Origin of the sequence: Oceanobacter sp. 1_MG-2023, assembly GCF_030689025.1 — a bacterium.
GTDB lineage: Bacteria > Pseudomonadota > Gammaproteobacteria > Pseudomonadales > Oceanobacteraceae > Oceanobacter.
The window spans coordinates 225643-277305 of sequence record NZ_JAUYWA010000003.1; the positions used below are offsets into that span (position 1 = coordinate 225643).

The window sequence follows — 51663 nt, forward strand, 5'->3', positions numbered from 1 at the left end:
CCAGCTCCAGATCCGCCAACTCCGTCACGCCGAGAGACAATTCTCGTAATTCTTCTACCTGATAGCTGAGTAATTGACGCTGAGCCTGGACTTCACTACTGACTTCCTGCAGCTTGTGCAGGCGTTTTTTCATACGTTGCCATTGCTGAAAACAGTTGGCGACTCTGGTGGCCAATGGTTTCAGGTTGCCAAAGGCATCGACGATGTCACGAGGGGCGTCTTTTTCCATCAGCCGTTGGTGGGCGTGCTGGGAATGAACCTCGATCAGATGTTGTGATAACTCACGCAAATCGTTGGCAGACGCGGGGCGGCCATTAATATAGCCGCGGGAGCGGCCCTCGGCCGAAACAACCCGCCGCAGCAAGACAAGGTCTTCTTCATCAGGAATATCGCGGCCAGCCAGCCACTGACGAGCCTTGGGTGTTGGGCAAAAACTGGCGCAGATTTCCGCACGTTCAGCACCTTGTCGCACCATGGCGGCATCGGCACGTTGACCCAGCGCCAGACCAAGAGCATCCAGCAGAATGGATTTGCCAGCACCGGTTTCTCCAGTGATGACGGCCATGCCGCGCTGAAACTCCAGTTCGAGATGTTCAACCAGGGCAAATTGATGAATAGACAGATGGGTGAGCATGAAAATAACGCCTTTATCTGAATGTATAACCAGTGTTTTTATATACAGTACTTGTTACTGTCAAGTGACAAGTTGAATTCTCTTACGGTTATACCCTTGAATCCGACGAGCGGAACCCCATATAGCTGCGAGCGCCATTTTTCGACGAGAGGAGTACTTCATGTCAGACGAGAAAAAAAATCAGGACGAAGCCCTGCAAAACGAAAATCAGCAAGCTGATGCCAGTATTGAGACCGGAGAGGCTGAAGAAGCGGCAGTCACCGATCAGCCAGATGTTGAAGCACAGCTGGCAGCAGCCCAGCAAGAAATTGCTGATCTGAAAGAGCAGGTTCTTCGCGTTCAGGCCGAAATGCAAAATGTACGTCGTCGTGCTGAACTGGACGTGGAAAAAGCCCACAAGTTCGGTCTGGAAAAATTTGCCAACGAAATGGTTACCGTCGTGGATAACCTGGAGCGTGGCCTGGCGGCCGCACCGGAAGAAGAGGCGACCAAAGCCATTCGTGACGGCATCGAGATGACGCTGAACGGATTCCTGTCGGCCCTGGCCAAGTTTAATGTCGATGTGGTCGATCCGGTTGGTCATCCGTTTGACCCTGAACACCACCAGGCCATGACCATGGTCGAAAGCGCGGATGCCGAACCCAATTCGGTGGTTGCTGTGATGCAAAAAGGCTACCTGATGAACGGTCGCTTGTTACGTCCTGCAATGGTTGTTGTGAGTAAAGGCAGCTCTGCAAGCTGAATGGCAGGTTGCAAAAATTTAATGGCATGCCTTGAAAGCGCCAGCTTCGGACACATATACAAGTCATAGGCAAATACATCGCAACGTTCCTCGTTGCAATCGGTTAAAGACAAGCAAGCAGTGATCACTGCTCGAGTTTTGGAGAGATTTATCATGGGTAAGATTATTGGTATTGACCTGGGAACCACCAACTCCTGTGTGGCGATCCTGGATGGCGATAAGACCAGAGTTATTGAAAATGCAGAGGGTGATCGTACTACACCGTCTGTCGTCGCTTACGCTGACGAAGAAGTACTGGTTGGTCAATCTGCCAAGCGCCAGGCCGTTACAAACCCACAAAATACCTTGTTTGCGGTCAAACGTCTGATCGGTCGTCGATTCAAGGATGATGTGGTTCAGAAAGACATCAAAATGGTACCGTACAAAATCATGGAAGCCAGCAATGGTGATGCCTGGGTTGAAGTACGTGGCGAGCAGTTTGCTCCCCCACAGGTGTCTGCTGAAATCCTGAAAAAAATGAAAAAAACCGCTGAAGACTATCTCGGCGAAAGCGTTACCGAAGCAGTGATTACCGTTCCTGCTTACTTTAACGACTCCCAGCGTCAGGCAACCAAAGACGCCGGTAAAATTGCCGGTCTGGAAGTCAAGCGTATTATCAACGAACCAACCGCAGCGGCGCTGGCTTACGGCATCGACAAGGAAGGTGGCGACCGGACTGTTGCTGTCTATGACTTGGGTGGTGGTACCTTCGATATCTCCATTATCGAAGTCGCTGATGTGGATGGCGAGAAACAATTTGAAGTGCTGGCCACCAATGGTGACACCTTCTTGGGTGGTGAAGATTTCGATATGCGCCTGATTGAATATCTGGCGGATGAATTCAAGAAAGACAGCGGCATCGACCTGAACAACGATCCATTGGCTCTGCAACGTCTGAAAGAAGGCGCTGAAAAAGCCAAGGTTGAATTGTCCAGCAGTCAGCAAACCGATGTGAACTTGCCTTATATTACGGCGGATGCCACTGGTCCCAAGCACTTGAACGTCAAAGTGACGCGTGCCAAGTTGGAAAGCCTGGTGGAAGAGCTGGTCAAGAATTCACTGGATCCTTGCCGCATGGCACTGAAAGACTCTGGTCTGAGTGCCAGTGAAATTGACGAAGTGATTCTGGTCGGTGGTCAGACCCGTATGCCGTTGGTACAGAAGAGCGTTGCCGATTTCTTTGGTAAAGAGCCACGTAAAGACGTTAACCCGGACGAAGCGGTAGCCGTTGGTGCTGCGATTCAGGGTGCGGTTCTGTCTGGTGATGTGAAAGACGTACTGTTGCTGGATGTTACCCCTCTGACTCTGGGTATCGAAACCATGGGTGGTGTGGCAACACCGGTTATCGACAAGAACACCACGATTCCTACCAAGAAATCACAAGTGTTCTCTACTGCAGATGATAACCAGACTGCCGTAACGATCCATGTAGTACAGGGTGAGCGTAAACAGGCTGCCCAGAACAAGTCACTGGGTCGTTTTGACCTGGCTGATATTCCGCCTGCGCCACGTGGCACGCCACAAATCGAAGTCACCTTCGACATCGACGCAAACGGTATTCTGAACGTTAGCGCCAAAGATAAGGCGACCGGCAAAGAGCAGTCGATTGTGATCAAGGCCTCTTCTGGCCTGAGCGATGAAGAGATTGAACAAATGGTTCAGGACGCTGAAGCCAATGCGGAAGCGGACAAACATTTTGAAGAACTGATTCAGGCTCGTAATACCGCCGATGGCATGATCCACGCGACCAAGAAAACGCTGGAAGAAGCCGGTGACAAGGCAACGGAAGAAGAAAAAACAGCCATTGAAACAGCGATTACTGAACTTGAAGCAGCACTGAAAGGTGATGACAAGGCTGACATTGAAGCTAAAACCACCACTCTGACAGAAGCTTCTGGTACGCTGGCGCAAAAGCTGTATGCCGAGAAGGCCGAAGCTGAAAAAGCCGGTGCTGCTGATGCAGGCTCTTCTTCAGCGGATGACGATGTCGTTGATGCTGAATTTGAAGAAGTCAAAGACAAGTAAGACGACAGATGGGAGACGGGAGTCAGCCAACCTCTGGTGGGCTGACTCCCGTCTTGCGTCTCACATGGCTGGATCAATAGCTCCCATCTGAGGCAAGAAAGACGATGTCCAAACGAGATTATTACGAGATTCTTGGTGTATCAAAAGATATTGATGCCAAGGATCTTAAGAAGGCCTACCGTAAATTGGCCATGAAATACCACCCGGACCGTAACCCGGATGACAAGGATGCCGAAGCCAAATTCAAAGAGGCAACGGAAGCCTACGAAATCCTGAATGATAGCCAGAAACGCGCAGCGTATGACCAGTACGGTCATGCCGGGGTTGATCCCAATGCGGGTGGTGGCGGATACGGCGGTGCTGGTGCTGCAGGCTTTGGCGATATCTTCGGCGATGTGTTTGGCGATATTTTTGGTGGTGCTGGCGGCGGTGGCCGTGGTGGTCCGCAGCGTGGTTCTGACCTGCGCTACACCATGGAATTATCGCTGGAAGAAGCCGTTCGCGGTGTCGAAAAGAAAGTGCGGATTCCAACACTGGTCAGCTGTGAAGTTTGTCACGGCAGTGGTGCCAAACCAGGTACCACTCCGAAACACTGTCCTACCTGTAATGGGGTTGGCCAGGTGCGGATGCAGCAAGGTTTCTTTTCGGTGCAGCAAACCTGTCCGACCTGTCATGGCCAGGGCACAATCATTGAAGATCCGTGTACCAGCTGTCATGGCCGTGGTGTAAAAGAAGAAACCAAAACCCTGTCGGTTAAGATTCCGCCAGGTGTGGATACCGGTGACCGTATTCGCCTGTCGGGCGAAGGCGAAGCTGGCGCCATGGGTGGACCCGCTGGTGACCTGTATGTTCAGGTCAGTGTGCGCGAACATGCACTGTTTCATCGCGACGGCCGCAATCTTTATTGCGACGTGCCGATCAGTATTGTGGATGCGGCATTGGGTGGTGAAATGGAAGTGCCGACACTGGATGGACGGGTACGCCTGAAGATTCCAGCTGAAACCCAAAGCGGTAAATTGTTCCGCCTGAAAGGCAAGGGTGTTGCGCCAGTACGTGGTGGTGGTGCCGGTGATTTGCTCTGTCGAGTGCAGGTTGAAACGCCTGTCAGCCTGAACGATGAACAAAAAGCCTTGCTGATGAAGTTCCAGGAATCACTGACAGGCGAAAAACACGCGCCGCAAAAAAAGAGCTGGTTTGAAGGTGTGAAACGGTTCTTCGAAGACGTTTGAAATGGCGTTAGAGGCCATTAAAAGCTGACATTCAAATACAGCCCGCGGTTGCACCTTGTGCCACCTCGGGCTTTTTCTTATCAGGAATTCAACCATGACACGAATTGCCATTACCGGTGCGGCCGGACGTATGGGACGAGTGCTGATTCAGGCTGTTGATGCCGCGGAAGGCGCAGATATTGGTGCCGTAATTGTACGCCACGACGACCCAATGTTAGGCATTGATGCCGGCGCCATTGCCGGTTTGGGGAAAGATCTGGGTATTCTAGCCGTCGCCAGCCTGGACGAAGTGGCTGACCAGTTTGATGTGCTGATCGATTTTACGACTCCGGTCGCGACACTGGCCAACCTGGCTTTTTGCCAGCACCACGGCAAATGCATTGTGATTGGTACAACCGGTTTCAGTGACGCTGAAAAAGCCATCCTGGCCGACACGGCAAAACACACCGGTGTGGTATTTGCCCCGAATTATTCGGTAGGGGTTAACCTGTGCCTGAATTTGCTGCGTATGGCAGCCAAGGTGATGGGCGAAGAGAGCGATATTGAAGTGGTTGAAATGCACCACCGTCATAAGGTCGATGCGCCATCCGGTACCGCTCTGCGTATGGGAGAAGTGGTGGCAGAAACCATGGGCTGGGATTTGAAAGAAGTAGCCTGCTACGGCCGGGAAGGCCAAACCGGTGCTCGTCCGCACAAGCAAATTGGTTTTGAAACCATTCGTGGGGGTGATGTGGTAGGGGATCATACGGTCATGTTTGCTACCGAAGGTGAACGGGTTGAAGTTACTCACAAAGCCCAGAGCCGCATGACCTTTGCTCGAGGTGCGGTGCGTTCAGCTCTGTGGATTCCCACTCAGGGGGCTGGTTTGTACGATATGCAGGATGTACTGGGTTTCTGACTGTGAGAGCAGGCAACCGGATGTTGTTGGTTGCCTGTGATACTCGGCTGGCTCTGGTTTTCAGGCCGTCATGGCGGCCGTGGCAGGTCGGGCAGTCTTTTCGGTTCGCTGGTGTTTTACTCGCAGTAAATGATCCAGCGCCTGATCGACGATGCGATGGATATCGTCGGGTTTTCCTTGTGGGTCAAACATCATCCCTGTCAGCATCTGGCTGTTACCCCATAACCAACGGGCCCGTTCTGTTGCGGCTAACCCTTGCTCCAGCTCACCCTGTCTGATGGCAGCTTCTATCTGGGTGGATAACTGCTGCAGCAATTCTGACTGCAGTGTCAAATAGCGAGGCCAGACGACTTCTCTTGGTGATGCACTCCATTCCAGCCAGACCTTGATGTAATCCGGCTGTTCTTCACACGCTTGTAAAAAGCGCTGGAAGTAGTCACGAATGCGCGCCAGAGGTGTTGCTTCTGCAGTAAAAGCCTCTTCTGCCATCGCCAGCATAAAGCGGGCGATTTCATCCAGGACACTGATAACCAGGGAGTCACGGGTTTTGAAATAATTAAAAACAGTGGCTACCGATACCCCTCCCAATTCGGCGATATCTGTATGGCCTCCACGACCGATACCGCGCCGGGAAAAAACCTCAACAGCGTGTGTGAGTAGTAACCGTTTGCGCTCCTCCGGAGCAAGCCGTCGGCGACCATCAACAGCAACAGGCATGAAAATCCCTCATTCTTGTGTTCTATCATTACGCGCCTGAAGCCAAACAGGAATGCCTGTACCGTACGGGTGAATACGCGGCAAAAAACTGACAAACTGTCCAGCAACTGGCTACCCATAGTCACTATGTAAATAAATCGCCTGTTTCTGGAAGCAAAATACCGTTTCAAATTGTATGTAACAATGTGTAAGCGAGTTCTGGCTGGTGTGTTTTCCGGTTATGTAAAAGGGCTTTATCAGAATTCCGGGCAGATAACCTGAACACCGCCCGGAACACCTTCAGCGCCATGGACATAAAAGCGTCTTTTGCGTATAATTCCCGGTTAATCAAAGCTCGGAGCTTCTCCTGCAGAAGTCACCGACCATTACAAAATTTCTGAAATTAGCGGAATGCCGATGAGCGGATCAGCATTCCGCTTTTTTACGCATGGGGTACCTGCCTAGTACCTCGCTTCGCCTGTTTTTCTTTGCTCGGGGATACAGTTTTGTCTACGCCAGCCATTCTAGCTCTTGAAGACGGCAGCTTGTTTAAGGGCACCAGTATCGGTGCTTTGGGAACGTCTGTTGGAGAGGTTGTTTTCAACACGTCCATGACCGGTTATCAGGAAATCCTGACTGACCCGTCCTATACCAATCAAATTGTTACACTCACTTACCCACATATTGGCAGCTACGGAACCAACAGCGAAGACGTTGAGTCCGCTGGTATTGCCGCCAAAGGGTTGATTATTCGCGACTTGCCATTAATGGCCTCCAGCTTTCGCAGCGAACAAGCACTGGATGAATACCTGCGCGCCAACAACGTGGTCGGACTGGCGGATATCGATACCCGCCGCCTGACCCGTATCCTGCGTGAAAAAGGGTCTCTGAACGGTTGTCTGATTGCAGCGGAAGATGCCTGGAGTGACGAGAGCCAACAACAGGCCCTGACCGAAGCCAAGGCTTTCCCCGGTTTGAAAGGGATGGATCTGGCCAAGGAAGTCACAGTCAGTGAACCCTTCCAGTGGACCCAGACCGACTGGACTCTGGGAGAAGGTTATGGCGAACAGAGCGAAACCCGATTCAAGGTTGTTGCTTACGATTTTGGCGTCAAGTACAACATCTTGCGCCTGTTGGCCGAGCGCGGTTGTGAACTGACCGTTGTACCGGCACAAACGTCAGCCACCGATGTACTGGCGATGAATCCGGATGGCATCTTTTTGTCCAACGGCCCGGGTGACCCGGAGCCTTGTACCTACGCCATAGAAGCGATCCGGGAAATCCTGGAAACCGACATCCCGGTATTCGGTATTTGTCTGGGGCATCAACTGCTGGCACTGGCTTCCGGTGCAACCACGTTGAAAATGAGTCATGGCCATCACGGTGCCAATCACCCGGTACAGGATCTGGCCACCGGCAAGGTCATGATTACCAGTCAGAACCACGGCTTTGCGGTCGATGAAAGTTCGTTGCCTGATAACCTCAAGGCAACCCACAAGTCACTGTTCGATGGCACGCTGCAAGGCATTGCCCGTACCGACAAGCCCGCGTTCAGCTTTCAGGGACACCCTGAAGCCAGCCCTGGCCCTCGTGACGTAGCACCGCTGTTCGACCACTTTATTGATCTGATTGAAACCGCCAAAGCCAAGGCCAACGGATAACCACAGGACTGACTGAGTAATGCCAAAACGTACTGATATCAACAGCATTCTGATCATCGGCGCTGGCCCCATTGTGATTGGCCAGGCGTGCGAATTCGACTACTCCGGCGCCCAGGCCTGTAAGGCCCTGCGCGAGGAGGGCTACCGCGTCATTCTGGTCAACTCAAACCCCGCCACCATCATGACCGATCCATCGATGGCGGATGCGACCTATATCGAACCGATCACCGTGGAAGCGGTGGCCAAAATTATCGAGAAAGAACGCCCGGATGCGTTGTTGCCGACCATGGGTGGTCAAACCGCCTTGAACTGTGCCCTCGGCCTGGAAAAAGCCGGCGTTCTGGAACAGTTTGGCGTGGAAATGATCGGTGCCAATGCCGATACCATTGACAAGGCAGAAGACCGTGATCGCTTTGACCAGGCGATGAAAAAGATTGGTCTGGCGTGTCCACGTGCGGGCATTGCCCACACCATGGAAGAAGCCCGTGAAGTACAACAATCACTGGGTTTCCCTTGTATTATCCGTCCTTCCTTTACCATGGGTGGCACCGGTGGCGGTATCGCCTATAACAAGGAAGAATTTGAAGAAATCTGTACCCGTGGTCTGGACTTGTCGCCAACCAGCGAACTGTTGATCGATGAATCACTGATTGGCTGGAAAGAGTACGAGATGGAAGTCGTGCGCGACAAAAACGACAACTGCATTATTGTGTGTGCCATCGAGAACTTTGATGCCATGGGGGTTCACACTGGTGACTCCATTACTGTGGCACCGGCACAAACCCTGACGGACAAAGAATATCAAATCATGCGTGACGCCTCGTTGGCGGTACTGCGTGAGATCGGCGTTGAAACTGGCGGTTCCAATGTGCAGTTTGGTATGGATCCAAAAACCGGTCGTATGGTCGTGATCGAGATGAACCCACGGGTATCCCGGTCTTCGGCACTGGCGTCCAAGGCAACCGGTTTCCCGATTGCCAAGGTGGCGGCCAAGTTGGCGATTGGCTACACCCTGGACGAATTGCAGAATGATATTACCGGTGGTGCAACCCCGGCATCGTTCGAGCCGTCGATTGATTATGTGGTTACCAAGATCCCCCGTTTTACCTTTGAAAAATTCCCTCAGGCCGATGGCCGTCTGACCACCCAGATGAAGTCCGTGGGTGAAGTGATGGCGATTGGCCGTACCCAGCAGGAATCCTTGCAAAAAGCCCTGCGTGGTCTCGAAGTTGGCGCATCCGGCCTGGATCCCAAGGTAAATCTGGCAGACGAAGGAGCTCGCGACAAAGTGATCTCCGAACTGGTCACGCCGGGTGCCGAACGTATCTGGTACGTAGGTGATGCCTTCCGTATGGGGTTGACCATTGATGAGATTTATCAGTATTCCGGAATCGACCCCTGGTTCCTGATACAGATAGAAGACCTGATCAAGGACGAAGCCACCGTTTCTGCCAGCAGCCTGACGGCGTTGGATGCCAGCGCTGTCTATCGCCTGAAACGCAAAGGCTTTTCTGATCAACGCCTGGCAACCTTGCTGGGTATTTCTGAAAAAGCCTTCCGCAAGCATCGCCAGAAATTGAATATTCGCCCGGTTTACAAGCGGGTTGATACCTGTGCGGCTGAATTTTCGACCGATACCGCTTACATGTACTCGACCTACGAGGAAGAGTGCGAAGCGAATCCGACCGATCGTGACAAGATTATTGTACTCGGTGGCGGGCCTAACCGGATTGGCCAAGGGATCGAGTTTGACTACTGCTGCGTACACGCGGCGCTGGCAGCGAAGGAAGAAGGGTACGAGGCCATCATGGTCAACTGTAACCCGGAAACCGTATCGACCGACTACGACACGTCTGACCGTTTGTACTTTGAACCGGTAACCCTGGAAGATGTGCTGGAAATCGTCGAGAAAGAAAAACCCAAGGGTGTCATTGTCCAGTACGGTGGCCAAACGCCATTGAAACTGGCCAACGAACTGGAAGCCTGTGGTGTGCCGGTGATTGGTACCTCGCCGGAAGCCATTGACCGTGCAGAAGACCGCGAGCGCTTCCAGCAAATGATCCAGCGTCTGGGTCTCAAACAGCCGGTTAACGCCACCGTGACTTCTCCGGAAGAAGCTGTCACCCGTGCCGCCGAAATCGGTTACCCGTTGGTTGTGCGCCCATCCTATGTTCTGGGTGGTCGTGCGATGGAAATCGTCAGTAACGAAAAATCCCTGCGCCGCTATATGAACGAAGCAGTACGGGTTTCCAACGATTCCCCTGTACTGCTGGATTACTTCCTGGATCGCGCCATTGAAGTGGACATTGACGCCGTTTGTGACGGCGAACAGGTCGTGATTGGTGCCATCATGCAACACATTGAACAGGCCGGGATTCACTCCGGGGATTCCGCCTGCTCACTGCCGCCTTACAGCTTGCCGGCTGAAGTGCAAGACCTGATGCGCGAACAAGTGAAAGCCATGGCGCTGGAACTGGGAGTTGTCGGTCTGATGAATACCCAGTTGGCCTGGCAGGATGGTGAAATCTACGTGATTGAGGTGAACCCTCGCGCATCACGTACCGTGCCTTTTGTCTCCAAGTGTATCGGTGTATCGCTGGCCGCTGTTGCTGCCAAGGTCATGATGGGGCGGACATTGGCGGAACTGGGCTTTACGGAGGAAATTATTCCACCGTATTTCTCCGTCAAGGAAGCCGTATTCCCGTTCAACAAGTTCCAGGGTGTTGACCCGATTCTTGGGCCAGAAATGAAGTCGACCGGCGAAGTCATGGGAGCGGGCACCACTTTTGGCGAAGCCTTCTTCAAGGCTCAGCTGGGAGCCGGAGCAGACTTGCCAGAAGGTGGCACTGCTTTCCTGTCGGTTCGTGAAGCTGACAAGGCCGGTCTGGTGGCGGTTGCTCGTGGGCTGGTGGAATGCGGCTTTGAACTGGTCTGTACCGACGGTACCCGACGGGTACTGGAAGAGGCCGGAGTGCCATCCAGTCGTATCAACAAGGTGACCCAGGGCCGGCCGCACATTGTCGACACCATCAAGAACGATGGCATCGACCTGATCGTCAATACCACAGACGGTGCCCAGGCTATTGCAGATTCAGCAGATATTCGTCGCAGCGCATTGCAACACAAGGTGTATTACACCACCACACTGGCAGGTGCTGAAGCGATTGTGGAAGCGCTGCGTTCAGAAGGTCTGAAAGACGTTCATCGTCTGCAAGATCTGCATGCCAGCATCGGCCAATAAACCAAGTTATCAGGAGTCAATGCAAATGCAGAAGTTTCCTATGACCCTAGAAGGGGAAAAGGCATTGCGCGATGAGTTGCAACGCCTGAAAAGTGTTGATCGTCCGACCGTTATCCAGGCGATTGCGGATGCCCGTGAACACGGCGATCTCAAAGAGAATGCCGAGTATCACGCAGCCCGTGAGCAGCAGGGTTTTATTGAAGGCCGGATTCAGGAAATTGAAGGCAAGCTATCCAATTGCCAGGTGATCGATATTCACTCCATTCCTCGTACCGGCAAGGTGCTGTTTGGTGTGACCGTTACCATTATTAACGTCGATACCGATGAAGAAGTGAAATACAAAATTGTTGGTGATGACGAAGCCGATATCAAAGCCAACCGTATTTCGGTGTCATCGCCGATAGCGCGTGCGTTGATTGGCAAGGAAGAAGGCGACACCGTTGTCGTCAAGATTCCAAGTGGTACTGTGGAATATGAAATTGATCAGGTTGAACATATCTGATCTGTCAGTGATTGCCGCACCACCTAATCGCCTCCTTCGGGAGGCGTTTTTGTATCTGGCTGTTGCATTGCCAGAGGTGGGTTGGTGCCGGGAGTGTCCTCTTGTGTCGCTTCGTATCAAGTGCGGCTGATTCTTGAATTATCTTTATAAATCAAATACTTGTTATATTTTTGAGCCGATTTTATGCCACGGTTCGGCGGACTCAGGCTGTATCCTGGTGACAGCGACTGGTATGGTCAGATGATCAATATAATAAGGTGTTACGGGAGAATGACATGGGCAACCGTTTAGGTATTCTTGCCATCGATCAGGGCACCACCAGTACGCGGGCCATTGTCTTTGACCAGCAGTTGCAAACCCTTGCCACGGCACAGCAGGAATTTCCCCAGCATTATCCGGATGATGGCTGGGTTGAGCACAATCCTGATGATCTTTGGCAGAGTACCTGTGCGGTGGTACAGCAAGCGCTGGCCGCTGCCAGAGAACAAGGCTGCCAGGTCGCCGCAATCGGTATGACCAACCAGCGCGAAACCACCCTGGTATGGGACAGGCACAGTGGTGAAGCGGTTTATCCGGCCATTGTCTGGCAAGACCGGCGTACCGCCCGGCTGTGTGATCAGCTGCGGGCAGAGGTCGGGGATGAATACGTTCAGGTGCGGTCTGGCCTACGCCTTGACCCCTATTTTTCGGCCACCAAGGCCGCCTGGATTCTGGATCATGTGGAAGGTGCCCGGGCAAGGGCCGAACGCGGTGAACTGCTGTTCGGGACGGTCGACAGTTACCTGATCTGGAAGCTGACCGGTGGCCAGCGGCACGTAACCGATGCCACCAACGCCAGCCGTACCAATCTGTTTAATATTCATCGGGGTGAGTGGGATCAAGAACTGCTCGAGCTGTTTCGTATCCCCGCGGCGATGCTGCCACAGGTACAGGATTGCTCTGGCGATTTTGGCACCGCCTTGGCGTGTTTTACCGGTGCTGAAGACATTGCCATTACCGGTGTGGCCGGTGATCAGCAGGCCGCCAGTGTCGGCCAGTGTTGCTTTGAAACGGGGCAAGTCAAAAGCACCTACGGCACTGGGTGTTTTGTGCTGCTGAATACCGGTACCCAACCCCTGAGCTCCAGTCATGGATTACTGACCACGGTTGCCTTGCAGCTGGATGGCCAGCGTACCTACGCGTTGGAAGGAGCCATTTTTGTTGCCGGAGCAACGGTGCAATGGCTGCGAGATGAACTGGGTATTATCGAACGGGCGTCCGATACCGAACGATTGGCCAGCGCACTGGACAGCAACAAAGGCGTTTACCTGGTGCCCGCATTTACCGGGTTAGGTGTACCTTACTGGCGTAGTGATGCCCGTGCCGCCATTGTTGGCCTGACCCGTGGGGCCGGCAAGGCCGAACTGGCCCGGGCGGCACTGGAAGCCGTGTGTTACCAGACCGCCGACCTGTTTGCGGTGATGGCAGAAGAAGGCATTCGGCCAACGTCATTGCGGGTGGATGGCGGTATGGTGGCTAACAACTGGTTGCTGCAATTTCTTGCCGACGTACTGGATACCGAAGTCTTGCGTCCGGCGCTGCTGGAAACCACCGCGTTGGGAGCGGCGTATCTGGCGGGACGCGCTGTCGGCCTCTACGGTGATACCCACGAATTTACCCGTTTGTGGCAATGCACCGCGACCTTTACACCCACCATGAGCGAGCCACAGCGAACGGCCCTGCTGGCTGGCTGGCAAAAAGCCGTGCAGCGTGTGGTGCTGGAATAAACTCCCTGCTGCCAATAAGGAAAAACGTGTGACCCTGCGACAAGATACTCTGAAACAATTGGATGGTGAGTGCTTTGATGTACTGATCGTTGGTGGTGGCATTAACGGTGCTGTATCCGCAGCGGCCTTGGCCAGCCATGGTGCGCGGGTGGCACTGATTGATGCCCATGACGTTGGCAGTGCCACCAGTGCCAACAGCTCCAACCTGGTATGGGGCGGGATCAAATACCTGGAAAGTGGTGAAGTGGCGCTGGTGAACGAACTGTGCCGCAGTCGCAATCGTCTGATGCAGCGATTTCCCAGCCGTATTCGGGAAATCCGCTTTCTGACAACAGTACCCAAAGGATTCCGCAAACCGGCCTGGATGGTATATCTGGGTGCCTTGTTGTACTGGGGGTTTGGACGCGGTGTCACATTAAAGCCGGAATACCTGTCCCGACGGCGTTTGCAGCAACGTCAGCCACTGATCAACACCGATATTGCTCAAGGTGGGTTGGAATATTCCGACGCCTGGCTGGTGGATAACGACGCTCGCCTGACATTTGATTTTATTCGAACAGCCGTTCGACAAGGGGCTGTGGTGGCCAACTATACGGCTTCTGCAGGCTCGCAAAAAGTGGGCGACGAATGGCACACCTGGGTTGTTGATCAGTACCGTGGCGAGAAAACACGGGTTCGCTCCCGTGTACTGTTGAATGCAACAGGACCGTGGGTGGATGATTATAACCAGCACAGTCAGCAATCGATGAATCATCATCATGTGTATTCCAAAGGCATTCATTTGATTGTTCCCCGGTTGGTGGAAGAAGACCGGGTACTGGCATTTTTTGCCAGCGATGGCCGACTGTTTTTTATGATTCCCATGGGCAACAAGACCTGCCTGGGTACTACGGATACCCGGGTTAAGCGGCCTGAGGCGGTGGTCACTGATTCGGATCGCCAGTTTGTGCTGGATAACGTCAATCAACGCTTGAACCTGCCTCAGCCTCTGACAATCGCCGATGTCATCTCTGAACGCTGCGGGGTCCGGCCGCTGGTGGTGGTTGGTCCGGCCCCTGATTCCCCGGAAAGCCAGCAAGACGACCGTGGGGATAACGACTGGCTGAACCTGTCACGCAAACATGCGATTAATCAGAGCGCAGATCCCAGCTACCTCAGTATTTTTGGTGGCAAGCTGACCGACTGTATTAACGTCGGCGAAGAAATTCACGAGCGACTGTGCACGTTAGGCATATCACTGCAACCGTTGTCGGATCGTTGGTTTGGAGAACCGGACGAGCGCCGCCGGGAAGGTTTCTGGCATCAGGCAACCGCACAGGGATTGGATCAGCACTGGTGTGAACACGGTCGGGAGACCCTGCCACAACGCTGGTGGCGACGTTACGGTACCGATGCCTTTGAGTTACTGGTGGATGTGGCTGACCATCCGGAATGGCTGCAGCCCATGCTGGATGGTGACGACGTGCGCGAGGCAGAAGTGCGCCTGGCAGCGCGGTTGGAAATGGTCACCCGGCTGGAAGACTTTCTGCGTCGCCGTACCATGCTGGAGCTGACTCTGGGCAAAGCGGCGCTGGCACAGTCACCGGCCTTGGCACGGATCAGTCAACTGTTGTTTGGCAGCGATGGAGAACGACAGCTGGAGGACTATCTGGCGACGACAACAGCGGCAACCAACGACCGTTAGATAGCCAGTAATCCGGTTCATCGGTTATGCCCGCTGGTTGTGTCAATCCAGCCATTGGCTGCCTATACTGCCGCGTTTTATGGTGGATCGTTGATGGTTTCTTGTTATGGGAATGCTTTATGAAAACCGCTCTGATTATCGGCTACGTCTGGCCAGAACCTGCGTCATCGGCCGCCGGCAGCCGAATGTTGCAGCTGGTGGCGGCGTTGCAATCGGGGGGCTACCAAATCGTGTTTGGATCTCCCGCCGATTGGAGCCAGCATGCCGTGGCATTGGCAGACTATAACGTTGAAGCCATCCGGCTGGAGCTTAACAGCACAACCTTTGATCACTATATCGCCGGGCTGCAGCCGGACCTGGTGATGTTCGACCGCTTTATGATGGAAGAACAGTTTGGCTGGCGGGTCGAGGAAAACTGCCCGAACGCGCTGCGGGTGCTGGATATGGAAGATGTACACAGCTTGCGGCATGCCCGGCACCAGGCTTTGAAAGAAGGCGTTGAACCGGGGCTGAAACATGTTTATTCCGAACTGGCGATACGGGAAGTGGCGGCTATTTTGCGCTGTGACCAGACGTTGGTGATCTCGGAATATGAATATCGCTGGCTGCAACAGCAGTTCCAGATACCGGCGGCCCAGCTGATTTACCTGCCGTTTATGTTGTCGCCAGAGCAGTGGCAGCAGCCCATTACCCGACGGAGTCAGCGGCAGCACTTTGTCTGTATCGGCAACTTTCGTCACGAGCCCAACTGGGATGCCGTGCGCTGGCTCAGAGAAGCCATTTGGCCCGGGATTCGTCAGCAGTTACCACAGGCCGAAATGCATGTGTATGGTGCTTATCCTCCCAAAAAAGCCACCAGTTTGCAGAATGAAAAACTGGGTTTTTATGTGCCCGGCTGGGCAAACGATGCACTGGAAGTGGTGCGTTCCGCCCGTGTAATGCTGGCACCGTTGCGGTTTGGGGCCGGACTTAAAGGCAAATTACTGGATGCTGCCATTACCGGTACCCCTGCAGTGACTACTCCGGTAGGTGCTGAAGGCATGTACGAGTGTGAAGGTGGCTCTGGGTTAACACCAGGTACTCAGGGGGTGCTGGTGGCGGAGTCTGCCACGGCGTTTGTGACCTCGGCGGTCAGGCTGTATCAGAACGACAGCTTGTGGGACGCTTGTGCCACGGCGGCATTACAATTAGCTCCCGAACGCTTCGCCTTTGCGGAACATGCACCGCGCTGGCTGGCTGGCTTGCAAACGCTGGAAGCCAATCTGGAAGCGCATCGATTGAGTGGCTTTTACGGCGCCATGCTGCGGCACCATACCCTGAAAAGCACCCGTTATATGTCGCAGTGGATCGAGGCCAAAAACCGGTTGCTGTGATGCCATTGTGTGGGCAAGTCACCGGTTGAGCAGGGATTGGCTAGCCCGGCCAGCGTTTCCAGACATGGGTGGAAATGCCATGAATAAAAATACTCAGCAGCACCGTCAGCACCGTGGTACCAAACACCGTCTCGTAAGCGGCAATACGGTTGGCATACCCCATTTGCTGGATCGCCAGCATCAGATACAGAATACTGGCGATGCCCCTGGGTCCAAACCAGGCAAGAAACACCCGTTGCCCAAACGACAAGCCACTGCCTGTCAGCGAAATCAGCACCGGAATCATCCGCACCAGAGTCAGGCTTAACAGCGCGTATACCAACATGGGCCAACTGAACAACGGCCAGGCTTCGGCGACAAAAATCAGCCCGAAGAGGAAAAACATCAGCAGGCTCAGCATTTCTCCTTCGGCCTTGCCAAATTCGCGCAAACGGCTCATGACGGTTATCCGTTGCGGCTCCAGAAACAATCCGGCAATAAACGCGGCAATAAACCCATTACCGCCGAGAGACTCTGCACCAGAGTAAGCCAGAAATGCCAGAGACAAGGATGACAGGCGCTGGAACAGCGGCATCATTTCATGGGCATCGACGGCCCATTGCACCAGTCGGCCTCCCCAGCGGCCAACGACAATCCCTGCCAATACGCCGACCACAAACTGCTGTGTGACAAATACCGGCCACTGCATCGAGTCGAGAAAGGCGTAATCCCCTGCGTTCATTACCGCCAGTACAAACAGCAGCACTGGTAATGCCAGGCCGTCGTTCAGGCCACTCTCAACGGTGATGGTATGGCGTAACGGCAAGCTGATACGTTTGTCGGAAAAAATGGCTTGCGCCAGCGCGGCATCGGTAGGGGATAACATAATTGCCAGCCAGGCGGCAGGCAGCCAGGCCAACTCCAGCACAGGAACTGCCAGTAGCCAGCCCGCCAGCATGGTGAGTGGCAAACCGACAGCCAGCAGGCGAATCGGCAATATTTCGAAACGCACCAGCTGGGCACGCTTGATCTGGCTGGCATCAGTAAACAGAATCAGGGCCAGCGTCAACTCCGCCAGCATGGTCAGTTCGTTGGCCTGGATATCGGCGGGCACCCAGTTGAGCAGTTGTGGCCCGACGATAATCCCCATCAGGGTGACCAGCATTGGAGCGCTGATACCGGATTGGTCGATGCGTTTTGAAAAGGCACTGTAGAACAGCAGGGTAGCTGCCAGAGTCAGTAGCAGTGAATGGTTACTCATGGTTCTGCTGGCTATCCGTGAAGAGACTGGAATCCGGGACGTTGGGGAGTAAGGCCGTTATTCCCAGATAATACGTAATGGTTCGCCAAAATCATCGTAAATGATCTTTTTACGTAATCGTCGACGGGGTTGGCTGGTGGCGGTTACTGACCGGCCAGGCTTGCGCTGGGAATCCCGGCGCTGGTCGATGGCCTGCATGACCTCGGGTACCGGAGTGCGTTCTTCTTTGGGTTTTTCGAAAGCCATGCTGCGTTCGTCATAGCGCCCGTTTTGTAGTCCCGTCGCTCCGCGAACCACTTCGCTGACCTCTCCGCCTTTTTGCAGATACTGTTCAACCTCGTCGTTCAGCTGCTGGCGTATTTCCTTTTTGGTGGGTCGTTTCATGTCTAGCTCTTGCACGTGGGCAATTAACGAACCAGAGTGCCAGAGGGTGCACCACAGTTCAATGTCTTCATGATGGGATTGTGGAGTGACTGTCAGGTTTATACCGCGCTATTGATAAAACAACGCTGTCAGCCACACGATGGAAACGTATGCCAGCGGCCACTCTGTCGTCGGGATACATAGTTGGAGTCGCCGTTGGTTATCATGTGCCAATAGCGACGGCTCGACAAGACTGACCCGCAGATATTTGCTGGGTCAGTTTATTACTTGGGCAGAGGGTTAGCTCAATTCTGCTGGAAAGAACGTCGCCATGGCATTCTGCCAGGTTTGCCCCAGCACGGTTTCGACAGGCAGGCCTTTGACGTCGGCAATTTTTTCGGCAACGAAGGGCAGATATTTGGGAGCGTTCTCGATCCCTCGGTACGGCATGGGAGTCAGATAAGGCGAATCGGTTTCGAGCAGCAGCCGCTCAAGCGGGGTGGCGGCGACCACTTCGCGAACATTAACCGCCTTGTTAAAAGTGACAATGCCATTGATGCCGAGATTAAAACCCAGCTCCACTGCCAGCTGGCCCAGCTCAAGCCCGGAGGTGAAGCTGTGAATCACGCCTTTGCGGCGCATCTGCGGGGCGTACTCCTGCAGAATGGCCATGCTGTCGGCATCGGCTTCCCGTGTATGGATAACAACGGGTTGGTCGAACTCGATCGCCAGTTCCAGTTGACGGCAAAATACCTGGCGTTGCACGCTGCGGTCACAGTGGTCGTAGTAATAGTCCAGGCCAATTTCGCCAACGGCAACCACTTTGTGATTGGCTGCGTGGTCACGCATATAGGAGACGGTGGCGTCATCAAACAAGGCGGCTTCGTGAGGGTGAACCCCCAGAGTGGCGTAGACATCATCGTGGGCCAGCGCCAGTGCCAGCGCCGTTGGCATATTGTCGGGCTGAACGCTGATTGTCATAAAACGTTCAACCCCAATGGCGCGGGCTTCCGCCAGAATAGTGTCTGCCGGTGCCTCTTTGAGGTAGTCGAGATGAAAATGTGTTTCGATAATCGGGCGGTGATATTCGGGCACAGCGCGGCGGTTTTTCTTGCTCATGGATTCGTCCGGTTAGACTGACTGCAACCGGGAGTCGCCGGGGCAGATCAAGGAATGAAGGCGACATTATAGAAATGTGGCCAACCGGATGGCCAGTCTGCTGTGTGACAGCCCGACTGTGGTATAAATGTTAGCTCTGACCCATTTTTTGTAAGGAACTCATCATGAGCATGATTCACTTTGTCGGTGGCGAGAAAGGCGGTGTCGGAAAATCCGTCGTTGCCCGTTTATTATCTCAATATTGTCTGGACAAGGGGCTGCATTACGCCGGTCTGGATGCCGACCAGTCACACGCCACGACAACTCGTTATTACAAGGAATTTACTCAGGCTCTGACGCTGGATCAGTTTGAAAGTACCGATGCCATCATGGAGTGTGCGCTGGAAGCCGATCAACAGGTCGTGGTGGATTTGCCCGCCCAGAGCCAGCGTTTTCTGGATCGCTGGATTGACGATAACGGCGTGCTGGATATGTGTGAAGAGATGAATATTCCAATCGTCTTCTGGAATGTGGTGGACGATAGCCCGGATTCTCTGGAGTTGCTGGAAAAATTTCTCGATAAGTACAAGTACTACATGAACTGTGTGGTGGTCAAGAATGAAGGCCGGGGAACGGTATTCCGTGATGTGGAAGCACTGCCAGCCCTGAACGAAGAGGATGATCTGGCGCGTATTATCAGCATGACCTTGCCAGCCTTGCATGCCCCCACCATGTTCAAGATCAACAAGCGTGAAATGTCCTTCTGGGCCGCTGTGAACCAGAGCGATGCCTCCGGTGCCAGCCTGAGCCTGATGGAACGTCAGCGCACCAAGGTCTGGATGCGCAAGGCGTATGCCGAGTTTGATACCGTGTTTGCGAATGTAACCAATTCCAACGCCGTGCCCATTTCAGAGTAAGACATTATCAAACGCTCGGACCGAGCGATTTGATTGCAGCGGGACATCCTTCTGTCCCGCATGCTGACTCTGGTGATGGCTTCGCCGGATGTTACTGTCTTGCATAACGTGTAATCCCTTACCCGATAGTATCCCGCCTATGAAATCCCCCGATCAATCTTCTGATAAAACCTCCGATCAGCCAGCGAGCGCTGTGGCAAATCCGCTGCAGTCGGCGTCCTTGCAGGGCAGCATCTGGATGCAGGGGCAGGAACGTCCCTTTGCCCGTGAACAGGTCGAGCTGTTGCAGGCCATTGCCGACACCGGTTCCATTTCGGCTGCGGGCAAACAGGTGGGCGTCAGTTATAAAACCGCCTGGGATCGTATTGATACCATGAACAATATGGCTGATCAGCCTCTGGTGGCACGAGCGGCCGGGGGAGCGCGAGGGGGCGGTACGGTATTGACCGATTATGGCGAACGCATGTTAGCCGGTTTTTTGATCTTGCAGGAAGCACACGAAATCTTCTTGCAGCGTATCCGTCAGCGGGTTCAGTCGCTGGGGGATGTCACTGACGATATCAGCGACTTGCTACGAGCCGGGCAGTTAAAAACCAGTGCCCGTAACCAGTTCCGGGGCGTCGTGGAAGCGGTGGTTCCTGGTGCTGTCAACAGCGATGTCTTGCTGCGGATTACCTCAGATCATCTGGTGACGGCGCAAATTACCGCCGAAAGTTTCAGTAGCCTGGAGATTACCCCGGGCCAAACGCTGGTGGCCTTGATCAAGGCTCCGGCAGTGATGTTGTCGAATGACCTGGATATTCAACTCAGTACCAGTAACAAGTTGGTGGGCACCGTGGCCCGCATTACCCGAGGCGCAGTCAATGCCGATGTAGTGCTGGCCTTGGCGGATGGCAAAACCATCAGCGCGGTGATTTCCAATCACAGCCTCGACGCACTGGCATTGCAGCAACAACAACCAGCTTGTGCGTTGTTTGAAGCCAGCAGCGTCGTGCTGGTGGTCGATGTCTGAAAGCCGGTGGCTGGCCTCGGCAAGCCGGTTGCCGAGGTTGGTCTGTGCTGGTTGTGTCGGTACCTGTTATTGCCGGGCTTTATTGCGGAATCTCATAGCCGTATTGGCGAATAATCACATGGGCCGGCTTGGATTGCAGATACTGCAATAACTCTTTTGCTGCCTGGTTGTTTGCGCCTTTCTGCAGCAGCACTGCATCCTGGCGAATCGGGTCGTGTTGCTTGAGCGGTACGACCCATGCCTTTCCTTCCTTTATGTTGCCTTTGTAACTGATCTGAGACAGCGCGACAAAGCCGAGATCGGCATTACCTGTGCTGGCAAATTGCCACGTCTGGGCAATGTTATCCCCTTGCACCAATTTGCTTTTGACTTTCTGGGTCAGGCCTTGTTCTTCAAGCACCTGGGTGGCTGCCAGTCCATACGGCGCCAGGCGTGGATTGGCGATTGCCAGTTTGTTGAACTTGCCACTGTGCAGGGTGGCGAGGGGGTCGGTATCCGGTTTTATGGTCCACAGCGCCAAACGTCCAAGTGCATAACTGAAGCGGCTGTTCGCAACGCTGATACCGGCTTTTTCCAGTACAACCGGTTTTTGCTGGTCGGCGGACAAAAACACCTCAAAAGGCGCACCATTCTTGATTTGCGCCACAAACTTGCCGGATGAACCGAATGACAACTGGGTGACATGGCCGGTCTTTTTCTCAAAATCTGCCGCGATTTGCTTCATGGGTGCTGTGAAGTTGGCTGCCACCGCCACCGATACCGTGTCGGCCTGCACGGTCGACAGCCCCAGCGTCAGGGCCAGCATCAGGGCGGAGCGGCGGATGATCCAAGCCCGCTGCGGGTGGCTCTCAGGCTGGGCATTACCCGGCTTGAGGAGTGTTGAAAAAGCTGTCCGTTTAGCAATCATGCCAAATACCCCTATAAAAAATATGGTTATTAAGTCCGCTGTATATTAGCTTATATAGCGGATGAGGCAACCGGAAAAACCGGCCTGCAAATCGCTCTACCCTCACTAATTGACATTCAGGACGATGTAAAATGAAGAAAAAAAGCCAGTATTTCACCGCCGGCGTTATGTTGCTTGGTACCACATGGACTGTAACGGCGATGGCATCCAAAGATCCTTCCATTAATTTTTATGGCAGTCTGCATGCCTCGCTGGATTATCTCGATTCCGATGTATCCGCGGCTGAAGCCTCTGCCAGCAATACTGACAAACTGTCGTCGGGGGATGTCAGCCTGTCGTTCAACTCTTCAAAAATTGGCCTGAAAGGCGAAATAGCCACTGAGCTCGATGGGCTGACGGGCTTTTATCAGATTGAACAGAACCTTACCCCGGATGGCAGCAGCAGTAATACCTGGGCGACACGTAATACTTACCTGGGGCTGCGTTGGTCTGAGGATAAAAAACGCAAGGGCGAGTTGCTTGCAGGCCGTCACGACAGCCTGGTAAAGGGCATTGCGCTGGATTACAGCCTGCTCAAGCATACGGTTGCTGATCGGGGGGCCATCCTGGGGGCCGGTTCCGGTACGGGCAATGTGCTGGACCTGCGGGTCGAAAACATGTTGATGGGCCGCTGGCAGGCACCGCTGGCGAGTGGTTTGATGAAACTGGCGGTGCAGTATTCACCGGATGCGGTGAAGTCATCTGGCTACGTCGATAACAATCAGCGGCTCTACCTGGGTGCTCGGGCAGACTGGTCGTCTGCGCACTGGACCCTGGCCGCCGCGACGGAGCACTGGCAGCAGCTGGCGATTGGTTCGGCCAGTGGTGACTCGGACAGCTGGCGTTTTCTGGCGCGTTATCGGAGCGAGCAATGGACCCTGCAAGGCTTGATGGAAAACCTGCGTTACCAGCCCGACGACCACGGCGTCACCGTTCTCGACCGTCAGGCCTGGGCACTGCAGAGCGCCTGGAAATCCGGCCAGCTGACCTGGCTTGGCAGTGTCATGAAAGCAGGCAGCTATCGTCATAGCGAAGATACAGGTGCCTTGATGTTATCGCTGGGTGTCGAACGCAAACTGTCCAAAAAAATCAAAACCTACGCCGTTTATACCCGCACCAATAACGAAGATAATGCCAGCTTCCAGGGGGTTGACGGTACCCACGGTGATGAGCTGGCCACCTTGCCAGGCCGGTCGCCACAAGCAGTCTCTGCCGGGTTGATGCTGTCGTTCTAGGCTCTGGAACGGGCAATACTTGAGGGGACATCTACTTAATCCTGCACGGCTCTGCGCGAGTGTTGCCGTTGTTCAGGGCAAGGCGACGAATGCAGCGAAATGACGAGTCCTTTTCAAATTCGTCAACACCGCACTGGACGGCGGTAACCCGCGCCCTTCGGGGGGCTGCCGGATGATCTCGACTCGGTGTCGCCGACGTTTGACTTGACCTGTCAGGCCTGCAAGTCGGCTTCGTGATTCGAAACCATCCGGTAGCCCAGAGTGAGCACCGGATTAAATATATGTCCCCTTGAGGAAACTGCGACTTGCTCGTCGACACTGACGCCATTAGGCGTCAGAATTTCCTCGTTTTCCTTGCCTATAAGTTCTGTTATGACCTCCGTATATGCTGTCCCTGTTACCCCAACGCCCCATATCTCTGAGCTGGAAATCAAGCGCAGCCAGTTTATAACCTTTGTCGGGCAAGCCAGTGACCGGGCCGCAGCGGAGGCGTTTATCCGCTCGGTGCGTCAATTGCACCCCCAGGCGCGTCATGTGTGTTGGGCCTATATCGCTGGAGCACCGGATACCACCGTGATGTCGATGAGTGATGACGGTGAGCCGAGCGGTACCGCTGGCCGTCCAATGCTGAAAGTCTTGCAACACAGTGGCCTGGGAGAAATTGTTGTTGCTGTCGTGCGGTATTTTGGCGGCATCAAGCTGGGTACCGGTGGGCTGCAGCGGGCTTATTCGGAGGCCGTGTTGCAGGGGCTGGAAGCACTGGCAACCGAGCAACGGGTACCGCAAACCCGCCTGACGCTGGAATACGACTACCCAATGGAAGCCGTTGTCAGGCATTTGCTGGATCAATACAGCACTACCATTGAACATTGCGACTTTCAGGCTCGGGTCTGTATGGCACTGCTGGTCGCCGATAGTGACCGGGAGGCGTTTGTAATGGCTTTGACCAATCAGAGTGGCGGCGCGGTCAGGGTGGTTGAGCCTATCCAGAATGAGAATGAATAAGCATTCATAGCGGCTGACTGTCTTCGAGGCGTATACCCTGAATGGGTTTCTAGCGAGTCCGTATATCCTCCAGAATCGTATACAGACAGGGTAAAAGCACCAGCACCAGAAAGGTGGCAATCAGCAAGCCGAAAGTCACACTGATAATCAGTGGAATCAGTACCTGGGCCTGCAGGCTGGTTTCGAACAACAGTGGCAGTGTTCCGGCAACGGTGGTGCTGGTGGTTAGCAGAATGGCGCGTAACCGATCCTGACTGGCTTGTCGGGCGGCGGCGTGCAGATCCATGCCGTCCCGGACGTGTTGCTTGACAAATTCGACCAGTAAAATGGCGTTGTTCACCACAATCCCCGCCAGTGAGACAAACCCCACCATACTTGGCATCGACAGGTCATGCCCCATCAGCAGGTGCCCGATGATGACACCAATCAGCGCCATGGGAATCGAGACCATCACGATCAGAGGTTCGATATAGCTGCGAAACTGCAGACTCAACAGAATAAAAACGCCGCACAGTCCCAGCAATAATCCTGTTTTGAGGGAGTCCTGGGTAACAGCACTGCGTTGCAGCTCACCCTGAACAGACAGCTGCAGGCCGGGATATTCTGCCTGCAGCTGAGGCAGCATGTGCTGCAAGGTATCGTTCACGACTTCACCGGTATTGGCCTTGAGCTTGTTGAGTGATGCAAACAGGGTGATGGTCGGCTGGTGGTTGATGCGGTGAATACGGGAGATATGCCGTTGCTGGCTGAGTGTCGCTACGCTGGCGAGGGGAATAATCTGCCCAGTGGCGGGGTTGACCAGCGGGTAGTCCGCCAGGTCGGCCAGGGTATCGTGGCGGTTATCCAGTTGCACAACGACCTGCAGCTCATCGCCACCGCGATACAGGGAGGTGACCTCCAGGCCGGAGTAGGCTGTGCGCAACTGGCTGGCAATGGTGTGCCCGTCCAGCCCCAGGGCTCTGGCTTCGGGTTTCAGCTGGATCATAAGCTCCGGCTTGCCCGGTCGTGAGTCATCAAACACATTAAAGACGCCGTGATACTGGGCCAGCCAGTACTGCAATTGCCGTGAAGCCTGCTGCAGGCTGTTGCGGTCAACCCCGCTGAGATGAAGTTCGATGGCGCGCCCAGCCGGGCCAAGAGCCGGTTCGGTGATCGACAGGGTTACTTGTTGCGGCAGGGCCGGCAACTCGGCTTGCCAGTGTTCAGTGAGGGTATCCAGACTGGTATGGCGAGCTTCGGCGGTGAGTAAATCCACTGAGAGCGTAGCCAGATGCGGGCCTTGTTCAAAGGCGTCGGCATTTTGGCTATAACGGATGTTAGTGTGGCGTATCAGAGTTGATGATTCTTGCTGGTCCAGCGTGTGCACCGCTCGCTGCAATGCTGCTTCCACTTCTGTCATGGTTGCCATTGTCTGGGCTAGCGGTGTCCCGGCGGCAAGAATCACACGGGCTTCAAGTACATCGCCGTCCATTTCTGGCAGGGCATTAAACTTGAGGGCGCCGGATACCAGCATGCTGATGCACAGCAAAAATACGGCGATGGTGATACCAACCGTCAGGTAACGGTAACGAATGGCGATTTCGAGTTGTGAGCCAAGTGCGTGTTTCCACTGTTCAAAGCGGCGGTTAACCTGTTTTTGAAAGTTACCCTGGGCACCACTGCCTGAGCCGGCTTCATGTTCCATGGTATGACGCAGGTGATGTGGCAAAATCAGGAAGGCTTCAATCAGGCTGATGCTGAGCACCACAATCAGCACAATGGGCACAACGCGAAATACCTGTCCCAGTTGGCCTTCGAGTCCTATCAGTGCACCAAACACCATGACGGTGGTCAGGAAGGATGACAAGACGCCTCGGGCGACGCGCCGGGTGCCGGTTACAACGGCATCCAGTGGCGACAGACCACGCTGGCGTTGCTCGGCGATGCTTTCGGCAATAACGATGGCATCGTCCATCAGAATGCCCAGCGCCAGCAATAACGCCACCATGCTCATCATATTGATTGATATGCCAAACTGCAGCATCAGAAAAAAACTGGCGAGAAAACTTACCGGCAGGCCCATCACTACCCAGAAGGTATAGCGGAAACCAAAAAACAGCATCAGCGTCAGAAAAACCAGCAGTAACCCTTGCCAGGCATTGTTGATCAGCATCGACAGCCGGTCCTTGACAATATCGGTGAAGTTCTGGGTTAGCACAAAGTGGCTGCCAGCAGGCAAGTAGGGGGTTTCACGGTCGATAAAGGCTTCGACGGCGTCGAGCACCCGCAGGCTGTCATCGGTACTGTTTTTGGCGACTCGCAACAGAGCCGCCCGCTGGCCATCAAAAATCACTTGATGATCGTTGTCTTCAAAGGTGTCGGTGATGGTCGCCAGATCGCGCAGACGGATTTCAGCCCCATCCGGGTTACTGATGATAACCAGATTGCCCAGTGCCTGAACGTCGGTTTGCTGGTCGTTGAGGCGCAAGCTGTATTCCCGCGCATAATGGTTTGCCGAGTCTGTGCTGGCAGTGGGCTGGGCAACAAAGGTCCCGAGGGGGAGATCGAGATTCTGTTTTTGCAGGATTGCGGCCAGCTGGTCCAGACTGAGCTGGTAACGGCGCAAGGTGTCGGTGCGAATACTGACGCGTAGCTGGCGTTCGCTGAAACCCTCCAGAGTGACCAGTGGAATCGCCGCGTCTTGCTGCATTCGGCTTTGAATCTGTTTGGCCAGATCCTTGAGTTGAGTGGTGGGCAAGTCGGCGCTTAGCGCTACGGTGACGACGGGAGATGTCCGGCCCAATTCCAGAATGGTGGCGGTTTCAGCGTCGTCCGGGAAATTGCTGATCCCGTCAACCGCAGCGCGAATATCATCAAGAAAATCGTCAAAATCTCCCTGACTTTGCATTTTTAACGTCATTTGGCCGACGTTATCGCGAGCATCGCAACGGATTTCTTCAGCGTAGGCAATGCTGTCCATCGCGTCCTCTAACGGGAGGCAGATACCGGATTCAACGTCGTCCGGAGTCGCCCCCGGATATGGCACTGTGACGCGGATTTCGTAGGCCTGGGTATCGGGAAACGTCTGGCGTTGTAATTGCGGCAGACTGATTAACCCCAGGATCAGAAAACCGGCCATCAGCAGGTTGGCTGCGGTTGGGTGATGTGCAAAAAATCCGGTCAGTGAATTGACCGACCTGGAGGTGTTGGCTGTGCTGGTATTGGCTGTTTGGCTGCCGGAAGAGGAAGGTGTCGCCATGATTCAGTGTCCCTCTGCCGCGCCTGTGGCCACCGGAGTAATCAAGGTCCCTGCCACCGCTGGTACCACATCGGACAAAATTACCTGACTGTGTGGCGGCAAGGCATCAGCGGCCAGAAGCGTCTGGTTCGCCATGCTCATCAGCGGTGTGACGGCCTGAACCTGCAGGCGCTGCTGATCATCCAGCAGATACACCACGGTGCTGTTGTCACTGCCTTGTTCATTACTGAAGGCATGGATAGCGGTAGAGGGAATGGCAATCGCTTCGACCTCGTGGGCCTGCAGCGTGACACGGGCGTTTAATCCGGTAATCAAGGGCGGTCGCTGCCCGGGCACTACATCGCGATACGGGTTGGGGATACGTACCAGAATGGCCAGTGTACGGGTTTGTGGGTCGATACCTTCCCGAAACGTCACCACCTGACCTTGCCAGACCTGTGGCGTACCGCTGTCATCCAGTATCGGCAATTCGACTTGTGCCGACAGCTGCCCCAGAGTAATTAACCGGTTGATGGCCTGGGTTGTCGGTGTTGATGCCGGTGTTGATGCCGGTGTTGATACGGAGGCTGGATCGGTTCCTGCAGCAAGTGGTTCGGGGTGGTTTTCCGCTTGCCGGGCCAGAGTCTGCATAAATGGTCGCAGCTGACTGAGCGTAAAGCGGGCCTCAATGTCTACCGAATCAATGCCCTGGGCCTCGATCAAGGGTTGGCCAACGGCTGCAAACTGTCCGACTTCCGGTGCGGTATTGGCAATCCGGGCGGCGACTGGCAACACCAGTGTTGTACGATCGATATTACGTTGCTGTTGCTGGGCCTGGCTGTTGGCAATCTGTTGTTGCGCCAGAAGCACATCACGCTGGGCGGGCAAAATAGCCAGTTGTTGCTGTAACGAGACCAGCTCCTGCTCTGCTTGCAAGACGGCGCGCTGTTCCGCATCCAGCTGGGATTGAGGCAATGCACCCTGTTGCAACAAGGCCTGTTTGCGCAACAGCTCCTTGCGTGTTGATGCCAGGCGCTGCTCCATTAATGTCTGGCTGTGCTGCAGGCTGCTGGCGTTGATTTCCAGTTGTGCGATCTGGGCGTTTGCCGAGGCAATATTGGCTTGTGCCTGACGGGCCGCCAGCTGGTAGTCGGTAGCGTCCAGTCGTAACAGTTCGGTACCGGCATCCAGCAGCGCGCCATGATCCAATTGAGGATGGCGCCAGACAATCCGCCCGGCGACCTCTGCAACCAGAGATAATTGTACCGTGGGGTGTACCACGCCATGGCCGACTACCCGAGGGATTATGGGAGCGGCATGTGCCACCATCACGTGAGCGGCGACACCGGGCCGTTGGTGGCTGTCCTGCTGCGGTGGCTGTTTCAGTTGTGCGCCAATCACCAGCGCAGCGACTCCCGATAGCGCCATGATGGGCAGTATAAATGGACGCTTTAACCAGATCGATGGCATGGGCAGATCCTCACAGTGATACCGTGGTGGAACAGGATGGTGAGTCCGGTTGGCTGGCCGGAAGTTGGGTGGCGTCAGTGGCAAAACCGGACAGCAGCAAGCGGGAGATATGGTCTTTCCAGCTCGCCGAATGCAGGGTCTGGCGATCGACGCCGGTTGTCTGGCTGAATACCGGTTCTGCCACAATCGGGAAGATGATCAGGCTGATCAGGTTGGTGGTTGCCCAGGCGATATCCAGATCCGCTCGCAGCAGACCCTGCTGTTGCAGCTGTGCCAGCAGCTGCTTCAGGTTGGCGCCCAGCTTCATGGGTATGTGCTGCATGAAGTGCTCTCGCAGTTGCGAATCCTGATTAAAAATATCGTCCTGAACCAGTCGGATCAGCCATGGCTCCAGGCACATCAGCTCGAGCAGACCAGAGACCAGATGATGCAAGGCTGCAGCCGGATCGGCCGGTAACGTGGCAATCAGGGTATCTACTTGCTCTTGGCGCATAACACTGCTGTCGTCGATCAGCGCGCGGAACAAGCCATCCTTGCCACCAAAATAATAACTCACCATAGCCGACTGAGTGTCGGCCTGAGTGGCAATATCGCGGATTGTCAGTGAGTGATAAGAACGATTTTCCAGCAAGACACGAGCGGCATTTTTTAACGCCAGCCGGGTCCGTTGCTGTTTTTCGGGGTCGATAGGTCGTCCGCGCCTGGACATGGCCATTATCCATATAGCTGATCAGTTGATTAGTTAAATTATAGCGGAAAGAGAAGAAAGGCAAGCTGTACATGCGGATCGCCAGCGCAGGGACTGTCTGTGTCTGTGCTGGTGTTGTTATCTTAGGGCCGCCGGCATGAACGCTTTAGTTCCCGCCGTGGATTCCGTTTTGCCATTGCACATCGCTGGTGAGCATATAGCCCATGCCGTAAATGGTTTTGATCAGACGTGGGGATTTGGGATCGTCTTCAATCTTTTTGCGGATGCGCGACATACGCACGTCGATGCTGCGGTCGAAAGCTTCGTCGTGGTGTTTGAGCAGTTGGTCACGGCTGAGAATCTGGCGTGGGTATTTCAGCAGGCGCACCAGTAGGTCCATTTCTCCGGCGCTGAGGACAAATTCTGTGCCGTTGTCCTTTCGTAAGGTCAGGGTGGCGCAATCCAGCTGCCAGTTGGCAAAACAGGCAACGGAGGGTGAGTCCTTGTCGGGGCCGAAGGTGCTGGTTTGCAGGCGGGCGTTTTTTTCCAGTCGCCGGACGATGCTGTTGGTACGGGCGACCAGTTCGCGGGGGTCAAAGGGTTTGCTGATGTAATCGTCGGCACCCAGTTCCAGCCCCAGTACCCGGTCGGGCAGGCTGTCGCGGCCGGAGATAATGATGACGCCGACGTCTTCACGGGTGGTGAGGTGGCGTACCAGCTCCAGGCCATCGATGTCTGGCAAGCCGAGGTCAACAATACACACCCGAGGTGGTTGCTGGCGCAGCGCATTGGTGAGCTGGGCTCCGGTGCGAAAGCAGCGTACCTGGTGGCCATAGCGGTTCAGTTCGCCTCTGACCAGTTCGGTGATGTCGGCGTCATCCTCGACGAGGTAAATCAGCGCCTGTTGGCTCACGGTAAACTCCTGTGTTGACGATGTAGACGGATGCGGGTGCTGGCACGCTCCAGCGCTTGCCCCAGTTGTTGGCGGTCAAACGGTTTGCGTAATAGCACCAGCATGGGGTCTTGCTGGTCAATGGCATCGTGGCCCTGGTCTTGTTGGGCCGGATCATCGGTGTAACCACTGACCAGCAGGATTACGGCTTCAGGGGCGCGGCGGCGTAACGTTGCGGCCAGTTTGCGGCCATTCATGGTGCCGGGAATCATGATGTCGCTAACCATTCCGGTCAGTGGATTGGCACCGCTAGCCAGCAGGTCGTCCAGCAAGGTCTGGGCTTCGTTACCGTCGGCGGCTTCAACCACGTGTTGGCCGAGGTCGACCAGTTGTTTGCGAATGACGGCCCGGACGTCGGGGTTGTCTTCAACCAGCAAATACAGTCCTCCTGGAGACAGTTTGGGCCTGTTGTCACTGTCGTTATCGTTCAGCTCCGGGTTGGCTGGTGCGTCACTGGCGGGCAGTAACAGGCGTATCATGGCACCGCCCTGGGGGCGGTTGTGCAGTTGAATATACCCGAATGACTGCTTGACGAAACCATAGACCATCGATAACCCCAGTCCGGAATTGTTGCTGCCTTCCTTGGTGCTGAAAAAGGGTTCGAACGCCTGTTCGAGAGCAGACTGGCTGAAACCGGTGCCGGTGTCGGCGACGCCGATTTCAATATAACGTCCGGGGGCCACGATCTCGTCGAACTGCTGTTCGATGGGTTGGCGGATATCGCGCAGTTTCCAGCTGTAGGTCAGGGTGCCGCCATCGTGCATGGCATCGCGGGCATTGAGGCCAAGATTGACCAGTGCGTTTTCAAGGTGGCCGGGGTCGACGTTGATCCAGGCTTGCAGAGGCGGTTGTTGTGGCCGGTAGTGTAATCGGTAGGGGCCGCTGAAGGCGCTGTGCAGCAGCTCCAGCACCTCGGTCATCATGGTATTGATCGAGACGGTTTCTGGCTGTAACGGCTGGCGGCGCGAGAAGGCAAGCAGGCGATGGGTGATATCGGCTCCCCGGCGGGCGGCGCGTTCGGCCGGGCTGAGCAGTTTGTCCAGCTCCGGGTTGCTGGCGCTGTAATGCTCTCGGGCGACGATCAGGTTGCCAACAATGATCGACAACAGATTGTTGAAGTCGTGGGCCAGCCCGCCGGACAGTTGACCAACGGCGCTCATACGCTGCACCCGGGCGTTGGTGGCGAGCAGTTCTTCGGTGCGCTGTTTGACCTGGGCGTCGAGGGTTTCGATATTGTGTCGCAGCCGTTGCACCATGGCATCGATACTGGAAGCGAGGATACCGACTTCATCATCGCGCTGAATTCCGGTGCGGGCCGACAAGTCGCCACGTTGCACGTTGAGTGCGGTGCTGGCGAGCTGTTCCAGAGGGCGGGTAATGCGGTTGACCAGAAAATTGGAGATCAGCAGGGTGGCCAACATGGTCAGGCCCGCCAGAATCATGATGCGCGCGCTGAGCAAATCAGCACTGCTTTGCAGCTCGTCGAGGTAAACTGAGGAGCAGATATACCAGTCGAACCCTTCGATGTAGCGCACCAGCGAGAGCTTGTCGTAGGCGTAGTTGTCGGGGTCGTCGAGTTTGTCCCAGCGATAGGTCAACTCGTTGCCGGTGTCGGCCACCGCCATCAGTTCCTGATAGATCGGTTGCTGGCTGAGCGGGTTTTGCAGGGTGGTGAAGGTAACGCCATCGAGGTTGTCGTTGGGGTGAATCAGCATATGGCCGTTGGAATCAAAGACGTACATATAGCCGGTTTTGGCGACCTTGATTTCTTGTAATGCATTGCGCAGCTCCATCAGGGCTTGCTGGCGACGCTGGCGCACTTCGATTTCGATATCGTTGAGGTAAACCCCGGAGCCAATCACAAACCCCCATTCGGGGTAGTCCCGGACAAACGATACCTTGTCGAGCTCGTCATCACCGGCAATACGGGACCATTTATAATAGTAATAGCCTTCGCCGTCTTGCATGGCTTGCCTGACAACCCGGGTCAGAATGTTTTGAGGGGGATCATCTTCCTGCTGCTCGCCATCGTATTGAAAGCGTTCATCCGGGTGGGATAAAACCTGGATATCATGATCCACCACCCAGATATAATCCTGATTGCCAAAGGTAAAATCACGCAGATAAGCAAAGGCTGTTTGTCGCGCCTGTTCCAGCGGGATACCTTGTTTAGCGGCTTCCTGGAAATGGGATTGTAAAAAATTCTCGGCCAAATCAACGACCAGCGTCAGTTGTTCTTTGTGGTTGTCCAGCGCCTGCTGCCGATATTCTTCGACACCGGTATACATCTGGTCGGCAATTTCAAATACGTTATTCAGTGCCAATCGTGATGAATTACGCTCTATTTCAAATACCTGCTGTTTGATTGTCGGAACGGTATAGAAATACACAAAAACAAACACCACAAGCAGAATGCCACGAATGATCAGCGACAGCTGACGCGCCAGGCGGGCCTTGTGCGCCTTTATCACCGGCTGGGAGGTGGCATGAACCGTGGAGGAGGACATAAAAAAAGATAACCGTGGCAAAAGCCTCTATTGATGCAGAGAGCGGCACAAGCCGTCAATGATCAATACGGGATAAACGGCGCTTATGAAGAATATGTCCTGTCCCGGGTGGGTTATTTTTTATGAAAAATGTCGCCGTGAAACATTTGGATACATTTGAGAAAAATTCACGACACGATGTGCGTCTAGTTTGGTTATTGAACACCGGGGCTGGTTATAAATTCCCGGGTTATAAAAATAATATTTGCCAATTAGACATTCGTTGAATATGCCCTTGGCCAAGGTGAGATACCCCGGCTGACAAGCAGATTTCAACCTCATCGGATACGAGAAATGAACAATAATTATATTCTCGAGACGCACCACCTGACGAAAGAATTCAAAGGTTTTACCGCCGTGGATGACGTTAGCCTGAATATTCAGCGCGGTCATATCCATGCCCTGATTGGCCCTAATGGCGCCGGTAAAACCACGGTATTCAACCTGCTCACCAAATATCTGAGCCCCACCTCCGGCACCATCCTGTTTAACGGCCGTGATATTACTGCGATTGAGTCGTCAGCCATTGCCCGTCAGGGGCTGGTGCGCTCCTTCCAGATTTCGGCGGTATTCCCCAATTTGACGGTGCTGGAAAATGTCCGGGTTGCGTTGCAGCAACGGGAAGGCAACAGCTTTCATTTCTGGAAACCGGAGTCGGTATTAGACCGCTTGAACGAACGGGCAGAGCAGTTACTGGAGTCTGTGGGATTACAGGATTTTGCGCGGGTGGTGACGGTGGATTTGTCTTATGGCCGCAAGCGCGCCCTGGAAATTGCCACCACGCTGGCCCTCGATCCGGAGATGTTGCTGCTGGATGAACCCACACAAGGCATGGGGCAGGAAGATGTCGAGCGCACCGCCAATCTGATCCGTTCGGTGGCAGATAATCGCACCATTCTGATGGTCGAGCACAACCTGAAAGTGGTCTCGCAGCTGGCTGACCGGATTACGGTCTTGCAGCGTGGAGCGGTACTGACCGAAGGCGATTATGCCACGGTGTCAGACGATCCTCGGGTTCGTGAGGCGTATCTGGGTGTGGCAGCAGACAAGGAGACGGCGGCATGACGGATACATTGAGCACTCCAACATCGAGCCAGCCAAAGAATGATTCCAATGGCCAGCCTCATCGAATCGGTGATGAAAAAATCCGGGTCAGCGACCTGCATGCGTTTTACGGAGAATCACACATTCTCCACGGGGTTGACCTGTATGTGAATCAGGGCGAGCTGGTCACTCTGCTGGGCCGCAACGGCGCAGGTCGTTCGACCACGCTGCGATCCATTATGAATATGGTGGGTCGCCGCACCGGCAGTGTGGTGATCAATGGCCAGGAAACCATCACGATGCCAGCCCACCAGATCGCCTGGCTGGGGTTGGGGTTTTGCCCGGAAGAGCGGGGCATTTTCTCCAGTCTGAATGTGGAAGAAAACCTGATGTTGCCACCGGACGTGCGTTCGGATGGCGTACCGCTGGAAGAAATCTACGCCATGTTCCCCAATCTGGCGGAGCGTCGCTACAGTCAGGGAACCCGCTTGTCGGGGGGTGAACAGCAAATGCTGGCGCTGGCTAGAATCATGCGCAGTGGTGCCAATATTCTGCTACTGGATGAAATCACAGAAGGGCTGGCCCCGGTGATTGTGCAGCGTCTGGCCGAGGTGCTGATGCAGCTGAAACAGCGTGGCCTGACCATTCTGCTGGTTGAGCAGAACTTCCATTTTGCGGCACCGATTGCCGACCGTCATTACGTGATGGAACACGGCCATATCGTCGAAGAAATCCAACAACACCAACTGCACGAAAAGCAGGATCAACTGAATGCCCTGCTGGGCGTTTGATACGCAAGCCATTAAAACAAATAACCATTAATAACAATAAAAGAGGTTCAAATGAAACGGAATACCAATACACCGAAGGCGGGTTTCAAGCTGGCACTGCACTGTTCTGTGGCGGCCTTGATGTCGGTTGCAGCGCTGTCTGCACAGGCGGCTACCGGGCTGTCTGATAACAAGGTGAAGATCGGGGTACTGGCCGACATGAGTGGTACGTACGGCGATTTGTGCGGCCGCCACTGCGTTGATGCTGTCAATATGGCGGTGGAGGATTTTGGCGGTAGCGTCCTCGGCAAGCCAATCGAAGTGGTGTCGGCGGACGATCAGAACAAGCCGGATCTGGGATCTGCCAAAGCCCGTGAATGGATCGAAAGCGAAGGCGTTGATGCGATCAATGGGCTGGTGGCTTCATCTGTTGTGGGCGCAGTGGCACAGGTGGCCAACGTGAATGAAAAGCCGATTCTGATTTCCGGTGCCGGTTCCAATACCTTTACCACCAAAACCTGCTCGCCGTTTAACGCTCACTGGACCTATGACGTTGTGGCTCTGGCCAGAGGTACGGTGAAACCGCTGATGGATAGCGGCAAGAAAAAATGGTTTTTCATTACTGCTGATTATGCCTTTGGACATGCGTTAGAAGGTGTTGCCACCGGCATTATTGAAAGTAATGGCGGTACCGTGGTGGGCTCTGCCCGGGCCCCGCTGGGAACGACGGATTATTCCTCTTTTGTATTGCAGGCGATGTCGTCCGGTGCCGATGTGGTCGCTCTGGCCAACGCCGGCAAAGACTTTGTCAACTCACTCAAGGGGGCGGCGGAATTTGGTCTTAACCAGCAAGCGACCATGGTGGGATTGCTGGTGTTTGCATCGGATACCAAAGCCATTGATGCCGACATTATTGGCGATATGCGTCTGACCACAGGGTTCTACTGGGATCGTGATGATGCCAGCCGTGCCTGGGCCAAACGCTTTGTTGATCGTACCGGTGCCATTCCGACCATGGCGCATGCCGGTGCCTACTCCTCTACCTTGCATTACCTCAAGGCGATCAAAGCCACGGGCACGGATGATGGCAAGGCGGTGATGGCGCAAATGAAAGCCGAGAAACCGGACGATATGTTTGCGCGCAACGCCGCGTTGCGTGCCGATGGCCGCATGGTGTACGACATGTACCAGGTGCGGGTGAAAAAAGGCAGCGAGCGCAGCAACCCCAACGACCTGTACGAGATTGAGCACGTGATTCCGGGGGATCAGGCCTTTGGTGCCATGAAGCCGGAATGCAACTTCAAGTAAGCCTGTCCGTGTTCAGGTAAGACACAGGTTGTACAGGACAGCGGCCCGGCGGTTATGCGCCGCCGGGGTGACTGGACTCACACCCGATACAAGAACAAGAACGCGGTGGCTGGCGTCATCGCATTAGAGGAAGACCTTATGGTTACCTTTATGGGAATCAATCTGTTTGCCCTGCTGGGGCAGCTGCTGGTGGGCCTGATCAACGGCTCGTTTTATGCGCTGCTGGCGCTGGGGCTGGCCATTATTTTTGGCCTGCTGCGTATTATCAATTTTGCCCAGGGGGCGCTGTATATGCTGGGGGCTTTTCTGGCCTGGCTGGCGTTGCATCATCTGGGTGTGAATTACTGGCTGGCGCTGGTGTTGGTGCCCCTGGCCGTAGCGGCTATTGGTATGTTGATCGAGCGCTGGCTGGTGCGCCCCATTGCCGGGCAGGATCATCTGTACAGCTTGTTGCTGACCTTCGGGATTGCCCTGATTCTGCAAGGTACGTTCAGCCATTTGTTCGGTTCTTCCGGGCAATCCTATCCGATACCGGATGCCCTCAAGGGCGGTTATAACCTCGGTTTTATGTATTTGCCGGTGTATCGCGCCTGGATCATTCTGGTGTCGCTGCTGGTTTGTGCGGCGAGCTGGTGGGTGATTGAAAAAACCCGCCTGGGGGCCTATTTGCGAGCAGGTACAGAAAATCCGGCATTGCTGCAGGCGTTTGGTGTCAACGTGCCGCTGATGATTACCCTGACCTTTGGCTTTGGTGTTGGCCTGGCTGGCCTGGCCGGAGTGCTGGCGGCCCCCGTGTATTCGGTCAGCCCGGATATGGGTGCCAATATCCTGATTGTGGTGTTCGCCATTGTGGTGATTGGCGGCATGGGATCGATCGGTGGTGCCATTCTGACCGGCTTGATGATGGGCATTATCGAAGGACTGACCAAATACTTTTACCCCGAGGCATCCACCACAGTGATCTTTATGGTCATGGTGCTGGTGTTGCTGGTGAAACCTTCCGGCCTGTTCGGAAAAGAGGCCTGATATGACGACGCAAATCCAAATGAATGCAGTAACGCAACCTCGTCAACGAGGTTTGACTCTGATTTTGATACTGGGATTGATCTCCGTTGGCTTGCTGGCTCCGCTGGTGGTGTACCCTGTATTCCTGATGAAATTTCTTTGTTTCGCACTGTTTGCCTGTGCGTTCAACCTGATGTTGGGGTTTGTTGGTATGTTGTCGTTTGGCCATGCAGCGTTCCTGGCGACCGGTGGTTATATCACCGGCTATGCCATGACGCACTTTGGCCTGACGCCGGAACTGGGTGTGCTGGTGGGCACGCTGGCCTCAGCAATACTGGGTTTTGTATTCGGCAAACTGTCGGTGAAACGCGAAGGGATCTACTTTGCCATGGTGACGTTGGCGTTGGCCCAACTGGTGTTTTTCTTCTATCTGCAGGCAGATTTTACCGGCGGAGAAAACGGCATGCAGGGGATTCCCCGTGGTGAGCTGTTTGGTCTGATCGATCTCAACGACAACCTCAATATGTATTATTTTGTGCTGGCGGTATTCCTGCTTGGCTTCTTTGTGGTGTATCGCACGGTGCATTCTCCTTTTGGCCAGGTATTAAAAGCGATTCGTGAAAACGAACCGCGGGCGGTATCGTTGGGCTACAGCGTCGGGAATTACAAGTTATTGGCTTTTGTGATTTCGGCTGCGCTGGCTGGCATGGCGGGGTCGACCAAGGCACTGGTCTTCGAGCTGGAAAGTCTGACTGATGCGCATTGGCACATGTCGGGTGAAGTGGTGCTGATGACGCTGCTGGGAGGAATGGGAACCCTGTTTGGCCCGGTAGTGGGAGCGGCGATCGTGATCGCTATTAGTACACTGTTTTCCGGTGGTGAACTGGGTAATTATATCCATATCATAATGGGAGCCATCTTTGTTATGTGTGTTTTGTCGTTTCGTCGTGGCGTGGTGGGCGAGTTCCAGCGCGTGATGGCACGGAACTTCAGCGCCAGCAGAGTTGGCAAATAGGAACCTCTGTAGAGGTGGTGCATCGGTTTGGCAAGATCGATCCGGTGTACTGAAATGGGAACAAACATAAAGCAGCAGGCAAATACGATGACTGACAATATCTATGACCAACACCTCGACGCGGCAGCTGCCAACTATCAGGCGCTCAGTCCGCTGTCATATCTGCAACGGGCAGCGCTGGTCTATCCGCAGCGACCGGCAGTGATTCATGGGGATGTGCGCCGTAACTGGGATGAAACCTATCGCCGTTGTGTGCAGCTGGCCAGTGCTTTGCGCAAACGAGGAATTGGCAAGGGTGATACGGTGTCGATTATGGCACCGAATTTACCGGAACATTTTGAGGCGCATTTTGGCGTGCCAATGTGTGGTGCGGTACTGAATTCCATCAATACGCGTCTGGATGCACCGATCGTGGCGTTTATTCTGCAACATGCCGAGACCAAGCTGCTGATTGTTGATCGCGAAATGTCAGCGGTGGTCAAAAAAGCCCTGCATATGTTGGCCAGACCACCGATTGTGGTCGATATCGATGATCCGTCCTTTGACGGTGGCGAGCTGCTGGGTTTGCTTGATTACGAGCAGCTGTTGGCCGAAGGTGACGAAAATGACAGCTGGAGTGGCCCGGCGAATGAATGGGATGCCATTACACTGAACTACACTTCGGGCACAACCGGCGACCCTAAAGGGGTGGTGTATCACCACCGGGGTGCGTATCTGAATGCTGCTTCCAACGCCTTGTCCTGGGGTATGACGGCTGATGCAACGTACTTGTGGACCTTGCCGATGTTCCATTGCAATGGCTGGTGTTTCCCCTGGACCATGGCTGCGATTGGTGGTGCCAGCGTTTGCCTGCGCCATGTGCGCGGTGACGATATTGTCAAACTGATCGTGGCAGAAAAAGTGGATCATATGTGCGGTGCACCCATCGTGCTGAACCTGATTGCCAACGTGGATGAATCCCTGCGTGCCGGTCTGGATCACAGCGTCAAGGTGATGACCGCCGGTGCGCCACCACCACCATCCGTGCTGGAAAAAATGGAAGCGATCAACTTCGATGTCACGCACGTTTATGGCCTGACGGAAACCTACGGCCCTTGTGTGGTCTGTTGCTGGAAAGACGAATGGCAGGATCTGAGCGTTGCTGAACGCGCCCGTCTGAAAGCCCGTCAGGGCGTACAGGTGCCGATGCAGGAAGGCATGATGGTCGCCGATCCGGAAACCTTGCAACCGGTTGAAAAAGATGGCGAAACCATCGGTGAAATTTTCCTGCGCGGCAATGTGGTGATGAAGGGCTACCTGAAAAACCCGAGCACAACGGATGAATCCTTTGAGGGCGGCTGGTTCCATTCTGGTGATTTGGCTGTCTGGCACGAAGATGGTTATATTGAGATCAAGGATCGCTCCAAGGATATTATTATCTCCGGTGGCGAAAATATCTCTTCCATCGAGGTGGAAGAAACCCTGTTCCGCCATCCCGATATTGAAGATGCGGCAGTCGTGGCCAAACCGGATGAAAAATGGGGTGAAATCCCTTGTGCGTTTGTCACGCTGGCGGACGGTGTCAAGGTCGATGAGGACGAAATCATTGCTTACTGTCGTCAGAACATGGCGCACTTCAAAGCACCAAGAAAAGTAATTTTTGCTGCATTGCCCCGTACTTCAACCGGTAAGGTGCAAAAATTCAAATTGCGCCAGTGGGCCAAGGATGGTGCTGTGGATGTGGATGAAGTAGCAGGCTAACGCCCGTTTCATCTTGTGTCACAAGGAGGTGGCAGGCAGGCAGCCTGGTGTCGCTGACAGGCTGCGATTCTGGAGAGAACATTCCCCGACTCCGGAAGTTGTTGTAGTAGCCAGCGGCTTTCCCTTATGATCTGTTACCACTCCTTTCAGGTCATGAGGGAGCTTCGAGCTTTTATCTGCCCGGCAGGGTATCCCGCTCTGCCTGTTTTATTTCTGCCTGTTTTGAGTCTGCGTTGCGTTCACGCCTTTCCTTCATATTGGCACTTGCCACTACAAGGCTGTGTAAACCGGACAATACTTCCTCTGCCCCCAGGGTTCCCCAAGGCATACAAGTCGCGTCAGCTTTTGCGGTATTCCTTCGGTGGAATATCCAGCCAGCGCTTGAATGACCGGCTGAATGCGGCAGGGTCGGAGAAGCCCAGACGTTGGGATATCTGGCTGATGGTGAGTTCCGGCTGATTCAGTAACTGGATGGCGAGGTCCTGCCGGACCTTGTCCTTGAGTGCCTGAAAGGAGGTTTTTTCCTGGGTCAGCTTGCGTCTCAAGGTGCGGCTGGTGACGTGCAGCTCAGTTGCAGCGGTTTCCATACTGACCTGATTGAGCGTGTGCCGGGTTTGCAGGCAATGGTGCAGGTAATTACTGACCTTGCGCGTGTAATGCGGGAAAAAATTCGGCCGTGTGACCCACACCAGTGGAGCGTTTTCGAGATGATGGCGCAGGGTGTCTTCCGTTTGTACCAGGGGTTCATTGAGCAACTGGCGGTCGAAAACCAGCGCAATTCTGGGCTGTTCGAACATCACATCCGACGGAAAAATCAGGCGGTATTCCCGGCCATGGGCAGGGCGAGGATAATTGACCTGAACCCGCACCAGTGGAATCAAGCGACCAATCAACCAGCCGGGAAAGCGGTGCCACAGCAGCAGAAAAAACTCGGTAAACAGATGATCTGTATCCAGCTGCGGATGCGTCAGCGTCATTTCAAACCAGGCTTCATCACCTTCTTCACCCAGCGTGAGCTGGAACTCCTCGGTAAACAGATCGTAAAAGCGGCTGATATGACGATAGACGCCGCGCAGGTTGCGGGCGTTGACGGCCTGCTTGGCCATCAAGGCAAAGGTGCCGTGTTTGCCAGGGTTGCGGGTCTGACCCAAAAACTCATCGTTGGCGCTACGCCAGTAACCCAGCAACAGGGCCGCAAATTGTTCCGATGTCATGCGGTGGCTGTGGGCGGCACTCACCAGTGCCGGATCGAGTCCGGCATCGACCAACAGTTGCCGGTCGTTCAGTCCATGGCGGCGAGCAGCAGTCGCAATGGTGCGGGCGTAGTGCATGGAAATAGAACGATGTTCAAACGTCATAGTGGCGTCACAGAAAGAGGGCCATAGTGGTTGCTTAGCCCAGAGCATAACGCTGATGTCCGAAAATGTTAAGAATTCGGCTGGTGTGGCAATGGGCTGCCAAGGCTGCTATTGGCTAATGTGGTGTCTGGTCAGCGCATCATCCGCCTTTGTTGTCTGGCAGCGATGATCATCGTCAAATCAAGGAGAATAATAATGAAAGAAGTGGTTGTGGTCAGTGGCGTTCGCGCTGCAATTGGTACGTATGGTGGCAGTCTGAAAGAGACGCCCGTGTGTGATATGGCAACTGCAATGGTCGCCGAGGCCATCAAGCGCGCCGGTATCAGCGGGGATGATGTGGATCAGGTGGTGTTTGGTAATGTGATCCACTCCGAACCTCGTGATATGTATATCGCTCGGGTGGCTGCCGTGAATGGTGGTGTACGTGAGTCAGCCCCGGCACTGACGCTGAACCGCTTGTGCGGCAGCGGCTTGCAGGCGGTGATCAGTGCGGCGCAGCAAGTGCAACTGGGCTTGGCAGAAACGGTTATTGCCGGTGGTGCAGAATCGATGAGCCGTGCTCCTTATCATCTGCCGACGGCCCGGTTTGGCCAGCGTATGGGAGATGGTGCCATGATTGACCCGATGGTGTCGGCGTTAACCTGTCCGTTTAATCATATTCATATGGGCGTGACCGCTGAAAACGTGGCTGAGCAATACCATATTTCCCGTGCTGATCAGGACGCTTATGCCGCTCAGGGTCATCAGCGTGCCCAGAACGCCATTGAAAACGGTTATTTCGAAAGCCAGATATTGCCGATTGAACTGAAGTCGCGCAAAGGTCCGAAAGAATTCAAACAAGATGAACATGTCCGCATGGATTGCAGTGTGGCGGATATGGAGAAATTGCGCCCGGTATTCAAGAAAGATGGCACGGTGACGGCCGGTAATGCGTCTGGCCTTAACGATGGCGCAGCGGCATTGGTCTTGATGGAGCGTGAAGCGGCAACGGCTCGAGGTGTCCCGGTGCTTGGGCGACTGGTGGATTACGCCGTCCATGGGGTTGATCCCAAAATCATGGGCATTGGCCCGGTACCGGTGATGCGCCAGATTCTGGAACGCCAGGGCTTGAGTGCCAACGATATTGATGTCTATGAAGTCAACGAAGCCTTTGCCGCGCAGTCGTTGGCAGTGGCTCGTGAACTGAAGCTGCCACAGGAACGTCTGAACCCGAATGGCAGTGGTATTGCACTTGGCCATCCTATTGGTGCCACAGGTGCCATCATTACCGTCAAAGCCCTGTACGAACTGGAACGCATCGGTGGTCGATACGCCATGGTGAGTTTGTGCATCGGAGGTGGCCAGGGTATTGCGGCACTGTTTGCGCGCGACTAATACAGGATTGAATCAAGATTGGTGGTGCTGTCTCATGGTACAAAAATGAGCCGTTAAACAATATTGGCACCACCTTTCCTCGCAATAATAGAAACATTATTCAAAGGCGGTGTTGCCTCAAGGTTTGGGGTATTAACACCACAGATTTCACCATGGTTCGGTTTTTGAGAGTAATGTCGTTGTTCACATTGACTCTCAGCCATCACAGAAAAGGAGCTCACTATGTATGCTGGACAATCGGTAACGCTGACATTGACCGACTCGGGAATCGCCGAGCTGGTTTTGGATACCCATGAAGCCTCTGTTAACGTGTTGAACGCCCATCTTCAGGATGAACTGGGTCAGGCGCTGGCGGCGCTGGGTACCCAGGCGAATGTACAGGGATTGTTAATCCGCAGTGCCAAGCCGGCCTTTGTGCTAGGAGCGGACATTACCGAGTTTACTGAGTTATTCGGCCTGTCGGCTGCTGATATTTCCCGTTGGGCCAGTAAGGTTCATGGGCTGTTTAATACAATTGAAAAACTGCCTTACCCAACAGTCGCCGCCGTTAATGGCATGGCATTGGGTGGCGGAATGGAACTGGCATTGTCGGCCGATTTCCGCATTGCTGACACCAGCGCCAGACTTGGATTCCCGGAAGTCACTCTGGGTATTTGCCCTGGCTGGGGCGGTACGGTGCGATTGAGTCGCCTGGTGGGTGCCGAAGCGGCACTGGGCTGGATTCTGTCGGGCAAACCGGTAAAAGCAGCACAGGCACAGCAACAGGGGGCGTTGGATAGCGTTGTTGATGGCGATCAATTGCTCGACAGCGCTCGTGCCTTGCTGCAAGAAGCCATCGCCGGCGAGCGTGATTATCTGGCTAATCGTCATCGCAAGCAGGAAGCATTGGAAAACAACGCCGAGACGGCTGCTGCCATGGCAAACCTGCAGCAGACGCTGGGTAAAAAGCTGGACCCTCGTTATCCCGCTGCTCCTGCAATTTTGTCGACCATCACCGCAGCCATGACCGAAGATTTCTACAAGGCGCAGGCGATGGAAGCCCAGATCTTTGGTGAGCTGGCCAGTGGTGTGGAAGCCAAAAACCTGGTTGGACTGTTTCTTAATGATCAATACCTCAAGCGCGAAACCAAACGCTGGGCCAAGCAGGCCCATCCGGTTGGCAAGGCCGCCGTTCTGGGTGCCGGGATCATGGGTGGCGGTATCGGTTATCAAGCGGCCCTGAATGGTACGCCGATGCTGATGAAAGACATTAACCAGGAAGCGCTGGATCTGGGTATCAGTCATGCGGGTAGCATTCTGGATCGCAGTATCAGCAAAGGACGCATGACCGAGGCCGGAAAAGAAGCCATCCTGGCAGCTATTCATCCAACACTCACATATGAAGGCTTTACCGACGTCGACTATGTTGTTGAGGCTGTTGTGGAGCGGGTTGATGTCAAACGGGCCGTGCTGGCTGAGGTTGAGCACAAGGTTTCCGAGAACACCATTGTCGCCACGAATACGTCAACGATTTCTATCGATTTGCTGGCCGAGAGTCTGCAGCGTCCGGATAAATTCTGCGGTATGCACTTCTTTAATCCAGTACACGCCATGAAGTTGGTGGAAGTGATTCGGGGCAGCCAGACCAGCGATGACACAATCGCGACGACCGTAGCCTTTGCCGCTTCAATGGGCAAAATCCCGATTGTGGTAAACGACTGCCCCGGATTCCTGGTGAATCGGGTGTTGTTCCCCTATTTCAACGGCTTTAACCGGCTGCTGATGGACGGGGTGGATTTTGAGCGGATCGACCAGGTAATGGAGCAGTTTGGCTGGCCAATGGGTCCGGCCTATCTGGCCGATGTGATTGGTCTGGATACCATGGTGCATGCCGACAAGGTACTGGAAGACGGCTTTCCTGAGCGTATGGGTCACGACGATCGCCCGATTATCGAAACCTTATTGGAGCAGGGCGCTCTGGGTCAGAAGAATGGTATCGGTTTTTATAAATACGGCACGGATGAACATGGCAAGCGTTACAAGCGTCGTTCTGAAAAAGTGGCCACGATTTTGTCTCAACGCGTCACTCGTAGCACTGAGATCACGGATGCTGAAATTATCGAGCGTATGATGATACCGATGTGTCTGGAAACCGCACGGTGTCTGGAAGAAAGCATCGTCGCTTCAGCAACGGAAGCTGATATGGGCCTGATTCTGGGACTGGGTTTTCCACGTTTCCGGGGTGGTGCATTACGCTATATCGACAACCTGGGTGCCGCAGTATTTGCTGCCCAGGTTGAGACCCATGCGGAATGTGGTCCGTTGTACGAGTTGACTGATGGCATCAAGGCCATGGTTGCCAATGGCAACACCTTTTATTAAACGCTTTATGTATCAACACCCATTTTATTAATACCAATGCCGCTCGCTGAACGGGCGAGCGGTACGGCTAACAAGGAAATCAATTTATGAGTGATTATCAGCATCCTTACCGTGACGCAGAATTTGTACTGGACCAACTGGTTGGTTTTGACTCTCTGTGTGAAGACGCTGGCCTGGAAGGCATCAACATGGAGTTGGCCAACACGGTAGTCGAAGAAGCTGGCAAGCTGGGTGCCGGTGTACTGGCACCCTTAAACCGTGAAGGTGATGAAAAAGGGGCCAGTATCGACGCGCAAGGTGTTCATCAGACACCGGGCTTCAAGGAAGCCTATGCGCAGATGACAGAAGGTGGCTGGTTATCGCTGAATGCACCGGAAGAATTTGGTGGTCAGGGTCTGCCGAAGGTGCTGAGCACCGCGGTTAATGAAATCTGGCATTCTGCCAATATGGCATTTGCCCTGTGTCCACTGTTGAGCCAGGGGGCAATCGAAGCACTGTCGCACCACGGCAGCGACGAGATGAAAAACACCTACTTGCCGAAGCTGATTTCCGGTGAGTGGACTGGCACCATGAACCTGACCGAACCTGATGCGGGGTCTGACCTGGCGGCGATCAAGTCCCGTGCCGTTGCGGATGGCGATGCCTATCGCGTCAGTGGTACCAAGATCTTTATCACTTGGGGTGATCACCAGATGACCGAGAACATCATTCACCTGGTGCTGGCTCGTCTGCCAGATGCACCGGCTGGTGTGAAAGGTATCTCGCTGTTTATCGTTCCGAAATTCCTGCTGGATGAAAACGGCCAAACCACTGCCGAACTGAATACTGCCAGCGCCCTGTCGCTGGAACACAAGCTGGGTATCCATGGCAGCCCGACCTGTGTGATGGAATTTGAAAACTCATTGGGTTATCTGGTTGGCGAACCGCACCAGGGCCTGAAGTACATGTTCACCATGATGAACGATGCCCGTCAGGGTGTGGGTGTACAAGGACTGTCGGTATCGGAACGGGCTTATCAGCTGGCGCTCCAGTACTCCAAGGACCGTATCCAGGGCACGCTGCGAGACGGCAGCCGTATTGCCATTATCGAGCACCCGGATATCCGTCGCATGTTGATGACCATCAAGAGCACCACGGAAGCGATGCGGGCACTGGCCCTGATGGCATCGGCCGAGCTGGATCGCACCCGTCTGGTGGGTGGTGATGACGCCGCGGCGCATATGGCTCGTGCCGAGCTGTATACCCCGATTGTCAAAGGCTGGTGTACCGAACTCTCTGTGGAGCTGACTTCCCTGGCAGTACAGATTCACGGTGGAGCGGGCTTTATCGAAGAAGCCGGTGCAGCCCAGCACTATCGTGATGCCCGGATTCTGCCGATTTATGAAGGCACCACAGCGATTCAGGCACTGGATCTGATTGGCCGTAAAACCCTGTCCAACGGCGGAGAAGTACTGACCGGCCTGTTGACCGAAATGGAGGCGACTGCAGCGTCTGCCCGGGCTGCCGCGGTATTGCCAGACAGTGCTCTGGATCAGCTCGACGCGGCGTTGGCAACCGCCAAGCAAAGCCGTGATTTTATTCTGGCCAATGCGCGCTCTGATGCTCATTTGCTGGGCAGTGCTGCGGTCAACTTCATGATGCAAATGGGTTATGTCACTGGTGGCTGGCTGATGGCGAGAAGTGCAGAAAAAGCCAAAGCCATGCTGGATGCAGGTCAGGGAGATCCTGAATTCCTGCAAGCCAAGCTGGTGACTGCCCGTTTCTTCTGCGAGCACATGGTGCCACGTCATCAGGCGCATGCTTCTGCCTTGCTGGCCGGTAGCGAAAGCATCATGGGACTGACCAACGACCAGTTCTAGGCCCCTGATAACGGCTCTGCCTTAACAACCCCGGAACATGCAAAATCGACCGGGGCTGGATATATCGCTTGAAGCAAAGGTGATATGAGCATGGATTGTCGGGCTCACCCTGTTCCGACAATTCGCCGGTAACGCGCTTTTGGTTATCGGCTTTCCTCTGGCCAACTCGGGTTGGTCAGAGGTCTTTTTATGGATAATCCAATGTTTGTCCTGAATCAATAATAACGAGCATCCTGAATGCTGCTGTGAACCGTGAGAGATAGCTATGACCCAACGTGAATCCATGGCCTACGATGTCGTCATTGTCGGCGCAGGTCCATCTGGCCTCAGTGCCTCGATACGACTGGCCCAACTGGCGCAGGAGCAGGGTCAGGAACTGACCATTTGTGTGGTCGAAAAAGGCTCTGAAGTCGGGGCGCATATTCTTTCCGGCGCGGTGATAGAAACCCGTGCTCTGGATGAGCTGCTACCGGACTGGCAAGCACTCGGTGCACCCTTGAATACTCCGGTAGTCGAAGACGAGCTGTATTTGCTCAAAGACCCGCAAAAAGCGGTGAAGCTACCCGGCATGATGATCCCTAAAACCATGCACAATGCGCATCTGGGCAGCACAACCAATTACGTTGTTAGCCTGGGTAATCTGTGTCGCTGGCTGGGCCAGCAAGCAGAAGCGCTGGGGGTGGAAATCTATCCCGGTTTTGCCGCGGCTGGCATTGTGTATAACGATGACGGGTCGGTTGCGGGAATATCAACAGGTGATATGGGGGTGAATGCCCAAGGTCAGCCGAAAGACGGCATGTATACGCCCGGTATGGATCTGTTGGGTAAATACACTATTTTTGCGGAAGGTTGCCGGGGTAGCCTGGGTAAAGAGTTATATCAACGATTTGAACTGGATAAAGACGCTGATGCCCAACACTATGGCATCGGCTTGAAAGAATTGTGGGATATTCCGGCCGACAAACATCAACCCGGTCTGGTGATCCATGGTGCGGGCTGGCCATTAACCGGAGCCGGTAAAGACGGTACCGGTGGTGGTTTCTTCCTCTACCATGCAGAAAACCAGCAAGTAGTGGTTGGCCTGATCGTGGATCTGAATTACAGCAATCCCTGGTTGAATCCCTATGATGAATTCCAGACGCTCAAACATCACCCGGTATTGGCGAACTATCTGGAAGGCGGAAAACGGGTTTCTTACGGCGCCCGTGCCATTGCCAAGGGCGGCTTGAATGCCCTGCCAAAAATGCATTTCCCTGGCGGTTTGTTGAGTGGCTGTAATGCAGGCACCCTGAATGCGGCCAAGATCAAGGGGGTTCATACGGCGATGAAAACCGGCATGCTGGCGGCTGAGGAAATATTTGCCGCTGTTGCTGCTGGTGACGAAGGCGGCAAGGATCTCCAGGGGTATGCGGAGCGGTTTGAGGCTTCCTGGGTGTACGAAGAACTGTACGCTACCCGGAATTTCGGCCCGGCGTTACACAAGTTTGGTACTTTGATTGGTGGTGCTTTCAACTTTATCGACCAGAATATCTTCAACGGCAAGCTGCCTTTCACCTTGCATGACAATCACCTTGATTATGCTCAAATGAAACCCGTCACTGAGTGCGTCAAGATCGAATATCCGAAACCGGATGGTGTACTCAGTTTCGACAAGCTGACCTCGGTGTTTTTGTCGAATACCTTCCATGAAGAAAACCAGCCATGCCACCTGACCTTGAAAGATGCCAGTGTGCCAATGGCTTCGAACTGGCCGAAATACGCAGAACCGGCACAACGTTATTGCCCGGCCGGGGTGTATGAAGTGATTGAAACGGATGGTAAAAACCAGCTGCAAATCAGCGGTCAGAACTGTTTGCACTGTAAAACCTGTGACATTAAAGATCCGGCCCAGAATATCAATTGGGTAACACCGGAAGGCAGTGGTGGGCCGAATTATCCGAATATGTAAGTGCGACCAAGCCATCAGGCTTTTATAACACCAATAAAAAAGGGCTGGCCAAATAAATGGCCAGCCCTTTTTTGTGGTTACACCAATTGAATGGCTACACCGGCAAGTGGATTATTCCCAGCTTGCAACGCCCAGCAGACGCAGTGTTTGAATGGTCAGTTGACCAGAAGGCAGATCGTTGTCTTTTTGGAAACGAGTCACTGCATTCATGGTTTGCCAGCCGTAAACACCATCGATAGGGCCTGGGTTGTAGTCTTTCTCTTCCAGGGCACGTTGCAGTTCAGCAACAACATCTTCTGTGGTGTTGGTTTCACAGAGGATTTCACGCCATTCCAGTTGTGCGTCTTTGACTTTGACGGTTTGTGGAATTTCTTCATAAACCGCAGGAATGGTTTCAGCAATTTCTTTTGGTGCTTCTACCATTTTTTCAATTTCTACAGTTTCGTAGACAGCTGGGTGAATGATGCTGGTGGTGTGTGCTGGTACATCAACAACTTGTTTTTCAACTGTTTTGTATTCAGCAGGGATAACGACTTCTTCGGTACGTTCCGGTTTTACCAGAATGGTTTTGGTCACGATTTTTGATTCTTCTGGCACTTCGACCAGACACATGATTTCGCCAGTGGCTTCGTCAATTTTCTCAATCGGGCCGTTACCTTTTTTCCAGGTGGAGTAGGCTGGACGGATAACAATTTTTTCTTCGACGGTTTCGTATTCTGCTGGCAGCTTAACCAGTTTGGTTGATGCTTCCTTGACCAGAACCTCTTCAGTAACCGTTTTGTAGGTGGCGGGTACAACGACCAGCTCTTCCCACTCTTCGCTGACCAGAACTTCTTCAGACACCATTTCGTACTTGGCTGGTTCTACCTCAAGTTTGGACAACTCAGGAGATACCATGACCTGTTGCATCTGGGTTTCGTATTCTTCAGGAATAACCAGACGGGCGTAACAGTGGCCAGGTACGGCATTGGGTGGCATGACAGAGTCAGCCGTTGGCGTCATTGACATGGACTCCATGGATTGGGAGTCCTCTACCTGTCCGGCGGCCATCGCCTTGGTTTCTTCTACTTCAGCCTTTAACTTGGCGTTCTCCTGCTCCAGTTCGTCACGGGATTCTTTCAGGCTTTGGTATTCCGGAAAATCTTCCAGCGTAGCAGACGCCGTGTCGCTGGATGGCTGGCTAGCGCAGCCAGCCATGACGGCCAGTGTCAGTGCTGAAAGAAGGTAGTTTTTTTTGTTCATCTAGTTGTGCTCCGTTGCGTAAGATGTTTGAGTCGACAGGCTAACGTGTAAGGAATCGTCAATCGACACCATGCTGTCTGGTACAGGCCAACCATGGTGTCGCCGGCATGCCCAATATAAAGCCCAAGAAGCGCTTCTGAATACGAAAATCCGCATTTTAAAGGCGTTTCCGGCCTAGTTTAGCTTATTAAACTGGTTCTGGAATACACACTGCAAACGCAGCGGCCCTGATAGGGCTTTATCCTGAAGTTTAACGTGATTTGGGTACTGTGAGTCTAGTATGCACCAAGTTCTTTATTGGTTCCCTAGCTTGATCAATTATTGTTACAACACGGATGAAAATGCAGTGTTTGTGTTGATAAACAGGCTGTTTGCTCTCTTTGTAGAGTGACTGAATGGAGAATAAGGCCAAGGATGGGCGGTGTTCCGAATGCCATCGGTCGGGTTGAGTCGGGATTGATGGCAGATTTGGCTTTGCGGCAAAAGTGGTTGCCTGCTGTTTTGGGAGTGGTATGAAGCAGGTCGAAGACGTTGAGAGAGTCGGTACTTTCCGGCAGGGTAAATAATGGTTGCCATGGAGCTATTTGTGCGTATACTTGTTCACAGCTTGAAAGCATTGCCCTTATTTATTAGTACCCTTCGAAGTAGTAGTTTATATTCCCTCGTTTGTAGTAGATAAGCACCAATTGAGTTCCAGCGATTGGCTTGCGAATTAATCGCACTGCCTTATCTTCTATTTATACAGGAATATTAAAATGTCTAAGACAACTGGCGTAGTAAAATGGTTCAACGAAGCAAAAGGCTTTGGTTTTATTGAACAAGAAAATGGCCCAGACGTTTTTGCTCACTTCAGCGCTATTGCTAGCACTGGCTTCAAAACTTTGGCTGAAGGCCAACGTGTTGAATTCACTGTTAAGCCTGGCCAGAAAGGTCCACAAGCTGAAAACATCGTTGCTATCTGATTCGCTGATGTGAATTAAGTAGTACATAAAAGAACGGGCCTGGTGCCCGTTTTTTTGTGCCTGCTATTCGGTGAATTGCAGGGTGGAAAAGAAGGGTCAACCTGCCTGACATCGGCTGCTCGGCGAGCAATCATCCGAGGGTGTTCATAGTTCTGTGTCACCCATTACTTACAGATCCACGTAGCCGTCGATCCGTCCTTCGAAGTGGATGCTCAGCTGCGACAGCGTCAGGTTCCAGTTTTGCACCGGATGCGTCCACTTTTCGGATGCCTTCAACATACCTGCGTACAGCAGCTTGAGCAATGCGTTTTCATGGGCGAAGCCACCTTTGGTCTTGGTCAGTTTACGGAACTGGCGATGCACCGCCTCAACCGCATTGGTCGTGTAAATCGCTTTGCGCACCTGTTCCGGGTACTTGAAGTAAACGGAGAGATTCTCCCACTTACTCCGCCAGGACTTGATCACCAGCGGGTATTGCGCGCCCCATTTCGCTTCCAG

The 51663-nt window shown here is 54.0% G+C and carries 39 protein-coding genes (1 of these 39 only partly in view); 25 read left to right on the top strand and 14 right to left on the bottom strand.

Annotated elements, in window-relative coordinates; all coding sequences use genetic code 11:
- Positions 1-634, bottom strand: the beginning of a protein-coding gene (recN, locus tag Q8W22_RS03830) for a DNA repair protein RecN (protein WP_305451652.1). 1046 nt of this gene lie to the left of the window's left edge; the window shows 634 of its 1680 coding nt (coding positions 1-634); the start codon lies at positions 632-634; the stop codon falls past the left edge of the window.
- A gap of 160 nt (positions 635-794) precedes the next feature.
- Between recN and grpE the strand changes: the two genes are divergently transcribed.
- The 4 genes from grpE to dapB all read left to right on the top strand — a co-directional run bounded on the left by grpE (position 795) and on the right by dapB (position 5567).
- The gene (gene grpE, locus Q8W22_RS03835) at positions 795-1376 is read left to right on the top strand and encodes a nucleotide exchange factor GrpE (RefSeq protein ID WP_305451653.1); all 582 of its coding nucleotides are present in this window, start codon (positions 795-797) and stop codon (positions 1374-1376) included.
- Positions 1377-1529: 153 nt separating this feature from the next.
- On the top strand, positions 1530-3440 hold the full coding sequence (dnaK, locus tag Q8W22_RS03840) for a molecular chaperone DnaK (protein ID WP_303431852.1): 1911 nt from the start codon (positions 1530-1532) through the stop codon (positions 3438-3440).
- A 104-nt stretch (positions 3441-3544) separates the two neighbouring features.
- On the top strand, positions 3545-4669 hold the full coding sequence (gene dnaJ, locus Q8W22_RS03845; protein WP_303431853.1) for a molecular chaperone DnaJ: 1125 nt from the start codon (positions 3545-3547) through the stop codon (positions 4667-4669).
- A gap of 94 nt (positions 4670-4763) precedes the next feature.
- Positions 4764-5567 (top strand): 4-hydroxy-tetrahydrodipicolinate reductase, encoded by an 804-nt coding sequence (gene dapB / locus Q8W22_RS03850; protein ID WP_305451654.1) that lies wholly within the window; start codon positions 4764-4766, stop codon positions 5565-5567.
- Between the two features lie 60 nt (positions 5568-5627).
- Here the strand turns inward: dapB and Q8W22_RS03855 are convergent, their stop codons facing one another.
- Positions 5628-6284: a TetR/AcrR family transcriptional regulator gene (locus Q8W22_RS03855; RefSeq protein WP_303431855.1), complete on the bottom strand. Its 657-nt coding sequence runs from the start codon at positions 6282-6284 to the stop codon at positions 5628-5630.
- Between the two features lie 485 nt (positions 6285-6769).
- Here Q8W22_RS03855 and carA point away from each other — a divergent pair, with 485 nt between their 5' ends.
- The 6 genes from carA to Q8W22_RS03885 all read left to right on the top strand — a co-directional run bounded on the left by carA (position 6770) and on the right by Q8W22_RS03885 (position 16490).
- Positions 6770-7924 (top strand): glutamine-hydrolyzing carbamoyl-phosphate synthase small subunit, encoded by a 1155-nt coding sequence (gene carA, locus Q8W22_RS03860; protein ID WP_305451655.1) that lies wholly within the window; start codon positions 6770-6772, stop codon positions 7922-7924.
- A 19-nt stretch (positions 7925-7943) separates the two neighbouring features.
- Positions 7944-11165, top strand: coding sequence for a carbamoyl-phosphate synthase large subunit (carB, locus tag Q8W22_RS03865; protein WP_305451656.1), 3222 nt, complete (start codon positions 7944-7946; stop codon positions 11163-11165).
- A gap of 25 nt (positions 11166-11190) precedes the next feature.
- Positions 11191-11667 carry a transcription elongation factor GreA gene (gene greA, locus Q8W22_RS03870; RefSeq protein WP_303431858.1) on the top strand — a complete coding sequence of 159 codons (477 nt, stop codon included), beginning with the start codon at positions 11191-11193 and terminating at the stop codon, positions 11665-11667.
- Between the two features lie 275 nt (positions 11668-11942).
- Complete coding sequence (gene glpK / locus Q8W22_RS03875; protein WP_305451657.1) at positions 11943-13433, top strand: glycerol kinase GlpK; 1491 nt, start codon at positions 11943-11945, stop codon at positions 13431-13433.
- Positions 13434-13461: 28 nt separating this feature from the next.
- Positions 13462-15117, top strand: a complete 1656-nt coding sequence (locus Q8W22_RS03880; protein ID WP_305451658.1) for a glycerol-3-phosphate dehydrogenase/oxidase — start codon at positions 13462-13464, stop codon at positions 15115-15117.
- 119 nt (positions 15118-15236) lie between these two features.
- Complete coding sequence (locus Q8W22_RS03885; protein WP_305451659.1) at positions 15237-16490, top strand: glycosyltransferase; 1254 nt, start codon at positions 15237-15239, stop codon at positions 16488-16490.
- Between the two features lie 40 nt (positions 16491-16530).
- On the opposite strand, the gene Q8W22_RS03890 is transcribed toward Q8W22_RS03885, so the two are convergent.
- The 3 genes from Q8W22_RS03890 to Q8W22_RS03900 form a co-directional block, all read right to left on the bottom strand.
- Positions 16531-17730, bottom strand: coding sequence for a sodium:proton antiporter (locus tag Q8W22_RS03890; protein WP_305413990.1), 1200 nt, complete (start codon positions 17728-17730; stop codon positions 16531-16533).
- 57 nt (positions 17731-17787) lie between these two features.
- Complete coding sequence (locus Q8W22_RS03895; RefSeq protein ID WP_303431863.1) at positions 17788-18114, bottom strand: hypothetical protein; 327 nt, start codon at positions 18112-18114, stop codon at positions 17788-17790.
- A 279-nt stretch (positions 18115-18393) separates the two neighbouring features.
- Positions 18394-19212: a TatD family hydrolase gene (locus Q8W22_RS03900; protein WP_305451660.1), complete on the bottom strand. Its 819-nt coding sequence runs from the start codon at positions 19210-19212 to the stop codon at positions 18394-18396.
- A 164-nt stretch (positions 19213-19376) separates the two neighbouring features.
- Between Q8W22_RS03900 and Q8W22_RS03905 the strand changes: the two genes are divergently transcribed.
- Both Q8W22_RS03905 and Q8W22_RS03910 read left to right on the top strand, forming a co-directional pair.
- A complete protein-coding gene (locus Q8W22_RS03905) occupies positions 19377-20108 on the top strand; it encodes a division plane positioning ATPase MipZ (protein WP_303431865.1) in 732 nt (243 codons plus the stop codon).
- Between the two features lie 193 nt (positions 20109-20301).
- Positions 20302-21120: a TOBE domain-containing protein gene (locus Q8W22_RS03910; protein WP_303431866.1), complete on the top strand. Its 819-nt coding sequence runs from the start codon at positions 20302-20304 to the stop codon at positions 21118-21120.
- A gap of 79 nt (positions 21121-21199) precedes the next feature.
- On the opposite strand, the gene modA is transcribed toward Q8W22_RS03910, so the two are convergent.
- Positions 21200-22027 carry a molybdate ABC transporter substrate-binding protein gene (gene modA, locus Q8W22_RS03915; RefSeq protein WP_305451661.1) on the bottom strand — a complete coding sequence of 276 codons (828 nt, stop codon included), beginning with the start codon at positions 22025-22027 and terminating at the stop codon, positions 21200-21202.
- A gap of 131 nt (positions 22028-22158) precedes the next feature.
- On the opposite strand from modA, the gene Q8W22_RS03920 reads away from it, so the two are divergent.
- Both Q8W22_RS03920 and Q8W22_RS03925 read left to right on the top strand, forming a co-directional pair.
- Positions 22159-23301, top strand: a complete 1143-nt coding sequence (locus tag Q8W22_RS03920) for a porin (RefSeq protein WP_305451662.1) — start codon at positions 22159-22161, stop codon at positions 23299-23301.
- Positions 23302-23673: 372 nt separating this feature from the next.
- Positions 23674-24306 carry a YigZ family protein gene (locus Q8W22_RS03925; RefSeq protein ID WP_303431869.1) on the top strand — a complete coding sequence of 211 codons (633 nt, stop codon included), beginning with the start codon at positions 23674-23676 and terminating at the stop codon, positions 24304-24306.
- Between the two features lie 49 nt (positions 24307-24355).
- Here the strand turns inward: Q8W22_RS03925 and Q8W22_RS03930 are convergent, their stop codons facing one another.
- The 5 genes from Q8W22_RS03930 to Q8W22_RS03950 form a co-directional block, all read right to left on the bottom strand.
- The gene (locus tag Q8W22_RS03930; protein ID WP_305451663.1) at positions 24356-27544 is read right to left on the bottom strand and encodes an efflux RND transporter permease subunit; all 3189 of its coding nucleotides are present in this window, start codon (positions 27542-27544) and stop codon (positions 24356-24358) included.
- Positions 27545-27547: 3 nt separating this feature from the next.
- The gene (locus Q8W22_RS03935; RefSeq protein ID WP_305451664.1) at positions 27548-28993 is read right to left on the bottom strand and encodes an efflux RND transporter periplasmic adaptor subunit; all 1446 of its coding nucleotides are present in this window, start codon (positions 28991-28993) and stop codon (positions 27548-27550) included.
- A gap of 10 nt (positions 28994-29003) precedes the next feature.
- The gene (locus Q8W22_RS03940; protein WP_305451665.1) at positions 29004-29702 is read right to left on the bottom strand and encodes a TetR/AcrR family transcriptional regulator; all 699 of its coding nucleotides are present in this window, start codon (positions 29700-29702) and stop codon (positions 29004-29006) included.
- A 145-nt stretch (positions 29703-29847) separates the two neighbouring features.
- Positions 29848-30594 carry a response regulator transcription factor gene (locus Q8W22_RS03945; protein WP_305414004.1) on the bottom strand — a complete coding sequence of 249 codons (747 nt, stop codon included), beginning with the start codon at positions 30592-30594 and terminating at the stop codon, positions 29848-29850.
- Positions 30591-33140 (bottom strand): cache domain-containing protein, encoded by a 2550-nt coding sequence (locus tag Q8W22_RS03950; protein ID WP_305451666.1) that lies wholly within the window; start codon positions 33138-33140, stop codon positions 30591-30593. The genes Q8W22_RS03945 and Q8W22_RS03950 overlap by 4 nt, the downstream gene beginning before the upstream one ends.
- A gap of 333 nt (positions 33141-33473) precedes the next feature.
- Between Q8W22_RS03950 and Q8W22_RS03955 the strand changes: the two genes are divergently transcribed.
- The 6 genes from Q8W22_RS03955 (at position 33474) to Q8W22_RS03980 (ending at position 40061) form a co-directional block, all read left to right on the top strand.
- Positions 33474-34244 (top strand): ABC transporter ATP-binding protein, encoded by a 771-nt coding sequence (locus tag Q8W22_RS03955; RefSeq protein ID WP_303431875.1) that lies wholly within the window; start codon positions 33474-33476, stop codon positions 34242-34244.
- The gene (locus Q8W22_RS03960) at positions 34241-35014 is read left to right on the top strand and encodes an ABC transporter ATP-binding protein (RefSeq protein ID WP_368501361.1); all 774 of its coding nucleotides are present in this window, start codon (positions 34241-34243) and stop codon (positions 35012-35014) included. Before Q8W22_RS03955 ends, Q8W22_RS03960 begins: the two co-directional genes overlap by 4 nt.
- A 51-nt stretch (positions 35015-35065) precedes the next feature.
- Entirely contained in the window at positions 35066-36301 is a 1236-nt protein-coding gene (locus Q8W22_RS03965; RefSeq protein WP_303431876.1) for an ABC transporter substrate-binding protein, read from the top strand.
- Positions 36302-36439: 138 nt separating this feature from the next.
- On the top strand, positions 36440-37327 hold the full coding sequence (locus Q8W22_RS03970) for a branched-chain amino acid ABC transporter permease (protein ID WP_303431877.1): 888 nt from the start codon (positions 36440-36442) through the stop codon (positions 37325-37327).
- 19 nt (positions 37328-37346) lie between these two features.
- Positions 37347-38321: a branched-chain amino acid ABC transporter permease gene (locus Q8W22_RS03975; protein WP_303431911.1), complete on the top strand. Its 975-nt coding sequence runs from the start codon at positions 37347-37349 to the stop codon at positions 38319-38321.
- 87 nt (positions 38322-38408) lie between these two features.
- Entirely contained in the window at positions 38409-40061 is a 1653-nt protein-coding gene (locus Q8W22_RS03980; RefSeq protein WP_305414010.1) for an acyl-CoA synthetase, read from the top strand.
- A gap of 338 nt (positions 40062-40399) precedes the next feature.
- Here Q8W22_RS03980 and Q8W22_RS03985 read toward each other — a convergent pair whose 3' ends face one another.
- Complete coding sequence (locus Q8W22_RS03985) at positions 40400-41419, bottom strand: AraC family transcriptional regulator (RefSeq protein WP_303431880.1); 1020 nt, start codon at positions 41417-41419, stop codon at positions 40400-40402.
- A 195-nt stretch (positions 41420-41614) separates the two neighbouring features.
- Here Q8W22_RS03985 and bktB point away from each other — a divergent pair, with 195 nt between their 5' ends.
- From bktB to Q8W22_RS04005, 4 genes are all read left to right on the top strand, one after another.
- A complete protein-coding gene (gene bktB, locus Q8W22_RS03990; RefSeq protein ID WP_368501362.1) occupies positions 41615-42793 on the top strand; it encodes a beta-ketothiolase BktB in 1179 nt (392 codons plus the stop codon).
- 222 nt (positions 42794-43015) lie between these two features.
- A complete protein-coding gene (gene fadB / locus Q8W22_RS03995) occupies positions 43016-45154 on the top strand; it encodes a fatty acid oxidation complex subunit alpha FadB (RefSeq protein WP_305451667.1) in 2139 nt (712 codons plus the stop codon).
- A gap of 86 nt (positions 45155-45240) precedes the next feature.
- Positions 45241-47013 carry an acyl-CoA dehydrogenase gene (locus Q8W22_RS04000; RefSeq protein WP_303431882.1) on the top strand — a complete coding sequence of 591 codons (1773 nt, stop codon included), beginning with the start codon at positions 45241-45243 and terminating at the stop codon, positions 47011-47013.
- 265 nt (positions 47014-47278) lie between these two features.
- On the top strand, positions 47279-48961 hold the full coding sequence (locus tag Q8W22_RS04005) for an electron transfer flavoprotein-ubiquinone oxidoreductase (RefSeq protein ID WP_305451668.1): 1683 nt from the start codon (positions 47279-47281) through the stop codon (positions 48959-48961).
- A gap of 111 nt (positions 48962-49072) precedes the next feature.
- Here Q8W22_RS04005 and Q8W22_RS04010 read toward each other — a convergent pair whose 3' ends face one another.
- A complete protein-coding gene (locus Q8W22_RS04010) occupies positions 49073-50203 on the bottom strand; it encodes a peptidoglycan-binding domain-containing protein (protein WP_303431884.1) in 1131 nt (376 codons plus the stop codon).
- A 755-nt stretch (positions 50204-50958) separates the two neighbouring features.
- Between Q8W22_RS04010 and Q8W22_RS04015 the strand changes: the two genes are divergently transcribed.
- Positions 50959-51165 carry a cold-shock protein gene (locus Q8W22_RS04015; protein ID WP_303431885.1) on the top strand — a complete coding sequence of 69 codons (207 nt, stop codon included), beginning with the start codon at positions 50959-50961 and terminating at the stop codon, positions 51163-51165.
- A gap of 168 nt (positions 51166-51333) precedes the next feature.
- Here Q8W22_RS04015 and Q8W22_RS04020 read toward each other — a convergent pair.
- Positions 51334-51663: transposase (locus Q8W22_RS04020; RefSeq protein WP_305451669.1), on the bottom strand; the 330-nt coding region annotated here is incomplete at its 5' end.

Coding starts and splice junctions, on each gene's coding strand:
- Q8W22_RS03930 (WP_305451663.1), bottom strand. CDS start 27,544: ATGGCGACACCTTCCTCTTCCGGCAGCCAAACAGCCAATACCAGCACA.
- Q8W22_RS03950 (WP_305451666.1), bottom strand. CDS start 33,140: ATGTCCTCCTCCACGGTTCATGCCACCTCCCAGCCGGTGATAAAGGCG.
- grpE (WP_305451653.1), top strand. CDS start 795: ATGTCAGACGAGAAAAAAAATCAGGACGAAGCCCTGCAAAACGAAAAT.
- Q8W22_RS03855 (WP_303431855.1), bottom strand. CDS start 6,284: ATGCCTGTTGCTGTTGATGGTCGCCGACGGCTTGCTCCGGAGGAGCGC.
- Q8W22_RS03960 (WP_368501361.1), top strand. CDS start 34,241: ATGACGGATACATTGAGCACTCCAACATCGAGCCAGCCAAAGAATGAT.
- dapB (WP_305451654.1), top strand. CDS start 4,764: ATGACACGAATTGCCATTACCGGTGCGGCCGGACGTATGGGACGAGTG.
- Q8W22_RS04015 (WP_303431885.1), top strand. CDS start 50,959: ATGTCTAAGACAACTGGCGTAGTAAAATGGTTCAACGAAGCAAAAGGC.
- bktB (WP_368501362.1), top strand. CDS start 41,615: ATGAAAGAAGTGGTTGTGGTCAGTGGCGTTCGCGCTGCAATTGGTACG.
- Q8W22_RS03920 (WP_305451662.1), top strand. CDS start 22,159: ATGAAGAAAAAAAGCCAGTATTTCACCGCCGGCGTTATGTTGCTTGGT.
- Q8W22_RS04000 (WP_303431882.1), top strand. CDS start 45,241: ATGAGTGATTATCAGCATCCTTACCGTGACGCAGAATTTGTACTGGAC.
- Q8W22_RS03985 (WP_303431880.1), bottom strand. CDS start 41,419: ATGACGTTTGAACATCGTTCTATTTCCATGCACTACGCCCGCACCATT.
- Q8W22_RS03975 (WP_303431911.1), top strand. CDS start 37,347: ATGAATGCAGTAACGCAACCTCGTCAACGAGGTTTGACTCTGATTTTG.
- Q8W22_RS03885 (WP_305451659.1), top strand. CDS start 15,237: ATGAAAACCGCTCTGATTATCGGCTACGTCTGGCCAGAACCTGCGTCA.
- Q8W22_RS03935 (WP_305451664.1), bottom strand. CDS start 28,993: ATGCCATCGATCTGGTTAAAGCGTCCATTTATACTGCCCATCATGGCG.
- Q8W22_RS04005 (WP_305451668.1), top strand. CDS start 47,279: ATGACCCAACGTGAATCCATGGCCTACGATGTCGTCATTGTCGGCGCA.
- Q8W22_RS03925 (WP_303431869.1), top strand. CDS start 23,674: ATGACCTCCGTATATGCTGTCCCTGTTACCCCAACGCCCCATATCTCT.
- Q8W22_RS03895 (WP_303431863.1), bottom strand. CDS start 18,114: ATGAAACGACCCACCAAAAAGGAAATACGCCAGCAGCTGAACGACGAG.
- fadB (WP_305451667.1), top strand. CDS start 43,016: ATGTATGCTGGACAATCGGTAACGCTGACATTGACCGACTCGGGAATC.
- Q8W22_RS03955 (WP_303431875.1), top strand. CDS start 33,474: ATGAACAATAATTATATTCTCGAGACGCACCACCTGACGAAAGAATTC.
- Q8W22_RS03890 (WP_305413990.1), bottom strand. CDS start 17,730: ATGAGTAACCATTCACTGCTACTGACTCTGGCAGCTACCCTGCTGTTC.
- Q8W22_RS03970 (WP_303431877.1), top strand. CDS start 36,440: ATGGTTACCTTTATGGGAATCAATCTGTTTGCCCTGCTGGGGCAGCTG.
- dnaK (WP_303431852.1), top strand. CDS start 1,530: ATGGGTAAGATTATTGGTATTGACCTGGGAACCACCAACTCCTGTGTG.
- Q8W22_RS04010 (WP_303431884.1), bottom strand. CDS start 50,203: ATGAACAAAAAAAACTACCTTCTTTCAGCACTGACACTGGCCGTCATG.
- Q8W22_RS03965 (WP_303431876.1), top strand. CDS start 35,066: ATGAAACGGAATACCAATACACCGAAGGCGGGTTTCAAGCTGGCACTG.
- Q8W22_RS03980 (WP_305414010.1), top strand. CDS start 38,409: ATGACTGACAATATCTATGACCAACACCTCGACGCGGCAGCTGCCAAC.
- Q8W22_RS03900 (WP_305451660.1), bottom strand. CDS start 19,212: ATGAGCAAGAAAAACCGCCGCGCTGTGCCCGAATATCACCGCCCGATT.
- carB (WP_305451656.1), top strand. CDS start 7,944: ATGCCAAAACGTACTGATATCAACAGCATTCTGATCATCGGCGCTGGC.
- Q8W22_RS03905 (WP_303431865.1), top strand. CDS start 19,377: ATGAGCATGATTCACTTTGTCGGTGGCGAGAAAGGCGGTGTCGGAAAA.
- Q8W22_RS03940 (WP_305451665.1), bottom strand. CDS start 29,702: ATGTCCAGGCGCGGACGACCTATCGACCCCGAAAAACAGCAACGGACC.
- dnaJ (WP_303431853.1), top strand. CDS start 3,545: ATGTCCAAACGAGATTATTACGAGATTCTTGGTGTATCAAAAGATATT.
- modA (WP_305451661.1), bottom strand. CDS start 22,027: ATGATTGCTAAACGGACAGCTTTTTCAACACTCCTCAAGCCGGGTAAT.
- greA (WP_303431858.1), top strand. CDS start 11,191: ATGCAGAAGTTTCCTATGACCCTAGAAGGGGAAAAGGCATTGCGCGAT.
- glpK (WP_305451657.1), top strand. CDS start 11,943: ATGGGCAACCGTTTAGGTATTCTTGCCATCGATCAGGGCACCACCAGT.